Consider the following 49,900-nt stretch of genomic DNA (forward strand, 5'->3'; position numbering starts at 1 on the left):
TCTTCAACACCCATTTTATTAAGCACTGTAGCGGCCAGCTGAGGTTGATCGACTTGCAACTTGATGTACTCGCGGCTTTTAGCGTCGAACTCGTCTTTAGTGAGTTCTTTAATCATCGTTCCGTGATCAATAATGCCAAAACGGGTCGCCATTTGATAGAGTTCTTCCAGAATATGGCTGGAAATGAGAATCGTCATGCCCTGAGTCTGATTGAGTTTCACCAGTAAATTACGGAAATCAGCAATGGCAATGGGGTCCAGACCGTTGATGGGTTCATCCAGAATCAAAAAATCCGGTTTATTGAGTAGGGCGATCGCCAAACCTAACTTTTGTTTCATACCTAACGAGAAATCCTTAAACTTCTTTTTGTCGGTATCAGTAAGTTCCACAAACGTTAGCGCATCATCGATAGCATCTTTATCGACGATGCCTTTGATTTTGCAGTAGTATGTGAGATTCTGACGAGCCGTCAACTGATTGTTAGCCACGGGTGTCTCAATGACACTGCCCGTTCGTTTCAGTTGTTTGGTGTAATCTTTGCCGGAGGTTGCACCGAACAGTGTAATGTTACCTTCATTTGGATAAAGCAACTGGACAATCGTTTTTAAAATCGTCGTTTTTCCAGCGCCGTTTCTGCCAATTAAACCGTAAATATCACCCGGCTGAATGGTTAAATTAACGTGATTTAGAGCACGCTGTTTACCAAAGGTTTTGGTGATATTTTGTAGCTGTAAGATTGCTGCCATGGTTATCATCTCCTGACATCTTTTAGAGTAATGGTCTAATGTTAATAGATTATTAATTGAAATCTTAAATGTTTATTAACTAGTTAAGTTTAGTAAATGAGGCATCTGTATGGAATGGACTGCTCGATGGAAATTTCGTTCGAATGTACAATAGCGTTATACTCAGATTACCACAGAAATACTGATAGATTAATTTTCGCTGATTGTATTGTACAAATCTGTAGTCTATCCTTGTGGCTGCGCCTTTGCTAGTAATACTTGCGTGACGGCAGCAAGGCATTCTTGCTAGTATTAACTTAGAGCCTTGACTATGATTTAGAAGGAGTGAGATTTTGAGCTTTAAAGATGATGTGAAGCGATTACGGATGCAAGCCAATCTGACTCAAGAAGAATTAGCTAACCGCCTACACGTGACGCGGCAAACAGTCTCAACTTGGGAAACTGGGAAAAATATGCCCAGTTTGGAAACCTTACATACGTTAAGTCAGCTGTTTGATATCTCGCTTGAAAAACTACTGTTTAACGAGGAGATTACTATGGATAAAGTTAAGAACCAGCCTTTGGCAAGCCAGATTGACCATGATGTGAAATTAAAGAAACGTTATCGGAATTGGACTTACACCTTAAGTGGGTTAATATTAATCATCATTGTTAGTATCGGAATTTTAACATTCGGCTATTATAAAGGGGTTGCCAATATTGATCGTGTTAATCCCTTTTTGTCATATAAAGTTGGCTATACAAAATTACCTGACAATAAAAGAATTGCAGGTTATTGGACGTCATGGTTTACTGACAGCACTATGGGAAATGAGTGGACGAAATTAACCTTAACTACCGGCTTTAATCCTGGCCTCAAGGACCCTTATGTAATGGCTTATCATAAAGGGAGCTACGTAAAAGAGGCACGGATAGTCCCTCGTGCGTATGTTACTCGTGTATATGTCAGTAATCTAAAGGCGTTGCGTTCATTGTTAAATCACAAGGATAATACAACAACTAATAACCATGATCTGGAAAAATTTAGGACACAAGTCCATATATCTGACACAATCCAGCAGAGAGTAGATGAATAAAAGTAAGCTCAGCTACTTGTCACGATCACCGGACATATTATGTTAAAAAGTGCGTACCTGAAGGCTTAAGGCCACAGCGATTACAACTGCTATGGCTTTTTTTTAAACAACTATTTAACTTTCGAAAAAGTAAGGTTCACGTACACCGCAAACGTTCCAACTAATCAATCAAACTTGGTAGACTTGGGTAATATGTAATATTGGTAGCAATTAACATATTCGGCCCAATTATGATAGTATTAGTTGTTACACTTATCTAAAATTACCACTAAGAAGGTCATACATATGGTTCTAACAATTCTCTTTTTAATCGGTGCTGGTTTTCTCGCCGGGATACTGGCTTCCACCGCTGGATTAGCCTCGTTGGTGTCCTATCCTGCAATGTTGGCGGTTGGACTGCCGCCAGTCATTGCTAACGTTACCAACACCACTTCACTGATTTTTACCGGCATTGGCTCCACAGTGTCCTCCCTGAGAGAACTACGCGGACACTGGCGTCAATTAACGTTATATGTCTCACTGGCTTTAGTCGGTGGGATTATTGGCAGTCTCGCTTTAATTCTTGCACCGGAATCTTCATTTGAAAAAATCGTGCCGTTTTTGATCTTTTTGGCAGGGGCTTTATTGATTTCTTCAGGCCGGCGAACCGGTGATACCGCTGAAAGAATTAAAGCCGCTAAATTGCACCCCAAAAAGCATGCCATTATTCAGGTGGCCAGTTACTTCGGTATTTTATTTGTTGGCGCCTATGGGGGCTATTTTGGTGCTGGTGCAGGTATCTTAATACTGTCTTTGCTATCGATCATCACCGACGACGATTTTTTGGTGGTCAACGCAATGAAGAACGTCATCGGTTTTGCCAGCAATTTGATTGCTACCATCGTCTTTATTTTCCGCACCCGCATTGCTTGGCATTTCGTGATTCCAATGGGTATCGGGTTATTTATCGGCGGCTATGTGGGGCCAATCATCGTCCGCCACATTAATATCACCTTGTTACGTGCCTTGATTGCACTGGCCGCATTTGGCTTAGGTATCACATTATTTATTAAAGCTTATTTTTAATTACCGGGAATAGTAAGGCTAAGGCCATCCGCTTTAGTACGTTAGAGAAGATTTGCCAGGTCTTAGATTGCCCACTCGGGAATATTCTCCGGTATGTGCCTGAAAGTAATGATAGTGAATCAGTGTAAGCTCGCTATAATCAAATTAATCCATAAAAAGAGGCTGCGATTGATATCGCAGCCTCTTTTATGGGTCATCGTAACGTTATGATTCGTTTCACAGCTACACTACCGCGAAAAGGTGTAAACAAATGACCAGTAAGGGTGTTGGTTTTGATTAATAACCAACGGATAGGGCGCTAACCGATACGATAACGTCTTGGTCAACAGAATTGATTGTGTCCGTGATTGATTATTGGCTAATTCGATTCGGTATTTACCCATGGGTAACTTCCGTTTTAACTTGAACGCCTTTTTAGTCCGCACAAGCGTATACCGGTGATGGGTTTGTTCATTAACTAAAATACCGCGGAATTTGACACCGGGAGCCAACGACACCTTAAATTTACGTGCAGGATGATTCAATTTGACCTGCTGAGTCAAGGTACTGCCGGGCTGAATCCGGGTTTCTTTGGCATCGAATTGGAGCGACAACTGACTTTCTTGACCGGCAACATGATCGCCCTTAGTCGCCAGATGGCCGTGGGGGGCAACTGCGAAGACCGCTAATGCTAAAACCAAGATAGTAGCGGTTGCCACCCCCTCAGTTTTGGTTCGGCGGGTGATCCGTCGTTCATCCGGCAAGGCTAAACTGGGAATTGAACAAAGAATCCCCAGTAATGGAATCATCACTTGTCCATAGCGGCTTTCAGTTTCCCACAGCAGGGTATGAAACGCAATGTAACCCAGTGCTGTCAAGATGGTCAGCATTAGCTGCGGGTCATCGTTTCTAACGGCGTGACGTTTCCGCCACAGACGACCACAACGTAAGAGGGTTTCACTATAAAGCAGAATAAACCCAACTCGCATGACGACCATCCCCAAAGCGGCTACCGGGATTTCAACCTTTTGATAGGCTTTTGGTGGGGCGATAAAACCACCCGTATAAGCTTTTTGAATGGTGGAAACATCTAACAGAATACCTGCTTTTTCGATCCAGCGTTCCCCGATACGAACCGGACCTAACTTACTTAAACGTTTAGGCAGTGCTTTGTTGAGATACTTTTGTTTGGCTTGTTTCCCTGGAATTGCACTCAACTTTTTCACATCACGAAACTTGTACTCACCGTTGCCGTGAGGATTGTAACTCATCCAAATCCAGTGAGTAGCTGGAAAGGCATAATCATTATTCACCTTGTAGTGGCTGACCGTTTTTAGACCTGCAGCGGTTGGTACTGCTAAAAGAAAGCCTAAAATGATTAAAATAAATGGCATTTTAACCGCATTGAGTTGTTTGCGGTCTTTAAAGAATAGCCAAATGGCCACCAACAATACCGCTACCAGCAACACAATCAGGTTCGGCTTAACCACTTCAGCGAGGATCACGGATAGGACTAAACCAATACCGGTTAAAATTTTCTTCGACCGTGTAAATGACTGCCAGCCAATTAAAACGTTGAACACAATGGCCAAACTCACCATTGACGGCAGATCAGAGTAGAACACCTGAAGATAATAGGTATAGGCAAACGGACTGATCAAAAAGAAGAGTGCGGCCAGTAATACCACATCGTTTTGATGGCTCAATCGGCGAACCGAACGCAGCATGGCGAAAATGAAGGCATCGAGCAAGATCATCGATAATAAATGAATACCCCAATAGGTACTCAAGTGAACCAGACTCGTTAACTTCAGCCAAAAGGCCATTAAAACTGTCAGCGAAACGTTATTAGGAAAGCGCAGAAAATAGAGCGAACCATTCCAGCTTAGATTACCATGGGCAAGTTGCTCTGCTTGAACAAGCACTCGAAAGGGATCATGGTAAACCGAAACGGGTAAGAACTGGAGGACCAATAGCTGAATCACCACGATGATAACCATCGTCAGATAAATGAGTCGGGTCATACTTTTTTCTGAAAGCCTTTTCGCCCACTTTAAGAAAAGCGGCTTAAGATACCAAATGATTGCACAACCAATAATGACTAGTGCAGCAGATTTTAAACTCATGGGTTTGACCAGGTTTGCAATAATGCCAATCACCATTGCAAAAGCTAATATCAAAGCCAAAATTGATGTCATACTTATCCTTTTAAATTGCATCAGAAACTCCTACATAAATAGTGTTGGGATAAAGCCAAACTAAGTTAGCGATTTATCGTTGTTCTACGGTTTTGAGCTGGTGGCTTCCGGTGAGTGTTACCTCCCATATTAATCTTTATGTACACCACTGATCACTCGCATACGGGGCCATCGAAAACCGGGTGATATCATGACTTCATGATGAATTAAGCGTAAATGATATCGGCTTGGTCAACTACCAATAAAAACTCAACAAAAACTGAGCTTTTTTTAGTTTAGCTGATTAAACCTTGCTAAATTAGGCTTGTTTTCTGAAGAAAATTTATAATTGATAAAAAAACAGCCAAAACTTCTCAAAATTTCTTGAGTCGTTTTGGCTGTATGCGAGGTCAGTCAATCTCTGAATAAACTTGGCTTTAAAGCGATGTCAACTCATTTTGACACCATTAAATGACCAATGACAGCCAAATTTGGCTGAAATAATATCGGTTATGCGCTACATTAATATTGAACGGGAGGTGGTAACGACGGATATTCATAATCAAATCAAACTTAACCGAGAACGATTAGGACTAACACAGGATGAACTTGCTTCAAAGCTGTACGTGTCGCGGCAAACGATTTCCAACTGGGAAACGGCGCACAGTTATCCTGATTTAGAGAATCTGCTGCGGTTAAGTGTTCTGTTTGATGTTTCTCTGGATGATTTACTGAAAGGAGACGTGACGGTGATGAAACATGAATTAAGCTACGCACGCACCAGCAAATGGGCCTGGCTAATGACTGTCATGCTGGGAATAAGTGCACTATCAATTGGACCATCAATCAAGTTTTGGGGCTGGTGGGGCTTGGTGTTACCTGTTTTATTAGTAAATATTTCGCTGTATGCTGGCATGAAGATAGAACGTTGGAAAGGACAACATCAACTGAAAACTTATAGTGAGATCATTGCCTTCGAAAAGAATAAAGTCATCGATGAAAATGAACGTCAGCGCAACGCAATAAAAGATCAAGTTGTTTTCGTTGTCACCATGCTGCTGTTTATTATAGGAGCTGGCGGGTTGGCTCTGCTTGGATTTTGGTTAGTTAAGTAAATATTGGGTTGAAAATTAAAGAAGTTATGATTTTAACTCACCTCAAAATCATAGCTTCTTTTTAACTGTGCCGATAATTACCCAACAGCAGCTTTCCAAAATTGGAATCGTTTTCCATAACTGTAAATTAATTTAAAAATTAGCAGTAAAAGTGGTTGACCTCCTCCAAATTTTTAGAGTATTATACCGGTAAAGATAGCGTTTATGCTTCTACAAAAAAAACAATGGTATACGCTATAAATTATATGCTGACGATTACCTTTATATAATTTATATTTGCGAATATCAGAAAGCTAGTCATCAAACATGAGAACTTGATGCTAGTTTGTTTGGGGAGAATTAGTAGCTAACGTTTTTCTTCAGAAGGGGGAAACATCATGAATAGAGAATCGAAGTATCAGAAGTTGCTGACTGACACAAGCATTAGAAAACGACACGTCAAATTATATAAAGTTGGTAAGAAATGGGTAGCAATGGGGATTATAGTAGCCGCCTTTGGCATCGTTGGTGTTTCAACCACCGCTTCTGCTGCAACAGAAGCATCAGCAAATGAAATTAACACGGCCAATCAAAATGACAGCCAGAATCCGCTTCAAAGTAAAGCGGTGAATTTAACTGCAACCACTAAACCTGCACAACCAGCAAATCAAGGCGAGGAACCTTCCGGAGACGATAACCAACCAGCGCAAGTTGCTGCTGAGCAAAAAAATGCACCAAGTGGTACTACCGGTGGCGATAGCTTAAATGAACCAACAAAAACGCCATCAGTAACTGATGAAAATGATCAATCGGCTAAGGTAACCGCTTTAGGTGATGCGACAGCTGCTGATATTGAAGTAGCTAAAAAACAAGCAACAGCTGCTTACAAACAAACTGGACAGGCTCAGGTCATCACCGCTGTCTCAGATGAACAAGCACCTGCTTCCGAGGTAATTCAACAACAAGCTGATGTTGCATTACAAAAGGTTGACGAATCAATTAAACAAGCGATGGCGGATAATGACATTACTCTCGATAAGGTGACGCATTCAGGTAACTATTACACTTACTTTGGTAGTACACCTTGGGTTGAAAACGTTCGTTACACCGATCTAGCAAACCGAGTTCAGAGCTTTGAAGATCGCAAAGTGGGTAGTATTGTTGCTGAAACCCAGGTTCTCACTGATCCTACACAAGCCCTCCAGAAACTGTCTGATGCCGGCATTCATGTGAGCGTCTTAATTCAAACCAAATTTACCTCTGAACAACTATTTAACACAGATTATGATTACAAAACAACATTAATCAACAACGGAGATGGCTATTCCGGACAGGTTATTACAAGTCGCCCATACGCAATGGCTGATAGAGCTACTCAAACTATCACGTTCAAAAATGATTCTGCAGGTGGCGATGTGCTTAATATTCGAGTTACCTCAGAATTGAAAGACGCTACCCAGATGGTCAATGATGAAATTGCGAGTCTGGAAGCTCAAGGGTACATTTTAGTCTCGAATAACTATCAAGAACCGGACACCACCATGACCAGTGAGCAGGCTTTAAGTATCATTGAAGAAAAGTTGAAAACGGACATTGACCAATATAATGACGCAAACGGGACGGATTATCAATTTGCATTTGATTATGTTGGTGCCTATGAATCAGGCAATACCCCTGGAGTCGAGCATCGGCTAATGTTATCTTCTGAAAAGTTAGGCCATGACGCATGGGACGAGGACGTCAGCAATTATGTCAACCAAACATTTGGTTATAACCCTGACCTTGAGGATGCCTCAATTGATATGAATGATACAATTGACGGTTTAACTTCAGATGGTGACGAAGTTAGATTCGTATTTAGCGAAGGTTCTTCTAGCGATGGAAATGAGGTATTTCATGAGCGATTTGATCGACTTAAAGAAGAAGCAATTTACCATCAAATTCATGACGACACTATAGCGCTTTCTAACATGCTCAGCAACGATAGCTCTCTGAGTGCCGCTTTTGAAGTATTACGGGCTAATAATCAGTCTGTTTCTGTCAGTGCTGCACCAACGTATGTTGATACAACACTGACGTATACTGCTGGAGACCTAGAATGGGATCCTGAAACGCAGTCTAACAAACTGAATAATCCGGTACAACGAACGGTGACCATTAAGGGACTTACGAATGATTCGCTTAAAGTACTCTTTATGGGGTCAGGTGTAAAGACTGGCGGGGTCCCCGCTGACACCAATTTTGAAGTCCATTTCGTTCAGGCCGCTTTAAGTTCCGATTCACCACAGATTAGAACTGAGATTTCCGAAGGCCTTTCGGTTACACATGATGATTACTACGATTACACGGCATCAGGAACACCCGGTGATGGCATCCAAGTCAAGACTGAGATTCCCGAAGGCCTCTCGGTTACACATGATGATTACTACGATTACACGGCACCAGGAACACCTGGTGATGGCATCCAGGTCAAGACGGAGATTCCCGAAGGCCTTTCGGTTACACATGATGATTACTACGATTACACAGCACCAGGAACACCCGGTGATGGCATCCAGGTCAAGACGGAAATCCCTGATGGTGTTTCGGTAACGCCTGATCATTATTACAATCACTTGGTACCAGAGGGACCATCCGTAACACCGGAACAGGATAATGATACTATCCCAACACCACCAGTAACTAACGAACCTGAGACTCCCGAAACACAGCCGCTAACTGAAGGACCCGCCGAAAAGGGAACAGGAACCGTTGGCGACAACACTGCGACTAAAGTTGAGCATATGTCAGTAGAACATCTTAACGATCAAAATAGTGTCCAAACTACTAGTAACCAATCCAACAATACTCAGATAATAGATCAACAAGGTTCTCAGCAATTACCGCAGACAAGCGAAACAACTTCTTCTAAGGGAGCTACTTTATTGGGCTTAAGTGCATTATTGTCTGAAATTGGCTTACTAATCATGGGTAAGAGTCGAAGAAAACGGCATTTAAACTGATTCATGTTCTTCTATATGTCGTGAATTGAGTCTGAATAGTTAATGTTTTCGATTTTTCTCCAACAGAAATTGAAGAGTCGTCTGTTTACTAAATCCAAATATCCAATATAAAAACCAGATTTTCCGTCATCGAGAAAATCTGGTTTTTATATTGGATTTAGAACATTTAAGGGGAAATATAAAACAAAGTGATAAACAAAGGTAACCAATTGAAACAATCCATCAGTGCAACCAACCCAATTGATAAAGCTGTAGTCCACCAAATATCAACAAAACAACGAAGATGAAGCTTATAAAGCGCCATTCTCGATAAGTGATGATCGTCATGGTCTCCAAACCGTCTCGCTTTCGCCTGGAATAAGCAAGTCGATCACAGATGAAAGTAATGACCACCAACAGTATTGGTTGTAAAAACAAGCCTGCTCGATTGCCCCAGCTATCAGCCATACCAGTATCATTAAAATGCATGACGACGTGATGGGGCGCAGCAAAAAATAATATCAAAGTAAAGACCAAAGAAATCAGTACCATTCCCCAAACTAAGAAGCGAAAGTGTTTCATTGCCATTGACCTTCTTCCATCGTTAACACGACTTGTATTACTCAAAGACAACTTGTTAGCGTTTACCGACTATTTTAAATATATTTTGACACTAACTGATCGCAATTGCTACAAAAAAAGTGCCGACAATTAATCATCGACACTCAAAACTTATTACGTAACTATCAATAGTTGTGTTGCTACTTCACTATCCTGTAGTAAACTTGTGCAGTTGCCTTATACATAATGACATATACAACAGCAAAGACTGCAAGCGTTGCTGCAACGATGCCAACAAATTGTCCCCAGTTGTAGATACCAAAAAGGGTGAGGAGCCGTTGGATAAACGGTGTGACCACGGCAGTATGGACGGCGGCTACCAGCAGTGGAATATAGAATAGGGTCAGCAGTTGAGAATTAATCGTAGCGCGAACTTCACGTTCGGTTAAACCAACTTGTTGAAGAATTTGATATCGTTTAGCATCTGCAAGGCCTTCTGCCACCTGTTTATAGTACAAAATTAGTGCTGTTGCCAAGACGAAGATGATCCCAATGAGAATCCCCATGAAGAGAAAAGCGCTCATCCAGTTGAGAATATCTTTACGGTTTTGGGCAGCGCTGGTCGCATTAACCGTACCAAGATTAGCGTGTTTAACTGCATTAGTCATCGCAATTTGATTAGAATCTGATCCTTTTAGATTTAAATAGACCGTTGTCTGCATGCTCCCCAGAGCTGTCATGATGCCTTTTTCAGCCTTGGGACTCAACGAACGGGCCGCTTGTAAAATTGCATTATTATCCTTGAAAACTAGCAGGCCGTTATTGACCGCGACACTTTTAACCGTATAGGGCATTGCCGCAGTCCCCTGAACTTGCATTCTCCGCGAACCAAAGTACAGCTGTGTGCGTTTCGCTTTATTGGTAGTACCTAAGAGGATACTATCTCCAGCAAGCTTAACATGCTTACCAGTCATTTGATTGTAGCTTGCCAAGGTCATGATACTGACATTTACAAGGCTTTTGTTAGGCCCAAACGTGCCGTTATAATCTTTATCACTGGCTAAACTGACCCGCTCAGTCCCAAGCTTAACTGGCAAGGCAGCGCTGATTGTCGCAACGCTGCGCTTAGTGATCGTCACATGGTGCTTTTTGGCAATCGCTGCCACGCCTTCCTGATTTTGCGCTGGTGTGACACCATTTTTTGAACGTTTTTCAGCCGTCGTCAGACGAATATATTGAAAATCGGTAGGGTTATTCATACTGACGATTTGAGGAACACCGAGATAAAGGGTGATCGTGGTAGCAATGGTAACCAACGTCATGGTAGCTAAAATGGCAATCGAAGCGAGCCCGGCACCATTTTGGCGCATCCGATGAATCATATTAGCAACGTTAATAAAATGGGCTGGTTGGTAATAATATTTTTTGTTCAAGCGCAGTCGTTTGTAAATAAAAACAGATCCGGCAATGAATAAGGCGTACGTACCGATAATCACCAAAACCACCGCAATGAAGAACCACTGTAAGGCGCCAAGCGCGTCGGTAATCCCAATTGAAGCGGCATACCCGATAATGGTCGTGATGATACCGACGATCAGCAGTAACCAGCGCGTTTTGGGCTCGCGTTCACCAGCACTGACAGCCTGCAGCATCGCCAGTGGCTGATGAGTACGGAGCCAGTTAGCATCTAACAGTACCAGCAATATGAAAATGAGGGCGATCACTGTAGCGGTCTGTACAATTGGCTGGGGATTTATACCAAAGGCAGTCTTACCGGGTACGCCAATCATTTTCCCTAAAATCAAATAACTCAAGCGAGAGAAGGCTGTACCAAAGACAACACCACCCACGATGCTGATCAGTGCACAAATAGCTAATTCAGCAGCTACCATCCGCCGTAGCTCCCGCTTACCAAAGCCAATCACGCTGTAAAGCGCAAGCTGCTTAGTTCGCTGCTTTAACAAAAAGCCATTGGCATACCAAGCTAGAATAACCGCGAGAACAATCATGACGTAAGCGCCGTACTTGAACATCTCACCGACTCCTGCTTGAATACCCACAGTGGTATTTGCAAAAATGGTTTTGACATTACTATGGGCCGAAAGGATGACGAGGTTCATGATTGTGAGTAAAGTCATCGCCAGGATAAAGGGGACAAAAATACGTTTATGCGCCCGAATATTGGTGGCAGCTAAACGGAAGTAAAACATTAGTCTGCCTCCTTTTTAGTTACAGTGGCTGCTGAAGAGCCATTAGACTGGTTACTTTCATCCTGTTTAGCCAGCATCGCCGTCATCGTGTCGCTTATTTTCACAAGCATTTCATCTTGAGTCAGATCGCCACGGTACAGCTGATGGAACAGACGGCCGTCACGGATGAACAAAACTCGCTGAGCATGACTGGCAGCCACAGCCGAGTGAGTGACCATCACAATCGTTTGCCCTTCGGCATTTAATTCAGCAAAGAGTTTGAGCAGTTCATCAGCCGTATGCGAATCTAAGGCTCCAGTGGGTTCATCCGCTAATAGCAGCTCGGGATCGGTAATCAGGGCGCGAGCTGCTGCCACCCGCTGTTGCTGCCCGCCAGATAGTTCATAGGGGAACTTCTCCAACTTATCAGCTAGTCCCAGCTGTGGTGCCAGTGTTTTCACCCGTTTCTCCATTTCAGGGACAGCTGTTTTATTCAAAACTAGTGGCAACAAGATATTATCCTTAACATTAAAAGTATCTAGTAAGTTAAAGTCTTGGAAAACGAAACCCAAGTGCTCCCGACGGAATTTAGCTGATTGATTTTCGGGTATGGTGCTGAGTTCAGTACCATTTAAATTGATACTGCCCGCTGTAGGTTTATCCAGCGCGGCAATGAGGTTAAGCAGCGTACTTTTCCCAGAGCCGGATTCCCCCATGATGGCCACGTATTCACCGGTCTCAACGGATAATGAAATATCAGTCAATGCTTTGACTGCGTTAGCATTGAAGCGAGTGTGATAGGTTTTGGCGACGTTCTTAAGTTCTAGAATTGGCATGTTTTTCCTCCTAAATGAGTGACACGATGAGTTATCATCTCGCTCTTGATTTCATATATGTCTATCATATCTCCCTGATAGGAAAGTTGATACTTACGATGTAGCACCCAACCTTACATTGTTGTAAGCTAAAAAGCACCACTAGTTGATATCATTGCTAGTCGTGCTTATTTGTATCATCTATTCAATCTTCCAGGTTTGCTGCGCCAGGTGCAAGAAAACTTGTGTACCAACCCCAACTTGAGAGTCTACGCTGAGCTTGAGGCCGAGTTTTTCCGCAATCGTTTGACTCATAGCTAAGCCAAGGCCACTGGCTTTTTGATTCATCCGACCATTGTAGCCTGAGAAACCCGGTTCAAACAAGCGAGGCAGATCGGTGGCAGTAATGCCAATACCCGTATCAGCGATCACAATCGCATCTCCCTTGACGTAGACGTGCACACCGCCAGTTTCGGTATATTTGGCGGCGTTAGTGAGAATCTGTTCAAAAATAAAACTAATCCATTGCGTGTCAGTGACCACCGTGGGTAGCGCGTCCACTTGCACTGCCAAATTTTTACCAATAAAGAGATCGGCTAAATCACGGACAACGCTTTTGACCAGCGGTGTAAGTGGTACTGGTGACAATACAAGGTCACGATTCACGTCATTCATCTTAATGTAGGTCAGCATCATCTGGACGTACCGGTCAATCCGTTTAACTTCAGTCCTTGCTTCCTTGATATCAACGGGCGGTACCTGGAGCAGAAGGTCTAATGCAGATAACGGTGTCTTCATTTGGTGGCTCCATAGAGCGAAATTATCGCTAAGCGCCTGTGCTTGTTTTTGAACTGAAACTTGGGTGGAAAGCCGTAGCTGATTTTGAGTGCTTATAATTGCCTGATAGCGTTCGTCCATGACATTCAGCGGTGCTGGCATGTGTGAGAGCGGATCCTCCTCAGGTGTCATCACTAACTGGCGGTAGTGGGTCAACCACCGATAAGCATCAAAAGCGAGTACCGGTAAGAGAAAAGCAGCCCCAATCACCAAGCCATCTAATAATGCAACAAAAGGGAGATCCTCGAGAAAGATGATTCCGGCACTGATGAGCAGAACTAGAAATAGGATTATCCAGACTAGTGTCCGTGCTTTCAAATAAGCAACAAAATCATGCATCAGGCGTCACCGCCAATCGATAACCGGTGCCACGAACCGTTTGAATAGCGATATCAAGCCCAATTGGCGCAACTTTTTGCCGGAGCCTGGTCATGGTGACCGCCAAAGTATTCTGATCGATAAAAGCATCATTTTCCCAAAGTTTACGGATAATATCTTCGCGTTTAACGACTGCCCCTGGTGTTTTAAAGAGCATCCGCACAATCCGTGTTTCGGTTGGCGTTAAGTCAATGCTCTGAGCAGGGGTGGCGTCTTGCTTCACCCGAGTTACCCGATTATCTAAGGCAGCCAGTTCAAACGACCCAGCATGATATATACCATCAGTCTGCTGGTATTCATAAGTCCGGCGAAGCAAACCCTGGATCTTTGCTAAAAGAACCGGTAGTTCAATGGGTTTGGTCAGAAAATCATCCGCACCCATGTTCATCGCCATTACTAGGTTCATGTCATCACTCACACTCGTTAAAAAGATCACCGGTACTTTCGATTTTTGCCGTATCAACTCTAGCCAGTGAAACCCATTGAAGTAAGGTAGCCGGATATCCATCAGTACCAGGTTAGGCACACTATCAGCAATTTCAGCATCAACGTGTGCAAAATTGCCAACGGTGGTGACTGTGTAGCCCCATTGTTCCAAATATTGTGCGATAGTGTGGGCAATGGTGGGCTCGTCTTCAACTAGAAAAATGGTTTGTGTCATGTTAGCCTCCGAAGAATGTAAATTTGTTAACTAGGTGGTGTAGGAGCAACCCGTAGCAAATCAATTGCAAGCATTGTGCTAATCACACCAATCGTCAGTAATGCAAATGAAAGCTGAATACATAGCCACCGTGCCAGTAAATACCCCTAAACATCCTTTATTCATCAAAATTCTGCCGTTTAGTTTAATTTAAACATAAAAGCAGGGTGGTGACAAAGGTCAGCTCAGATAGCTTAACCTATTGCGACAAAAAATTTGTGGGGTTTTAGACTGCTATCCAGGAGATATTATTTGTTGTTTTCAAAAATGGGCGATTAATTTCTGTTTTTTAAGGATTTCGTATCTCCAACATGAAGTATGGCTCATATTTTGAACTATTTCCGCAAAATATGAACCATACTTCATATTTAGGTGATGCCATGATTGAACGACCGGCGTACTTGGAACAATTAATCAAATTGAAGGATAACGATATGATAAAAGTGATCACTGATGTCAGAAGGTCCGGCAAGTCAGTATTACTAATGTTGTATCGTGATTATTTGTTAGCCCATGGAATTACAGACCTATTATCATTTTGAAAGTTTAGAAGTTATCAACGTTAGGGATGCAGACCAGTTGAGAGATTTACTATTGAGTAAATTAAAAAAGGGCGTCCATCAATACGTGATGTTAGATGAAATTCAAATGGTTACGGAATGGCAACAAATCGTGAACGCTATTAGGGTGAGTTGTGATTGCGATATTGTCATTACTGGCTCAAACGCCAAAATGCTATCTGGTGAATTAGCTACTTTGCTTAGCGGTAGGTATGTTGAAATTAGAATCTATCCGTTTTCGTTTAAAGAATATCTTGCTGCAATTGGTGTTGATAAGAATTCTAGGCAGGTTCCTAAAGCATTTGACAACTACGAACGATTTGGCGGATTTCCAGCAGTGGTATTGAGTAGCCAAACAATATGTGGGAAAGATTGATTAGCAGGAAATCGATTTTGTTGCGAGAAAAAGTGAAGATCTCAGATATATTCAAGTTACCTACGAATTACCGCAGAATACTCATGAAACAGATAACTTACTGAAAATTACTGATAACTACAAGAAAACACTGATTACACAACAATTTTATCCGGATATTAAAATGATTGATGGTGTCGAGGTTGTCAATGTAATGGACTGGCTGTTAGAAAATTGACACTATTGAATCGGGTATGAGCTCTAGATATTGACAATAGGAAGAAACATAAAAGTATCTAGAACTTCATTTTTCGATAACCTTCTCTCAGTTCAAAATCAGGCTTTTAAACATAGATTATGTACCTTTGATTTAATTTAATAATTCAGGTAAGCTATAATTAATAGTTAATTTTATAAAATGAAATTTATGCACGGGAAGTGATAGAGTGGCATGGTCCAGAGGCATGACCTGGGAGAATTATTTTGAAATACCCCGGGAATTTAAAGATTTATATCTTAAAAAATTGGGTATTAAACAACGAACGCCTTCACAGCAATATTTAAACGAACTTGTCCGGAAACACCATTTTGTTTTTCCTGTTGAGAACCTAGATATAACAGACTTTCACGTACCCATTCATATCGATCCACAAAGCTTAATGAACAAGCTGTTACTGAAGTCCAGAGGTGGGTTTTGCTTTGAACTTAATGGTGCCTTTTCTTTGCTCCTGAAGGCGTTAGGTTTTGATGCGTGGTTGTGTCCATGCCGCCCCCTTCAGCATGCAGAATCCTGTCCAGTACCTGCAACGCATTGCGCGATTCTAATTACTTTGAATGGTAAAACTTATTTTGCAGACGTTGGCTACGGCGGTCCTGTTCCTGCTGAAGCTATAGAATTTCAGGAGAACCAATTACAGACGGTAGAAAAAGAAACCTTTTATTTTCAAAAAAGTGGCATATCGCCAGACGATAAAACGTCCAAGCCCACACAGTCTGGCTGGTATACACTGATTCGAAAATCACCAAATACGGGTCGAACCATGTCACTAATGCAAATGGCACCAATTCAACAGTATCTGTGTGATTTCTACGGTCAATCTTTGTTAAGGTCAAGCGGGGATAGTGCTTATGAAGAACGTCAAGTATCATTGCGGTATCCCGATGGGTTTGCTAATCTCCACGAAAAAACGCTAACGGTAGTGAGAGCTGGGCAACGCCAAGTATCACAAATTAATGACTCAGACTTACCCTTTGTACTCAAAAAGTATTTCGGAATTATTGTGTAGATTTAAGGTAGAACTAATCAAAGCCAGATTTCCTTTAGAATGGGAAATCTGGCTTTTCTATAATTCATTCGATTGTGAAAGTAGGATATCAAATACACTAAGAAAATATAAAACAAGAAACGTTCCAAGCCAAAATCATGAAACAGAAAGTTCAATATAAGGTCCATTTTAACTAAACAATTTATAACCAAGTAGTTCTCAAAACCATTGCTATCTGCTCTTAATAAACGGGGCTAAATTGAATCGTCAATCGTTGATTCGTAGCCTGGGCAATCTCAGATAATAGCTTAGTTGAAGCATTCATTGAACCATTTTCAATTCTAGCAATAGTCGATTGAGGTTTACCAACTAAACTAGCAAAATCACGTTGACTCATCCCCATATTTTCACGTAGTTCGCGTACCTTAACAGCGACTTCTAAGTTAATATTTTCTTGCTCAACGAGTTTTGCAAACTCAGGATTATTTTTACTTCTTTCAGCAACATATTCATCAATTTTACTCATTGTTTATTCTCCTCATTAAAATATTGGGTTCGCCGATTTCGAGCAATCATCTTTTCGCTTTCCGGTGTTTTGTTCGTTTTTTTCGTAAATGCATTTGTGATCAAGTACTGAGACCCTTGTACTTGGAAATAGACAGCTCTTTGAATATTTGAGGCTCGCTTAGAACGAATTTCATAAAGGTTATTTTCTAGTTTCTTCACCCATAATTGACGTTCTGCAACAACCAAACCGTAATGTTCAATATTTTGAATGGTTGCAACTAACTTGGCCGCATCTTTATCAGGCAACTGATCTAAAAATTGTTTAAACTCATTCCAATCATAATAATCAAACACTATTTTTTTCATAGTTTTATGATAGCTTACTTGCTATCATAAAGCAAACGTTTTGCATTCTATTCTCTCAATACAAGGGGATATCACGCAAAAAGTCTTCAATAGAGTAATACCGGAATTTGTTTAGCCCTAAAATACAAAAGTATTCAAAATAGGATCAATAAAAGCCAGATCTCCTTGTCTTTTGTCTAAGGAAATCTGGCTTTTCTATCTTTCATTTTTGTTGAGGAAAACTTATTTCCTGTTATTATCCTCATGCAACCGGTTCAACGCTTTCCGTTGCTGTGTATCAATAATATGCGTATACAACCCCGTAGCGGAAGTCGAGCTTTGACCTAGCTGAGTAGCAACCAAATGTTCATTCTTGGTTTCTAAATACAGCTTAGAAGCTAAAGTATGGCGTAGCTTATGTGGCGTGATTCGCACGTGGTTAAATGCAGTGGAGTATTTTGCCACCAATAATTCCACCGTTGCTGGCTTGATTCGGCGAGGTTCATCCGTACCCATAGTGAGAAACAGCGCCGGCGTATTAGCAGTCGCATGATAACGGGGACGACGAATGCTAATGTAGCGGGCTAAATAGGGTAGCACCCACTTCGCAATCGGCACTGAATCCCACTTACCGCCTTTACGCCGAACCGTCACATTCGCGGCTTTAAGACTGAGATGGCCAACATCCATATTCGTCAGCTCAGAGACTCGGATGCCAGTCCCCAACATCAAAGCGTTAATGGCAACGTCCCGTTCACGGTCGCGTTGATAGTAACGCAGTCGTTTCTGATCCAAGCGTTCACCATATTTATCTTGGATAAAGTTTAAGTAGGCTTTATCCTGGTCACCCAACATTAACTGATCTTTGATATGACTGGCACGAGTCGCATAGGTTTCGCTGTCTTGAACCAGCGAGATTTTTTTCATCACGTTGCGGTAGAAGTAAGGTTCACCTTCACTGTTTTCCGATTCGGCCGTTAAGAACCGAAATAGCGCCGATAGGGCGTTTAAGGAGCGATTAACGGTGCGGTGTGATAGGGCGCCTTGCGGATGCTGCGCGGTTTGCTTACCACGGTTGAGCAAATAGGATTTATACAACTCCATATCTTGTTTTTTCAAATGTTCAAGGTCTTGCAGGCTGATTTGTTGAATCGAACTAGCAGAAGACACTCCTGTTTCAATCAGCCATTCAAAAAAACGTTTAAATTCGTTCAGATACTGATATAAAGTTGCTGGCGACAATGGCACTGAAGACTTCGCTAAATAGTAGTCACCAACGTAGTCAGGCAGTTCACTTACCAACTGTTCATTATGTGCAACATAGGCCGAATGATCCACTAGGATACCCCCTTTTTAAGATTAGGAACATGTGTTCTAATTATACCATGAATTTGTTTACACATCACCGAGCTCGTGAAAAGGCATAAACAAACGACCAATAAGGGTACTGTGCTTGATCAATTTTCAGTGGATACGGTGCTAGACGGTACGATAGCGTCTTAGTGATCAGTACAGACTGTGAGCGTTGCAAATCATTTCTCAACTGAATCCGATATTTACCCGCTGGCAGTGGACGCTTTAACGCTAACGTTTTAAGCGTCCGGTAAAGTTCATAGTGCTGCTGGGTTTGCTCGTTGATCAGCGTACCGCTAAACTCGGCTGCTGGTGCCAGTGAAACTTCAAAATGCTTGGCTTTATGATTGAGCTGAATTTGCTGACTCAAAGTGCCATAGGGTTTAATCTTAGTTTCCTTAGCATCGAATTGTAGTGATAACTGACTCTGTTGTACAGCCACATCGTGTCCCTTGGTAGTGGACAGTGCATGAGGAACCAAAACATAGGTCACCACTAAAGCCACGACTGCTACGAAGGCAAGCCAGCCTTCCTTTTTGGTACGCAGCTTAATTCGTCGCTCGGAAGCAAGTGCCAGACTTGGCACGGTACAAAGAATCCCTAATAGCGGAATCATGACCTGCCCATAGCGGCTTTCTGTCTCCCACAATAGGGTGTGAAAGGCAATATATCCTAAAGCAGTTAAAATAGTTAGCATAATGCGTGGATCATCCGTTGATTTTGACCGTCTTTGCCATAATCGTAAGCATCGGAAGAAGGTTTCAGCATACAACAAGACGAAACCAATCCGCATAATGATCATACCGATCGCCGACAGCTGCAACTCAAATTTTTGATACAGTCTCGGTGCGGCAACGTATCCGCCAGTATAGGCCTTAGGCATGCGTGAGACATTTAATAGGATACTGGCTTTCTCAACCCAGCGTGTCATAACGCCCACGGGGCCTAATTTTGCCAACCGCTCCGGTATCGCCTTACTGAGATAATCCTGCTTGGCCTGCTTTCCCTGAATCGAACTGAGCGTCTCAACGTCCTTAATATCATACCGACCAGCGCCGTGAGGATTATAACTCATCCAAACCCAGTGCATAGCTGGAAAGGCGTATTCATTATTAACGTGGTAGTGACTAGCCGCCTTTATCCCGGCGGATGCTGGTATGGCTAAAACAAAGCCTAGAATGATAATCAGCAACGGAGCCTTGATGACGTTCAACTGCTGCCGATTTTTAAACAGCAGCCAAATCATGACTAGCAAAACCGCCACCAGTAAAACGATCAAGTTGGGCTTGACCACTTCACCAACAATCACTGAAATGAGCAGACCGGTTCCCGTGATGGCTTTTTTATTTTGACTAAAAGATGGCCAACCAATCAAAACGTTAAACACCACGCCTAGGCAAAGCAGCGTTGGTAAATCGGAATAGAAGACCTGTAAATAGTAAGAATAAGCAAACGGACTGACCAAGAAGAACAGGGCAGCCAATAACGCTGAACTATTCTGGTGACTTAAGCGGCGAACTGAACGTAAAATAGCAATAATAAAGGTATCGAGTAAAATAAAGGATAATAAATGGATGCCCCAGTAAGTATCCAGATGAAGCAAGTTCGTCAATTTAAGCCATTGGCCCAAAAGAACTGTCAGCGAGACGTTATTCGGAAACCGCCAGAAGTAAACCGAGTCATTCCAGTTTAAGTTACCGTGACTTAGTTGCTCCGCCTGCACCAGAACCCGAAACGGATCATGGTAAACGGAGGCAGGTAGGAACCGAATCACCAGTAACTGAATGACCATCATTAAAATCACGATCACGGTAAGTATCCAATTCACGGTTTGTTGGGAGAGCTGATTCGTCCATTTTAAATAGAGCGGCTTTAAATACCAGATAGCTAAACAACCCACTAAAATCAAACTCGTTGCCTTAAGATTGATCGGCACGAAAACGTTAGCAATGATACCAATCATCATCGCACAAGCCAATATCAGGGCTAAAACTGATGTCATACTAATTTTTCTGATTCGCATAAGAAACTCCTAGTTAATAATTTGATCCTTTTTGTTGCTGTGATAACGCGTGGCTAAATGATAGGCGTAAAACACCCCACCAGCCCAATGACAGACACAATCCAGCTAGTACGTCGCTAGGATAGTGGACGAACAAATAAATACGGTCAAAGCCCATCATTCCTAGCCATAAAAGGCTGATAAGACTAAGCAAGAAACGAACGGATGCAAAACGACACAACGGCACCACAATCAAAAGGATGACCAATACCATCGTTGCGGTTGAGGTGGTATGACCGCTTGGAAAGCTGTATCCTGCTTGAGCAACTAGTTTTCCCGCTGGCCGTGGACGCTGTATGATCATTTTAAAAATGGCCATCAGGGCGTTAATGCCAACTTGGGCAGTCAATACCCAGCCAGCCTCAAAGTGCCGACGAGACAGCCAAAGTGCTAAAGCGACTAGCAGACAAATCATCATGTTAGTAGTTGGTGTTCCAAGATACGCAAACCACTTGAAAAAAGTGGTCCAACTTGGTTGTCTAATGCTAACTGCTGGTTGCTGTCCCAGGCAATCAATATGAGTGATCCAACTCGCATGAAAGTGAACCCCCGTGGCGAAGATGAGAAAACCTAACCAGCTAAGCACAGCAATTACCCACCGGAAGCGGGTTGCTGGCTGTCGTGAACGCATAATATCAAGTCCTGTCTGTAAAATAATAGCGTATAGTGCTGTTTTAGATATAATCTAATATGACGGTCAGTTTTTCAACTGATAAGAATTGTGAAAATTGTCATCGATTAGATAGTTAACAGCAACCATCCGTAAAAGATACTTTGGAAACATTTTAAATGACTCATGAGCAATTTAATAGTAGACTAAAATAGTTGCAAAAATCGATTTGAATACAAAAATTAAAAAAATTTTAGGATGATAACAGGTAAATTTCACAACAAATCAGTTATAATACGAATATTAGTAGAACTAGTTATCTTTAAGTTCTTATTTTTGAACATTTAGTTCTCTAATCAGCATAAGAGATATTATATTTCCCGTAGAATCCGAAAGGGTGGAGAGAAAATTGATCATAGATGGTAAAGCACTGTCCAATCAGTTAGATAGTGGCATGAAGGCGGAGGTTAAAGCACTTCGTCAACAGGGTATCGAGCCCAAATTAGTTGTTATTATTGTTGGCAACGATCCTGCCAGTCAAATATACGTCCGTAACAAGCACCGAAAGGCCATTAAGCTAGGTATTACTTCCATCATTGAGCGTCGCCCTGCAGACTTCACGCAGGATGAATTACTGGCACTGATCGACCAGTACAACCGCGATGAAACGGTTCATGGTATCCTCGTTCAACTACCATTACCAAAACAAATCGATGAATCGGTGATTATTCGAGCCATCGCTATTGAGAAAGATGTTGATGGCTTCAGTCCCGAAAACGTGGGCAAACTTTTCAGTAACAGTGACGAACACTACCCGGTTTCTTGCACACCCAAGGGCATCATGACGATGCTTGCTTACTACAACATCAACCCAGAAGGACAGCATGCCGTGATCGTTGGAGATTCCAATATTGTTGGCCGACCAATGGGAGCGTTGCTGCTGAACGCTGGCGCAACGGTGACATATACGCATATTCTAACGCAAGATTTGTCGTCATTTACACGGACAGCCGACATTTTGATTGTGGCAACCGGCGTCGCTCATTTAATCAAAGCCAACGATATCAAGCCCGGTGCCACCGTAATCGACGTCGGTATGGATCGGGACGAAAACGGCAAGTTAGTGGGCGATGTTGACTATGATCAGGCTAAAGACGTTGCCGGTGCCATCACGCCCGTTCCAGGTGGGGTAGGTCCCATGACGATTACGTCGCTCATGCAGCAGACCCTTGAACTTACCAAAGTTGCCAACCACCGCACACTAGAAGCAGTTAAATAAGTTAAAATCTAAATATGGCGTCCAGTCTTCATTGTCTAAAATAAATTTCCCCTGTTTTCTGAGCCACTTTTGCGGTAATGTAAAAGTATTATAAAATTGGGGGACAATGTATGAACTGGACGCTATTTTATTTGGTCATTTTTGTTATATTCAGTTTAAACACCGCTGCAGCAGTGTTTACGGTTTTTCGAGAGCGTCGCGATATTGCTGCAACGTGGGCGTGGTTACTGGTGTTAAACCTGTTACCCGTTATTGGTTTTTTGCTGTACGCGCTGCTCGGGCGCAAATTAACCCATCGACAGTTAAATAAGGTGCAACGTCAACCCGACGCTGAATTAACAGACGCCTTGTCACAACAACAGGCCTCACTACCACCATACTCTTCAGGTGATACCCATCAAGAATCCTCCGTTAAAAACATGATTCGCTTATTTCAAAACGTTGATAACGCCTTTGTGACGTTAAATAATCAAACTGAGATTTTTACGGACGGTACAACACTCTTTGAAAATATGCGGCAGGAGATTTTAAATGCACAACACGTTGTTTATGTAGAATTTTATACCTTTTATAACGACCAACTGGGGCAGGAAATGCTCAGCGCGTTGGTTGCCAAGGCACAAGAAGGGGTTACAGTTCGTGTCCTGTACGATTCCTGGGGATCCATGGGCACGAAACGGGACTTCTTTGAGCCCTTGCGTGATGCCGGTGGTTTCGCTGAACCATTCTTGGGCATCCACTCAAACTGGCGTGATTTCCGTCTAAATTTCCGGGATCACCGTAAAATTGTGGCGATTGACGGTTGGACTGGCTACATCGGCGGTTTCAATATCGGTGACCAGTACGTGGGGCGGTCAAAAAAATTCGGTCATTGGCGCGATACCCACATGAAGGTAACGGGAGATGCAGCCTTAGCACTCCAAGAACACTTTATTTCTGACTGGAACGCGACAGTTCCCGATAACGAACTGGAACGAACAATGCAGCACTTTCCTAAAACTAGTGATGAGATTGGTAAAACCATGATGCAAATCGTGACTAGTGGCCCTGATTCTGATATTGAGCAAATTAAATTAGGTTATCTGCGCATGATCAACAGTGCCAGAAAACGACTCTATATTCAAACGCCTTACTTAATTCCCGATGACAGTGTTTTGAATGCTTTACGCAGCGCAACCTTATCTGGCGTCGATGTCCGAATTATGGTTCCACATATGCCAGACCATCCCTTTGTCTATCGAGCAACTCAATACTATGCGCGGTTATTGGCGGAAGATGGCGCCAAAATCTATTTCTATCAAAATGGGTTTATCCATTCCAAAGTTGTCATGATTGATGACGCCATCTCATCTGTTGGTTCCGCTAATATGGATTTTCGAAGTTTCAAACTAAATTTCGAGGCCAACGCCTTCATCTATGATTTTAACGTTTCTCATGAATTGCGAGCAATCTTTGAAAAAGATATTAAACAAAGTGAGCTCATTACCGCAACTGATTTCCGTAACATGTCACTGTGGCTACGCTTCAAACAAGCGGGCTCACGTTTACTTGCACCAATCTTGTAACAAGCCAAAAAATTCCTCAACGTAGGCTAGACGATTTAACAAATTGACTAACACGCGTTGGGGAATTTTTTATAACTATTTAGTTGCAGCACCTTGATAAATACCTAAGCGCTTTGCTTCGCGTTCCAGATATTGATGCATGGTCCGTGGTTTGTGATCCAGTAAAGCTTCCAGTGTGAATGAAGAACTGTCCCAGCCCCATTTACGCATGGTACGTACTAAACGAATGAAGGCTTCGTATGAATAGCTGTCACCACCATGGAAGTACTGTGGAAAGTAGTCGGCAAGGTGATCTTCATCAACGTATTCAGCTGTAATTTTCTTACCAGTGACTTCGGTCATCATATCGGCAACTTCGTAACTGTTTAATTTCTCGTTGCACAGTTGGTAAACACCCTTATCGAAGTATTCTGGACGATCCATCACCTTCATGATAACGTCAGCTTCATCCAGCGCGTCAAACCAAGACATACGCTTATCAAGCGGGGTATAGTTCGGAAACTTACCCAACTTGTAGAATTGCTCCAAGAAGACATCGTGGTTATATCCAGATGGCTGCAAAACAGTCCATAACATATGACTTTCAAACCCACGGTAGAGCAGATAATGTTCAACTTTTTTCTTCATCATATGGTGCAACTTCGTATCCAAGTTAGGGAAGAGTACTGAAATGTCGATAAATTGCTTAACGCCTTCCTTGATGGCAGCGTCAATCGCAATTTTACCCATTACATATTCTTGGAATGAAAAGAGGGTAGGGATATAAACAACTTGGTCAACACCCTGCATGGCTTTTTCTACTTGATCAGCTTTAGTTGCATCAATGACCATGGTTTCTTTAACACCTTGTGCCTTATAGTCAGCTACTTTAGGATTGATATCCACGGCACGAATATCAACACCATGCTGTGCCAAATAAGGAATAATTTGGCGGCCAACAGTTCCACACGCACTTGTAACTAGTAACATAATAACTTCCTCCTAGACTAAATTAGTTTTCGAGATTCTTCAAGATTTTTTTCAAGAAGTTCATTCCCGATTTCAACTCAGAATCGCTTAAACCGGTTCTGATATTAGTTTCTAATTGGTCAGCTGAATCAAGGAGATCATCTTGGTTAGCTAAAGCTTTTGCTGTTAGTGCAATTTGCTTACTGCGAGCATCATCAGGATTCGGAACACGTTTAACAAAACCCTTTGTTTCCAACTGATGTAAAAGTCGTGTAACGGTGGGGCTGGAAAGCTTAAATTGTTTTTCCAAGTCAACTTGTCTAACTGTACGATCTTGATTCACCATCAGACATGACAAGAGGTTAAACTGTGGTTGAGTAAGCTGATACTGTGCGAGTAGGATATTGCTCTTCTTATCAAATTCAATCGCAGCTTCTTTAAGATAGATTCCGATCCGGTTCCGTTGATTCAGCAAGTCATTACCCCCCAAAAGCAGATTAGCAATGAAATAGTTAGCTAGCTAGGATTCATTACTTATATCTTAGCATGCTAGGAATATTTTGCAACCGCTTTCTTAAAGTCGAGTTTGTTGAACTGATAAAAGGGTTAGGGATCCTAATTTAATATGCCGTAGTGCAACGCGAAGAGAGAAGGCTAAATTAGTAAACTTAATAAAATATAGGTTTTATTAAGTCTACTCAGAAAAGGTAATAAAGCCTTCCCCTCGCGGAAATCACGGCTTGAGGGGAGTTAATGCCGTGAAAAGAGTGCCACTGCAGGCATTAATTTGACTGGAAAATACGATGATATGGATGATATGACGGTAAAAAAGCTGATTTTAGGCTAATTTAAACACCTTAAAGTATGATCTGGATAAGCTTTTATTGTAGCAAAATCAGCAGAACGACACGCTTGAAGTGTAATTGAAGTGCTAGAATAGCGAGAATGCCTTCAGAAATAACTGGCTTTAGAGCAAATATAGCATTACTAACAACAATAAACAATAAAGGTTCAGTTATTAGATTAACGGATTAATTTGTGCTGAAATTTGCTAAACCTAAACCGAACATGATAAACAGCTATACCAGCCGATTTACTTCGTTAAATATTGCAAGTGCAAATATACCGCGCATATTAAGTCGAACATCTGGTTGTGCCAATGCCATGTCAATATATATAGTGCTTCATAATTATTGATAATCTGCCTAAATTTGATCTCAACATCATCAACGACACGAAGTTGAAACAATAATCAGAAAACAATCCTTGGTCAGGCTAAAATGACAATCACACCAACATAGGTGATTATTTGGCGTTCATACGACACACGTTCATTAATTTAGGTGTGTCGTTCTACGAGTAGTGCTTTCAGATGCGTCAACTTGCTTCAGTAAATCATTTAAGTTTACTTTTGTTGCAGCTGTTTTTGTTCATTAACTCAAATAGCATCATAAAGAAAACAGGGGAGTATTTTTAACGTTAATTTCAGGCCAACTTTTGATTTCTTTCTCTACTTTACATAATATATATTATTCAAAGTAGTGATAAAGTCAAAAAAACAGCATTTAATCCTGTGATCAAATGCTGCACATCAAACATGCTTTTTCTAATCAGCCCATTGTTGTTTAATAAATTTTTCTCGACCGCCCATTTCCTCAATTTGATAACGGAAAGGATTTTTCTTGTAGAAGTCTTGATGTTCTTCTTCAGCAGGATAAAATGGTTTCGCATCCTCAATCTGAGTCACGATTGGTTCGTTAAATCGACCACTCTTAGTTAAATTTTCCTTGGAGGCTTCAGCGATTGCACGCTCTTCATCATTATTCACGAAGATCACTGGTCGATACGAATCACCGCGGTCTTGAAATTGACCCATAGCATCAGTTGGATCCGTTTGCCGCCAGTAAATTTCGACTAAGTCGGCATATGAAATTACATCTGGATCATAGGTAATCTCCACAGCTTCCGTATGCCCAGTTTGATGACTTGCTACTTGTTCATATGTCGGATTGGCCACGTGACCGCCAGTGTATCCTGAGACAACTTTTTCAATACCTGGTTGGGAGTCAAACGGCTTAACCATGCACCAAAAACAGCCACCAGCAAAAATTGCTTTCGCATACATAAAATTTTCTCCTTATCATTATCATTTTTATCTCGGTCTAAAAAAGCACCAGAATGACTAGTGCTCTTTTGAATCTGCAGAATTTGTTTTTTCAAACCGGTTATTAAACCAGATTGCCATGATTCCTGTCACAGTTCCAACAACGCAAATCACTAATAACAATACCACAACAAAGCCCGAATATTTTTTGGTGGCATTGATGATCATTGCCACCAATATCGCTACGGCCAAAATATTGACAAATGTTAGGATAATTTTTTCAGTCCCATTGTGTTTTGCTAAATACAGCGAAATGGCATATACACCAAGATAACTTAAAACGCTCACCAAAACTTGATAAGACAAATTATGCTTACTCATTGCGGAAATTACTGTGATTAAACACAAACAGATTGCGGTGATCCATGATGTTGTAGCATATTTTCTATACAAAGCGAACAACTCCCTAAAGTACGTATATATACTATTATCGGTGATTTCTAAGGATTTGCAACCGCTTTGCTAGAAGTTATTACTCAAACAGTGTTTTATATTGTCCATACCCAGCCTGTTCAAGCTGATCTACTGCAATAAACTTTAAAGCTGCGCTGTTAATGCAATATCGTAAACCACCGGCTTCCTGAGGACCATCAGTGAAAACATGTCCTAAGTGCGATGCTGCATCAGTCGAACGTACTTCTGTCCGGTACATGCCGTGTGATGTATCTAAATGACGTTTAACAGCTTTCTTTTCAATGGGTTGTGTGAATGATGGCCACCCGCAGCCTGCGTCATACTTATCCAATGAACTAAACAGTGGTTCACCACTAACAACGTCAACGTAGATCCCCGGTTGATCAAATTGATCGTATTTACCGCTAAACGGTGCTTCAGTAGCAGCGTTCTGAGTGACTTCATAAGCTGTTTGGGATAATTGTTCTCGTAACTCTTGATTATCTTTCTCCATTTTTGTCAACTCCTTGATTAATCAATTTTATAATAGATTGTGTACAATTTAAATGTTATTCTTTTTACCCTCTTTTATCAATGATTAAGCATTAAAACCAAAAACGAGGTACTGTTCAAATGAACTGTACCTCGCCCCATTTTGTTAATTTTAATTAAGCTTCAAAAGCATCTTGCAATGGTGGTACCACTTGCTTCTTACGTGAGACAACACCTGGCAAGTTGGCACGGTCGTTCTTTAAAGTCGTCTTGAAGGCTTTTTCAACCATGTCTTTAGGTTCGCCAACAACGAATAATTCGGAGTTGCTGTCTAACACATTAGTTGCCAAAACGAGGAATAAATCATAGCCCTTTTCAGCAGCTTCATCGTTCATGGCCTTCTTGATACCGTCTTCACGACTGATGACATCATTCAAATCAACCGTGTTGATCTGGTCAATACGAATACTCTTGCCACCCATGGTAAATGACTTAGCATCGCCTGAAACCAATTCAGCGTCTGACTTTGCAGCTAAGTTAGTACCTGCTTTAAGCATTTCAATCCCATAACTCTCATAGTCGATGTCAGCAATTTCAGCAAGTGCTTTAACTGCTTCACGATCTTTATCAGTCGTGGTTGGTGACTTAAGCAACAAAGTGTCAGAAATGATGGCTGACAGCATCAAACCAGCTAATTGAGCTGGAATATCAATCTTGTTTTCTGCAAACAAGTTGGTGATGATGGTGCTAACACAGCCAACTGGTTCAGCACGGTAATATAGTGGTGCAGCGGTGTTAAAGCCGTTGATCCGGTGATGATCAACAACGTGAGTAACCGTCACATCAGCAATATCATCAGCAGATTGCTGTGGTTCGTTGTGGTCAACTAACATAACTGAATCAACTTCGTTTGAAACGGTCTTAACGACCCGTGGTGCAGCAACACCAAAGTGCTTCAGTACAAAACTAGTTTCCATGTTAGGTTCGCCAAGTGCAACGGCTTCAACATCATAACCTAACTTTGTTTGTAAATATGCGTATGCCATTGCGGCAACGATGGCATCAGTATCTGGACTCTTGTGTCCAAAAACGAGTTCTTTTGACATAAATTTTATCGCTCCTCATATCAATAATAATTTTACATACTAATCATACTATTAATTTTGCTGAATTTCTTGTAAACGTGCCAAATAATCTTTTGTTTTCAGATATTGATCAAATTGTGCGAGGAAATGGCCAATGCGTGGAATCTTATCCTTCCCACTTCTGAAGACGAAGGCCAGTTCAAAGCGAATATTTGGTTCAAAACGCGCAGTCCAAGTATCAGGCTGTTCACCTTGTCCAACCACAAATGAGTTAGGCAATGCGGTATATGCACCAGTCGCATCAGAGAACCGCAGTAGCTGGCTTGGCGTGATAAACTGTGCCACACTCGTTGGTAAGTCAACCATCGCATTCTTAAAGGACTCACGCATGACGTGATTCAAGTAGTATTCACCTGGATAAGTGACCCATGGTTTGTTTGGCGTATCCGCAAACTTGATTCGTTTCTTCTTGCTAAGCTTTTCGTCATGGTGAATAAAGAGTAAGTCATCGCTAATGATTCGTTTAGATTCGTATGGTTTCCAATTCTTAATGGATTCATCTGGTAAGTACATGATTGCCAGGTCAATCTGGTTGTTTTCCAACTTGTCCCAAATTTCCTTACGGGTCAGCATGTGCAAGGTGATCTTCACATCCGGATTTTCCCGATAAGATTGGATCACAAAGTCTTCAAATACGCTGTCTTCAACCGACGATAGCATGCCAATATTAATGTCACCCTGTGTGGCACTAGTCGATTGCTGAATCTCGTCAGTGGCACTGTTTAACACATCGTAAATCCGGTGTGTAGCGTCCAGCATGGTATAACCAGCATCCGTTAACCGCAGTTTTTTACCAACAGAATAGAATAAACGGGCACCAACTGTGCGCTCCAATTTTTTAATTTGTTGCGTTAATGCAGGTTGTGTAATGCCCAGGATCTGAGCAGCCTGCGTATAGTTCATCGTCTCAGACAATTGAAGAAAATAAGTCAGCGTCTTAGATGAAAAAATACTTTCTTGCTTACTTTTCATGGGGGAACCTCCTAAATGGGTTGTCCTTAATGTTTTATTATCAAAACTATAATAACCATCTTCGACCAAATACGCAATTATTGTAATCCGAAAATAACTATTTTCTAATAAAAATTAAGACAATGTTAAAATAGTTGGTTTACTCCGCAACACTTCTGGAATGCCTTCCGATTCTGTGTCAATGACAAATGAACCGTTCGAATAACGATTATTCATTGGGTGCTCTGCTGGTAAAATGTCATGCAACCGTCGCCGATCCGTGATCACTTCAAGTGGTGAGGAAGCATCAGCTAATTTAATAAAATCAACGACTTCATGTGGCTGTGACTTTAAGGCATGCAGTACTAAGACGCCCTTGCGCGCCCGACTGGTTACTGGCAGTTCGCTAGCTGGCATCTTCTTAAAGGCACCCCGTTGCGTGATTAAAGCTACGGTATCCTCATCGCTAACCAGTTGTAGGTCAACGACTGAGTCCCCTTCACCAAGATTCATTGAGCGAACACCTGTGGTTCGAGCACCGTTAATCGAAACTTCAGCTAAATCAAAGCGTAAAGCTAAGCCTAATCGAGACATCAATAATACTGACGCGTGGGCAGGTTGGGCCAAATAAGTGACGTTAACCACTTTGGCCTGATCTGACTTCAATTTTTCAAACACCTTGGCACTGGATTTATAGGTCCGTCCTGGCAACAGATTTTCAAATTCTGTCCGCTTGATGTACCCGTCGTCCGTGGCAATCAAGAACTCACCTGGTGCTTTGAGAGAATTAAACGCGTAGGTGGCAATAATCTCCTCATCATCGGCAAGGCCAATGGTTTGAGAAATATGTTCACCAGTATCCTTCCAACGAGCATCAGTGATTTCATGAACTGGCCGATAAATCAAATTCCCTTTATTGGTAAACATGAATAAGTGATCCAGCGTACTGAGTTTTTCAGTGAAAATCGGATAGTCCTCTTCTTTGAGCCCGTTGTCTTCTGGATCAGAGGCATTATAAGAACGAACGCCACTGCGTTTCAGATACCCGTCACGACTGACCATGACGACGACATCTTCATCAGGAACCATGACCTCTGTGGAAATCTTCAGTGGTGTAATTTCCGCTTGGATTTCAGTTCGGCGGTCGTTACGGTACTGCTTGTTGATTTCTCGCAGTTCTTTTCGTAACACTTTGTTTAAAGCTTTTGGATCAGCCAAGATTTCTTGATAAGTTGCAATGTTCTTAGCTAATTCAGCTGCCTCTTTTTCCAACGCGGTGACGTCGGTATTGGTCAAACGATAGAGTTGCAGTGCCACGATTGCGTCTGCTTGTTCCTCAGAAAAGTCGTAAGTGGCGACCAGGTTATCCCGGGCGTCTTTACGGTTTTTACTTGCTCGAATGGTAGTAATCACTTGGTCCAGAATAGACAATGCCTTGATCAAGCCTTCAACGATGTGCTGCCGTTTGGCTGCCTTATCCAGGTCAAACTTAGTCCGACGAGTAATGACGTCTTGTTGGTGTTCCAAGTATGCCGCCAAAATCGTCTTTAGACCCACGTGTTCTGGTCGTTTATGATTGATTGCCACCATGTTGAAATTATAGGTGACTTGCAGGTCAGTATTCTTGAATAGATAGTTCAAGATCCCCTCTGCATCAACTTCTCGTTTTAGTTCAATGGCAATTGACAGCCCATCACGATCAGACTCATCACGGACTTCAGAAATGCCATCAACTTTTTTATTTAAGCGTAATTCATCGATTCGTTTAACCAGCGATGCTTTATTGACTTCGTAAGGGATCTCGCTGATGCGAATCAACTGTTTGTTGCCACGCAGGTCTTCGATAGCTGTTCGCGAACGGACGACGACACGGCCACGACCAGTTTCGTAAGCTTTTTTAATGCCGTCAACACCCTGAAGAATGCCGCCGGTTGGGAAATCAGGCCCCTTAACGAACTGCATTAAGTGCTCTAAATCAGTGTTAGGATGATCCAGCAGATATAGCAGCGCATCGATAACTTCGCCTAAGTTATGCGGTGGAATATCGGTTGCGTAACCTGCTGAAATCCCAGTAGCACCATTCACTAATAAGTTAGGAAACTTAGCTGGTAAAACAGTGGGTTCATATTCGGTGTCATCGAAATTCAACACCATATCGACAGTCTCTTTATCGATATCCCGCAGCATTTCCTCCGCAATCTTACTAAGACGCGCTTCCGTATACCGCATAGCAGCAGGCGGATCACCATCCATAGAACCGTTGTTACCGTGCATTTCAATCAATGGTTCCCGGACTTTCCAATCCTGACTCATCCGGTTTAAAGCTTCGTAGATGGAACTGTCACCATGGGGATGAAAGTTACCCATGACGTTACCCACGGCCTTAGCGGATTTTCTAAATGGTTTGTCGTACGTGTTGCCATCCTTATTCATCGCAAATAAAATACGGCGTTGAACGGGTTTCAAACCGTCGCGAATATCTGGCAGTGCCCGTTCTTGGATAATTGATTTTGAATAGCGACCAAATCGATCACTCATAACTTCTTCTAATGTGAGCTCTTGAATCTTAGTTCCTGCCACTCAAAGGACTCCTTTCATACCTTATTTGGTTGATGCTGGCTCATTATGAGCTTCATTTGCTAAATTACTATCGAGGATGCTGCCGTCTTCTTCTAGGGTGAAAGCCACGTTTTCTTCGATCCACTTACGTCTAGGTTCAACTTTATCGCCCATTAAGGTAGTAACCCGACGTTCAGCTAAAGCAGCGTCATCGATCCGAACGCGAACCAATGTCCGACCTTCCGGATTCATGGTTGTTTCCCATAGCTGTTCAGCATCCATTTCACCAAGCCCTTTGAATCGTTGGAGTTTATAACCCTTCAAGCCCTTGGTCTTAGTGGCTAATTCTTCGTCTGTCCAAGCGTACTCATCAACTTGTTTCTTACCGTTGCCCTTTTGAATCATATAAAGCGGTGGTAAGGCAATGTAGACCCGGCCGGCATTGATCATTGGCCGCATGTACTTGTAGAAGAAGGTTAACAGTAAGATTTGAATATGGGCACCATCATCATCGGCATCAGTCATAATAATGATTTTGTCATAGTTGGCATCTTCAATATTAAATTCAGAACCAACACCAGCACCAATGGTATAAATCATGGCGTTCAGTTCTTCGTTTTTCATGACGTCTTCCAACTTGGCTTTTTCAGTATTCAAGACTTTCCCACGTAAGGGTAAGATCGCCTGAAATTTACGGTTACGACCCTGCTTAGCTGAACCGCCGGCAGAATCACCTTCGACTAAGAAAAGTTCATTCTTATCGGCGTTTTTAGACTGCGCTGGTGTTAATTTACCCGACAACAATCGTTCCTTACGCTTATGCTTCTTACCGGAACGGGATTCATCCCGCGCTTTACGGGCAGCTTCACGAGCTGTCCGGGCACGTAACGACTTGTGAACCAGCATTTGAGCAAATTCACCGTTTTCCATCAAATAGTAACCCAGTTGTTCACTGACCACGTTATCAACGATGGCCCGGGCTTCTGGCGTTCCTAGTTTTTCTTTGGTTTGGCCTTCAAACTGCAGGATTTCTTCCGGTACTCGAAGTGAGATTACCGCAGAAAGTCCTTCACGAACGTCAGAGCCGTCCAGATTCTTGTCCTTTTCCTTCAGTAAGCCTACTTTACGGGCATATTCATTAAAAGCCTTCGTCCAGGCGCTACGCATCCCAGCTTCGTGAGTCCCGCCGTCTGGTGTGCGAACGTTGTTAACGAACGACAGCAAGTTTTCCGAATAGCCATCGTTATATTGGGCGGCAACTTCAACTTCAACTCCTTGCTTACTGCCATCAAAGTACATGACATCGCCAAGGGTTTCTTTGTCTTCGTTCAAATAGGCAACGAATTCCTTGATGCCTTCCTCGTAGTGAAAGACTTCTTCACGTTCCTGATTCTGGCGCTTATCCGTCAGAGTGATCTTAACGCCCTTCAGCAAAAAGGCGGATTCCCGAAGTCGTTCTGACAGTGTATTGAAGTTATACACAGTCGTGGTGAAAATGGAACTGTCTGGTTTGAAATGAATTTTCGTGCCAGTTGGCTTCCGGGTATTGCCCTTCTTGATCAAAGTGGTAACGGGATGACCGCCATCCTTAAACTGCTGTTCGTACATTTTGCCATCACGAACAATGTTAACGGTTAATTCTGAAGACAGGGCGTTAACCACACTAGCCCCCACACCGTGCAGACCACCAGAGGTTTTATAGCCACCTTGACCAAATTTACCCCCGGCATGCAACACCGTTAAAATTACTTCAGGCGTTGGCTTCCCTGAGGCGTGCATTCCTACTGGCATACCACGGCCATGATCGGTGACGGTGATACTGTTATCAGCTTCAATGACCACGCTGATCTCATCCCCGTAACCGGCTAAAGCTTCATCCACCGCGTTATCAACGATTTCATAAACTAAATGATGCAGTCCTCGAGCATCAGTAGAACCAATATACATTCCTGGGCGTTTTCGAACGGCCTCAAGTCCTTCTAGAACCTGAATCGATGAATCATCATAAGTTGCTTTTTTTCTCGGCACCAAAAAGACTCCTTTCAACTTTTAATTACGATTTTTACTCCGAATCCATGATCACAATAAAATTATTCTGTAAAGCAGTGGGAAACATGCTAAAATATTAGCCGTGACACGTCATCATGACAATGGAGGAATGGAACTTGAAACTCGCACTTTTATTATTAATTGCCTACCTCTTAGGCGCGATTCCAAACGGTGTCTGGATCGGTAAAGGATTCTTTCACACCGATATTAGGCAAGCTGGTTCTGGCAACATCGGTACCACGAATACGTACCGTGTCTTAGGACCAATTGCCGGCACAGCCGTTTTAATCTTAGACTTAGCAAAGGGAACGGTGGCCACTTTGCTACCCGTATGGTTCCTGCACATCAGTCTCAGTCAACACTCGCCCATGCTCTTACTCTTCGGCTTCATGGCGATTCTCGGCCACACCGTATCGATTTTTGACCACTTCAAAGGTGGCAAAGCCGTCGCTACCAGTGCAGGCATGTTACTCGCTTACAATCCACTGCTCTTTGTAATCGCATCAGTGTGTTTTGTTAGCCTTATCTATTTAACCAGCATGGTTAGCCTTGCGTCAATGGTTAGTTTTACGATCATCACCATTTTATGCTTCGCGATTCAAGATTGGTACCTATCCGCACTGGCGGTTTGCTTGACGATTTTTGTTTATTGGCGTCACCGGTCGAACATCAAACGAATCTTGAATGGCACGGAAAACATGGTTTCATTTGGTCTAGGAAACAAACGACGACAGCGTCAGCAACAACATAAGGACTGATGGTTGTTGCATCACAGATACTATCTTATAAGCAAAAGCAGAGCTATGTCAAAATGATTTTTTTGGCATAGCTCCTTTTTTAAGTAAAATTTTAGAAAAAGCGGATCTGGAAACCAGCGTTAAATGATGCTTTAGGGGCTGCAGTGTGAATGTTCATCTTATGGATGAAGTCACCGTCGCTGTCAACGTTGTCGGCAATTCCCCACCATGGTTCCAAGCAAACAAACGGTGCCCGCTTGGGGTAAGGTGACCAGATACCAACGTATGGTGCATCTTGCAGCGTTAACGCCACACCATGATCGTTAAGTCCCGTGCTGAGCATCAACGTGGTTTCAACGTGATCTAAGTCAAGAATCAGGGCGTCCTGATTGAATAAATCATGATTTAATACCATTGGAGTGGCTAAATTTAACGTTTTTTCGTGCTTAACGTCATTATAAGGGCCAACCAACGGAATCTGCTGATAAGCCTTTTTCGGTGCTACCGTCACTGAGTAGTCTGAAAAATCCCCGTTACCAGGTTCTAGCGGTACGTTGAAGGCGGGATGACCACCGATTGAAAATGGCAGTGTCACGTCACCACTGGGATTGGTCACCGTATAATGAACCGATAACATGTGGCCATCCAGGGTAAAAGTCACCTGTAACGTGAACTCAAAGGGAAATTTCTCTCGCGTCTCATCGCTAGCTTCCAGTTGAAAAACGGCGTGATCATCTTCGTGTTCGATGACCATGAAGTCCATATCCCGTGCAAATCCGTGCTGGGTCATATGATAAGTCTGCCCGTTCACAGTGTACTGGTCATCCTTTAGTCGACCAACGATTGGAAACAAAACTGGTGCGTGGCGACCCCAAAATTTAGAATCTGCTTGCCACATATACTCTATCTGGTCATCAACGCTCTTAACACTGGCCAATTCAGCGCCATGTTCGTTTATCTTCACCTGTAACTCGTCATTTTTAAGTTCAATCACTGCTTAAACCCCATTTCTGATCAGTCTTCACGATTAGTATAGACCATTAACTAGCTGCTTTCAATAACTGAACTCAGTTTAACCAATCCCCACGCTAATGCAAAGCTATCAGCTTGCGAAGTTTTCGGAACCTGACTACAATGAAATTAACTTGAAAGCTAATCTTTCACAAGAGGCGATAAATATGTCTAAAGCAGTTTCTAACTTACCAACCACCATGCGAGCCTGGGCAGTTACTGAACCAGGTCCTATCGATGGCGAGAAAAGCCCACTAGCGTTTACGACTAAACCAGTGCCAACTCCTCAACGGGGCGAAGTCCTAGTCCGAGTATTAACGTGCGGTGTCTGTCACACGGATCTGCACGTGTCTGAGGGCGATTTACCTGTTCATCAAGAACACGTCACCCCTGGCCACGAAATCGTCGGAGAAGTGGTCGCAATTGGTCCTGACGCACAACGGTTTGACCTGGGTGACCGCATCGGGATTCCTTGGCTTCGGTGGACCTGCGGCGTTTGTCAGTACTGCCGCTCCGGACGAGAAAACCTTTGTCCCAATTCGTTGTACACTGGCTGGGATCACGATGGCGGCTACGCTGAGTACACTACGGTGCCTGAAGGATTTGCTTACCGCATTCCAGAACGGTTCGACTCGCAAACCGCTTCACCCCTGCTCTGCGCGGGAATTATTGGCTACCGGGCTTTTCGTCGGGCTAACGTACCGGCTGGTGGCCGGCTTGGACTATACGGTTTTGGCGGTTCTGCTCACATCACGGCTCAACTGGCCATTGACCAAGGCATTGAAGTTCACGTTTTAACTCGTGGTAAAGATGCCCGGAAGTTTGCCCTGTCATTAGGTGCTAAATCAGTCGCAGGACCCTATGATCTCCCACCCGTTAAACTGGATTCTTCAATCATCTTTGCTCCAGTTGGTAACATTGTACCCAAAGCACTGGAAGGCTTGGCTCCTGGTGGCACCTTGGCTTTAGCTGGCATTCACTTGACTGATATTCCACAGTTGAACTATCAAGATCACATTTTCCACGAAAAGAATTTGACCAGCGTTGAATCCAATACGCGATCTGATGGTGAAGAATTCTTAAAACTGGCTGACCGGTTGAACATCCATCCTGAAACCACCCCTTACGCTTTTAATAAGGCGGATGAAGCTTTACGCTACGTTAAGAAAGGTGATATTCGTGGGGCTTGTGTTTTGAAGATTGGTGAGGATTAATAACGAAATTGTACAATAAAAGCGTTTAGTTGCCGTTGATAGCAATTAAACGCTTTTTTATAAAGTGCCGTCAGTTGAGAAAACTCGGTATTTTAATGCCGAGATGAATCAACGTCTGGGACGACCACCATTGTATTGGTCTAGCTGTGAATCGATATATTGGCTGACAACTTCTTTGGAAACATTACCGAGCGTACTCATAAAGAAACTTGGTGACCAGAGATGGCCATTCCAAAGTAATTGTTTAGTTTCGGGAAATTGAATGAACCACTGTTTGGCTGACCCGCCTTTGAAGGCCTTCACGATTGAGGAAGGCGCCAGCTTAGGTGGGAAACTGATCATTAGATGAATGTGATCTGGTAACACCTCCATATTGGCAATCTCAACCGAGTTTCGTTTGGCAATTTCTGTCAAGATAGCTTTCATAGCGATGATCCGTTCTTCAGTCGTAAAAATTGCTTTGCGATACTTAGTCACCCACACTAAGTGAAAAGTAAAATCATACACATTTGTCCGTTCGTATTTAATCATACGGTTACCTCCTAATGTCTGAATATTAGCGATCGTATTCATTCATATCATAACATATGCTAAAATATTGTGAGTAAGGAGGTGAAGCCCAATGACCTATCAAGGAGTCAAATTACGGCTGTATCCTAGCCAGGATCAACAACTGAAAATCAAACTTAATTTTGGCTGTAATCGATTTGTTTGGAATCAAATGCTCAACATGCTGATGACGCGTCACCAGAATAATCCCGAAGCTAAGTTTTTAAATGCTTTTGCTTTGAATAACTTGTTGCCGGCGCTAAAGACTGAATATCCATGGTTAAAAGACGCTGAAAGCACTAGTTTACAAGTGACTAATCACGACTTAATTGAAGCTTTTAAACAGTTCTTCAAAAAGCAGCATGGTTTTCCCAAGTTTAAGTCGCGTAAATACCCCAAGCAGAGCTATCAGTGCAAAGCAGTCAATCAGAATATTAAGGTAGTTGATAGGCACCACATTCAATTACCGAAGCTAGGAAAGGTGATTTTTAGAGCAGGTAGATTACCAGTCGGAAAAATCAAGGCTGTAACGATTCGCCTTTCAGCCACTGGTAAGTTTTACGCAAACGTGCTGGTGGATACCACTGTTGAAGAATTGCCTAAGACTTCTCAAGTTGTTGGCATTGACATGGGCGTTGCTGACCTGATGATCACTTCGGATAGCATCAAATATCCCACAATTCGGTTTGATAAACGACTCAGCAAAAAACAGCATTACTGGGAGAAACGCCTAGCTCGCCGGAGACGGCAAGCCGAAAAGGAAATTGCTTGGGATAAGCACAATCAGGTACCAGAACCCAGAGAGCTGGCCGACTTTAAAAACTACTTGAAGGCTAAGCATATGGTGGCTAAATATAACGAAAAAGTTGCCAATCAGCGTGATAACTATCTACACAACATCACCAAAGAACTGGTTGAACAATACGATGTGATTAAGATTGAAGATTTGAAAACCAAAAACCTTCTAAAAAATCACCACCTCGCCCGAGCGATCGCCAATCAATCCTGGCGAAAGCTACGTCTGATGCTGGAATACAAGTGTGCTTGGTATGGGAAACAACTGGTCACTGTAAACCCACGAAAGACTTCCCAGATCTGTTCAGCCTGTAACTATGATGACGGCAAACACACTTTAGAGATTCGCCAGTGGACCTGTCCTAACTGCGGCAGTAATCATGATCGCGATATCAATGCCGCCACGAATATTCTAAAAGCAACAGCATCGTAAACGACCAACTGGGCTGGAACAGTCCTTAGTTAATAGCCGTAACCGCTGCGTACCATTCTCTGAATGATGCGCAGCGGTGTTCCTAGAAGCTCGTTACTTTAGTGACGAGTAGTTCACGGACTTAATTGTCAAATTACAGGATATAACGTGACAAATCCTTATTCTTAACAATGTTACCAATTTTATCGTTCACGTAATTCTCAGTGATGGTAATGTCACCCATCTGCATATCTGGCCCTTCATAAAGCAGGTCTTCCAGCAATTTTTCAAGCACAGTGTGTAACCGTCGTGCCCCAATGTTTTGGTTCTCATGGTTCAACTGGTAAGCCAGCTCAGCAATCCGGTTGATGGCTTCAATGGTGAAGGTCACCTTGATATTATCCGTCCCAATTAGAGCGATGTATTGCTTAACTAAAGCGTTATTAGGCTCCGTTAAGATCTTAACGAAGTCTTCTTGACTCAGTTCGTCCAACTCAACTCGAATTGGGAAGCGACCTTGCAGTTCAGCAATCAAATCACTTGGTTTACTTTCGGCAAAGGCACCGGCAGCAATAAACAGGATATGATCAGTGTTGATAGCACCATACTTAGTTTGAACTTGAGTTCCTTCAACGATTGGTAAAATATCACGTTGAACACCCTCACGAGAAACTTCACCGCTATTCTTGTCAGATTTCGAGGTGATCTTATCGATTTCATCAATGAAGATAATCCCTGTATCTTGAGCCCGTTCAATGGCTGCATGATTAATATCCGCGTCGTTGACTAAAGTTTCGGATTCTTCTTGAATTAAAATTTCACGTGCTTCAGAAACTGGGACCGTCCGCTTGATCCGCTTCTTAGGCATCATTTGACCTAAGGTAGAACTCAAGTCGATGCCCATCTGATTCATCATGGGGTTATTGCCAGCCATGGCTTGTTGCGGATCATCCATCTCAATTTCCACTTCGGAGTTTTCCAGTAAGCCGTGTGCCAGCTGGTCAGAAACCGACATCCGCTGATTCTTGATTTCGTCGGTCACTTCTTCTTTAGGCTGTTCAGCAGTTGGCATATCGCCCTTTTGCATCTGAGAAAACATGTTCATCAAGTTTGAAAAATCGGCTTGCTGGTTTTGCTTCGGCTTTTTACCGGGAACTAATAACTTCACTAACCGGTTGTTGGCGCGTTTAGTGGCTTCAGCACGGACGTTTTCAAATTCGTTGTCCTTTTCCATCTTAACGGAAACGTCAACCAGGTTACGCACCATGGATTCAACGTCGCCACCGACATAACCAACTTCAGTGAATTTCGTGGCTTCAACTTTGACGAAGGGTGCCTTTACGATTTTAGCTAACCGACGCGCCAGTTCAGTTTTACCAACCCCAGTGGGGCCAATCATGAGCATGTTTTTAGGCGTGATCTCTTCTTGCATGTCTTTTGACAGCTGCATGCGCCGGTAACGGTTACGTAAGGCAATCGCAATCGACTTTTTGGCAGCGTCTTGGCCGATAATATACTGGTCAAGAAGCGAAACGATTTCGCGTGGTGTTTTTGTAATTGGGTCCAAACAAATCCCTGCTTTCTGTTGGGTTATAATTCTTCGGAAATGATGTTGTGGTTCGTAAAGATATCGATATCACCGGCAATGCCAATGGCTGTTTCAGCAATTTCTCTAGCACTCATGTCTTTAGCGTGATGGTGTAAAGCTGTGGCAGCTGCTTGAGCGAAGTTACCGCCAGAACCGATGGCTAAAATGTCATCATCTGGTGCAATCACTTCACCGGAGCCAGAAACCAGCAACATATCCTTATCATTCATGACGATCAGTAAGGCTTCTAGTTTTTGTAAATTTTGGTCTGAACGCCAGTCTTGAGCTAATTCCACGGCAGCCCGTTCCAGGTTACCAGAGAATTCATTCAGACGAGCTTCGAATTTTTCTTCAAGTTTAAAGGCATCAGCCACACTGCCCGCAAAGCCAACGACTACTTTATCGTTATAGATGCGGCGTACCTTATGTGCGGTACCCTTCATAATTACTTTTTCGCCCATCGTAACTTGACCATCTCCGGCCATAGCATTGTGCCCATTATGACGCACGGCAACGATGGTTGTTGCCTCAAATTTTACTGGCATGTGTTAAACCCCTGCTTTCTTTAATCATGAGTGGCGCGCGGAAAGTAACGCCGATAATCACGCTGAAGCTGCGACTTGGTCACGTGAGTGTAGATCTGAGTTGTGGATAGACTGCTGTGACCCAAAAGTTCTTGGACGGTCCGTAAATCTGCCCCGTGGTTCAGCAAATGCGTAGCAAAGGTATGCCGCAGCATATGCGGATGAATGTCACCCGTCAGACTACTGCGATCAATCATTTGGTTCAAAACATACTCCACACCCGTAGATGTGATGGGATCGCCATAATGATTGATGAAGACTACCTCATGTGCCTTATGGTACTTCTGCATCAACGGTTCTCTGGTAACTTTGAGATAGGTTTGCAGCGCGTCTTTGGCGTAGTGGCCAAAAGGTACGTAGCGCTCCTTATTACCCTTACCATGAATCAGCATCAGCTGGCCGTCAAAATCAACGGCGTTTAAGGTGAGGCCGCATAGTTCACTGACACGGATGCCGGTGGCGTACAGGACTTCAAGAATCGCGGAATCCCGTTTTGCTAACACGGAATCTGGATTTTCACCCGCTGCTTTAAACAGCGCCGTCATTTCCTTTTCGTAGAAAAATCTGGGTAACGGCTGTGAACGCTTCTTTAACGTCACGTAGGCAAACGGATTGACCTTAACCAGATCTTCGCGAATCAAAAAGTCGTAAAACGACCTTAAGCTGGAGATTTTACGTGCAATGGTCGTTCGTGCCTTATGCTCGTCATACAGCTGACTAAGATAAACTTGAACATCCAGTTTCGACACCACCAGTAAATCGGTGCTGTCGCCAGTATCGGCTAAGAACTGTTGAAAAGCAGCCAGATCCTCACGGTAAGCCTTCACGGTCTCAGGTGAATACTGTCGTTCACTTTCCAGGTAGGTGATAAACAATTCAACTGGTGTTGCCATGAAAATCGCCTCCATGATTGTAATGTATCAAAAAACCAACCTTGATGCAACACATTTGGTCAAGGTTGGTCAAACTTAAACTTCTTATAATTATTTTTGAACTGGTTCTTCGTAATCACCGTTTGGACAAACGACCTGCACGCCGCCTTTAATCTTCTTTTCAACTAAGAAATGACCATCCTTAGGACAATCACGGCCCACCGGCTTATCCCAGGTGACAAAATCACAGTCGGGATAACGTGAACAGCCATAGAACAAGCGGTTCTTCTTTGATTTTCGTTCAATGACTTGGCCTTCATGGCACTTCGGACAAACCACCCCAATTTCTTTGACGATTGGTTTAGTATTCCGGCAGTCTGGGAATCGTGAGCAAGCGTAGAACTTACCGTAACGGCCCATTTTGATGACCATCGGTGCACCACAGATATCGCAGTCGAAACCAGCTGGCTCGTCTTTGATTTGAATCTTCTCAATGGTGTCTTGTGCATGACTGACTTCTTTAGAGAACGGCTGATAGAACGTATCCACGACTTTGACCCAGTCTTGGTCGCCTTCTTCAATATCATCCAGCTGCTTTTCTAAGTCAGCCGTGAAGTTAATGTCAACCACGTCTGGGAAATAATCCTGAATAATGGTATTAACGATTTCACCCAATTCAGTAGGTTCGAAACGACGACCCACTAATTTCACGTAATAACGCCGTTGAATGGTATCCAGGGTTGGCGCATACGTCGATGGCCGGCCAACACCGTTTTCTTCCAAAGCCTTGATTAAGTTAGCTTCAGAGAACCGTGCCGGTGGCTGAGTAAAGTGTTGTGCCGGATCAGTCTTAGATAGGGTTAACTGGTCGCCTTCTTTAAGGTCTGGCAACAGATTATCCTTTTCCTTACCATCTTTGTAGATTTTCAAGAACCCATCAAACTTCAGCTTCGAGCCGTTAGCCCTAAACGTAACACCATTTTGTTCAATGGTGACACCCATGGTATCCATGACTGCGTTGGTCATCTGACTGGCCACAAACCGGTTCCAAATCAGTGAATATAGTTTATATTGATCGTTGGTTAAATACTGTTTTAAATCAGCTGGCGTCCGGAAAACGGATGAGGGCCGAATGGCTTCATGGGCATCCTGTGCGCCTTCTGGCAGCTTACCCTTCAATGGCTTAGTAGCTGCGTATTCCGCACCATACTGCTCATGGATGAAAGAAGAGGCTTCATGCTTAGCAATGACTGAGATCCGTGTGGAGTCGGTCCGCATATAAGTAATCAGTCCTTGAGAACCTTCCTTACCAATATTGATCCCTTCATAGAGCTGTTGAGCAGCCATCATGGTTTTCCGTGTTCGGAAGTTTAACTTCTTGTTGGCCTCTTGTTGCATCGCCGAAGTAGTGAATGGTGGCTGTGGTGTCCGCTTGCGTTCCTTACGGGTGACTTTCGTGATGTCGAACGGTTGATCACGATCAATTTTCGCTAGGACTTTTTGCACTTCGTCATTATCAGGTAAAGCGTGTTTCTTCCCATCAAGGCCCCAGAAACTGGCGTCGAACTTAGACCGTTTTAACTTAAATTCAGAATCGATCGTCCAGTATTCTTCTGGGACGAAGGCTTTGATCTCGTTTTCGCGGTCAATGATCAGCTTCAGTGCGATGGATTGCACCCGACCAGCTGACAGCCCCTTTTTAACTTTTTTCCAAAGCAGTGGTGAAATGGAATATCCCACTAAACGGTCAAGAATCCGTCTAGCTTGCTGGGCATCTACCAGGTCCATGTCGATGGTCCGCGGTGTTTTAAAGGCGTCTTTAACGGCGTCCTTGGTGATTTCGTTAAAGACCACCCGGTTCTTTTCGTTGGGATCTAAGTTTAATAAGTGTGACAAATGCCACGCGATAGATTCCCCTTCACGGTCCGGGTCAGCTGCCAGATAAACTTGCTTGGCTTTTTTCGCTTCTGAACGTAATTCTTTGATCACATCGCCCTTACCGCGAATGGAGATGTAATGCGGCTCGTAATCGTTGTCAACGTCGACGCCCATCTTACTCTTAGGCAAGTCCCGCACATGACCGATACTGGCCATCACTTTATAAGTGCGTCCAAGATATTTTTCAATCGTTTTCGCTTTTGCTGGTGATTCAACGATAACTAGTTTTTTTTGTGGTTTTCTTCGTTTAGTTTTAGTTGTTTTAGTTTTCGTAGCTTTTGGTTTCTTAGTTGTTGCTGCCATCTAATTACCCCTTCTGGTGAGTTTTAAATATTTGATGCTATAAGATTACTAAATCTTTCACATCATATTTCATAAAAATTAGATTGTCAACTGAAAAAGAATTCAAAAACTACTATATTATATGCCAAATGGATGTCGTTTTTACAAAATACATCTAGGAAAATGCTGGTTATTTAGTCTTTAATACCGGGTATTCATCCAAGATATCTTGAGCCGTCAAGATGGCTTTAGCGCCCGCTTGAATCAACTGATTACACCCGCAGGAAAGCGGATCGTCAATTCTTCCCGGAATGGCCATCACATCGCGATTATTTTGCAACGCTAAACTGGTGGTGATTAAACTGCCGGATTTTTCTTGCGCCTGTACCACTAGCGTTGCTTGGCTTAAACCCGCAATCAGCCGATTACGTTCGATAAAATGGTACTTCTTCCCCACTGCGTCCAGAGGATATTCCGACAGCACTAATTCATGCTGAGCCATGTACTGTTGCAACTTTTGACTGCTTGCTGGATAGCTCAGATTTAAGCCGGTACCGATGATGCCAATCGTATGCCCATGATTGCGTAGGGCTAATTGGTGACTCAAACTGTCAACGCCAGCAGCAAGTCCGGAAACGATCACCAGTTGATTTTGAACCAGTGCTGGCATGATGCTACTCAATACGGTTTCTGAATAAGGACTGCGTTTTCTGCTGCCCACAACGCTCAACAAGCGATCAGCGTTCAGCAGTTCAAGATTTCCCTGATAAAACAGCACCACCGGTGGCAACCAGCTTTCTTTCAGCAACACAGGATACTGCGCATCAAAAAAAGTCAGGTATTGCGACTCTTTCTCGTGTCGTGCCAATGCCTGACTAACTTTATCACTCATAAAACCCTGTTCAAATTTCTGCCGGTGCTGCGGTAAGACACTCGCAATTTCACTAATTTCCGACGGCAGTAAATTTCTCAACTGTCCCGGGTGATCAGCTAACCACTGAGCAATCAGATACTCACCCTTCAATCCAATACCCGGTGCTAAGTGTAAACGGAGTAAAAATTGATTCAAATTCACGATAGTTCACCTCATACTTAGTTTCAGCAAACTACGCGATTTTATTTGAAATAGTTTGAAACGGGCGCAAAGGTTCGCCGATGGATTTTAGACGGACCTAAATCAGCTAAGCCCTGCAGATGAGCCTTAGTCCCATAACCGGCATTGTGTGAAAATTCGTACCCTGGGTAAAGGACATCGTAACTTTGCATGAGGTGATCCCGAAAGACCTTAGCCACAATACTTGCTGCACCAATTGAAACACTCTTCGCATCGCCGTGAATCAGCTTTAACTGCGGAATGTCACTGTCGATCTGCATGGCGTCGATCAATAATTGGTCAGGTTGTGGCTGTAAATGATTGACTGCTGCCAGCATGGCGACACGAGTGGCCTGATAGATATTCAACTGGTCAATTTGCTGGGCCGACGCGGTACCGATCCCCACTGCGATTGCCTGATTTAAGATTTGCGGATAGAGTTCCTCTCGCTGATGATCAGACAGTTGCTTAGAATCGTTGACTTCAATTACATCAAAATCGTCAGGTAAAATGATTGCACAGCTGACCACGGGTCCTGCTAACGGGCCACGGCCAACTTCATCAATACCAGCAATCAGTTGATGGCCCTGCTGCCGAAATTGTCGTTCATAAAAAAAGCGCTGCTCAAAAGCGCGCTTTTCACTGATAAGTTTAGCCAACCGATGCTGAGCAGTCACCATTAATTTCTGAACACCCGCACGTGGGTCATCGGCATACTCGGTAAATAGCGGATCGTTCTCGTCCGTAATTTGATCAAACAGCTGTTTAAGTTCGCGAATTGAAGGTGCTTTAGGCATCTGCCTCACCGTCCGTTCGGTTCAACGTGTAACGACCCAACTTACTCTTACGGATGTCTAAAATCAGTCGGTCAGAAGCCCGCTCGTAATCGTCCTTCATACCGAATTGTTTCGTTAATTTTAACAGTAAGTCAACGTCTGAAAGCTCGAAATCAGCTTCAGTTAACTTATAGCGTTCTTGTAATGCCTTTGGGTAGTACTGCCGGAAAAACTTTAAGGCATATAGTGCCACGTCGTCACTAGCGAAACGCTGATCTTTAATCGCACCCGTCAAAGCCAATGCCTGACCGGTTTCTTCATCATCGAACTTCGGCCACAAAATACCTGGCGTATCCAGCAACTGCAGTTTGGAAGATGACCGTAACCACTGCTGCCCCTTGGTCACACCAGGACGGTCACCCACTTGAGCAGCCCGCTTATTCACTAACCGGTTTAACAAAGTAGATTTGCCGACGTTGGGAATTCCTACAGTAATTGCGCGAATCGGCCGTTCTTTCAGTCCTTTTTGCTGCTCGTTATCCAGTTTATCTGCCAAAATAGATTGCGAAATACGGGTCACCGTTTTGGTGGTAATGTTTGCCTTAGAATCCACCGCAATCGCTGGCAGACCCTGAGTTTTGAACTTTTTGATCCAGTTTTTAGTCTGTTCCGGATCCGCTAAGTCACTTTTAGTCATGATCACTAAATGTGGCTTATTTTTGATAATTCGTTCGATTTCTGGATTTCGTGATGACTGCGGAATTCGCGCATCCACGAGTTCAAACACAATATCCACCACGTGTAAATTTTCTTCCAACTGGCGAATGGCCTTTGCCATGTGACCAGGGAACCATTGAATAGTTGCCATAATGCTTTAACTCCTTTTGTAGTAAGGGTTTTCGAACCCTGATTTCTTGATATTCTTCTGTTGGGGACACTATAGGGACACTTCTTTGAATAATCCTGTTTTTACGCATCATTTAACCATACTCATGAAGTTAAGAATGGCAAGAACCGATGTTTTTTGATCATTTGCCGTTTCCTGTTTATTCATCGGTGTTTTTCAAGCAAGTTACGTTTAGATTGATACGTCAACAGACGGTCAGATTTCAAAATATTTAATGATATTTCATTTCTTAACCATAAAAGATCCACTGTATTACGCTTAGCATATTAATTTTACCACAGTTCCAAGTTTAGATTGATCACTTTCAAATCCAACTGAAAGTAGTCTTACAAATAGTCCAATTGCTGTGCCAATCAGTGTCATTTGTAGAAGTGTTAAAATTAACTTGTATCTCTATACTTTGGTAAGGAGCCGAAATAATGACTATTGAGCTGTGTAAAAAAATCAGTATTTTAAATTCGATTGGAGGTGGTAATTAAAACAGTAAAAAGGAGCATTATTTTGAACAAATATCGTTTACAAGCAGTTGTTTTCGTCTTAGTCGCGTTTATGTCAGGATGCAATGAATTTATGGTAGTCGGGATTTTACCCGATATTGCGAACCATTTGCATGTTTCAATTACTATGGTTGGCTACTTGGTCACAATTTTTGCAACTGTTTATGCAATCAGCACGCCAATTATTACTATTTTGACGAGCAAATATAATCGTTACAAAACAATATTGACATTAATGGGCATCTTTTTGATTGGCAACACTCTAAGTGGTCTGGCAACAAATTATTGGATGATGGTTGCATCGCGGGTGATTTCGGCTAGTGTTTCGGGAGGAATTATCTCAATCATTATGACATTTGCTAATCAAATTGCACCAGAGAAAAAACGTGCTAATTTAATTTCGTGGATTTATGCCGGCTTTAGCATTGCATCAGTCATTGGGATTCCGGTTGGGACCACCATTAGCACTCGGTACGGTTGGCGTTATGCATTTTTCGCAGTGTCAATCATCTCGCTGATCACCATTTTATTTTTAATGTGGTTATTGCCCCGCCGTATCACTCAAACTCAGGGAAGTATCTTAAATCAATTAACGCTACTGAAGGACCCACGAATCTACATCGCAATTGCAGTTGTTCTGTTTACTGCTGCAACTCAGTACGGCTATTACACGTATATTCGACCGTTACTAACTTCGGTACTAGGTTTTGACACGCGATATTTAAACTTGTTGCTCTTTGCTTTGGGAATTGCCAGCGTTTTTAGCAACCGCTTTTCAGGTACAATCGCTGTGCGCGGTGGTCTCAAATTAATGCCAAAGTACTATGTAGCAGATATGGTAATTTTAATTTTGCTGCCCTCAGCGTTTATGAATAAATTCATTGGATTTTCTATGTTGATGCTAATTACGATGCTAGTTACGTTGTTTAGTGCATCAATGCAGCTTCACTTCTTGGATGTGGCGGAACATGACTACCCACAGTCAGTGCTACTAGCATCATCTTTAAGTTCAATTTTCTTTAACTTTGGAACTTCGTTGGGCTCTACAACGGCATCATTTTTAGTAGGGACTGTTGATGTTACCAAAATTAGTTTTGGGGCCGCAATATACGCCCTATTTGCGTTAACGCTGCTTATATTATTAAATCGAATCGTCACAAAGCACCAACGATTAGTGAATAAATCTAAATTAATGCTAAAAAATAAATAAATCATAGGTCATTGTCAGATGATGCTAATGGTGCGCCACATAAGTACATCTTTGACTTAAATCTCTTAAATTAAACGCAGGTCGTTAAAAAATCCTTTGATTTTAACGACCTGCGTTTAATTTTTCTCAACAGCTTAGTTCAACCATTGAACAGTAGCCACATTGTCTAACCTCTTTAGTAGCAAGGCTTCTAGCGTCCCGCATTTGATTAATTAGTTAGATGTGTCCAAAATAT

42 protein-coding genes and 1 pseudogene (1 of these 43 running past the window's edge) are annotated in these 49,900 nt (G+C 42.8%); 13 read left to right on the plus strand and 30 right to left on the minus strand.

What is annotated here, in order from left to right:
* On the minus strand, nt 1-746 hold the 5' portion of the coding sequence (locus AC6H04_RS12210; protein ID WP_497571934.1) for an ABC transporter ATP-binding protein. The gene continues 181 nt to the left of window position 1, outside the view; 746 of the gene's 927 nt are visible here — the first part of the coding sequence; it begins with the start codon at nt 744-746; its stop codon lies beyond the left edge, outside the window.
* 332 nt (nt 747-1,078) lie between these two features.
* Between AC6H04_RS12210 and AC6H04_RS12215 the strand changes: the two genes are divergently transcribed.
* From AC6H04_RS12215 to AC6H04_RS12225, 3 genes are all read left to right on the plus strand, one after another.
* Nucleotides 1,079-1,822: a helix-turn-helix transcriptional regulator gene (locus AC6H04_RS12215; protein ID WP_497571935.1), complete on the plus strand. Its 744-nt coding sequence runs from the start codon at nt 1,079-1,081 to the stop codon at nt 1,820-1,822.
* A 285-nt stretch (nt 1,823-2,107) separates the two neighbouring features.
* Nucleotides 2,108-2,887: a sulfite exporter TauE/SafE family protein gene (locus AC6H04_RS12220; protein ID WP_497571936.1), complete on the plus strand. Its 780-nt coding sequence runs from the start codon at nt 2,108-2,110 to the stop codon at nt 2,885-2,887.
* A complete protein-coding gene (locus AC6H04_RS12225) occupies nt 2,887-3,015 on the plus strand; it encodes a helix-turn-helix domain-containing protein (protein WP_497571977.1) in 129 nt (42 codons plus the stop codon). Before AC6H04_RS12220 ends, AC6H04_RS12225 begins: the two co-directional genes overlap by 1 nt.
* 99 nt (nt 3,016-3,114) lie before the next feature.
* Here AC6H04_RS12225 and AC6H04_RS12230 read toward each other — a convergent pair whose 3' ends face one another.
* Nucleotides 3,115-5,064 (minus strand): glycosyltransferase-like membrane protein, encoded by a 1,950-nt coding sequence (locus AC6H04_RS12230; protein ID WP_497571937.1) that lies wholly within the window; start codon nt 5,062-5,064, stop codon nt 3,115-3,117.
* Nucleotides 5,065-5,534: 470 nt separating this feature from the next.
* Between AC6H04_RS12230 and AC6H04_RS12235 the strand changes: the two genes are divergently transcribed.
* Nucleotides 5,535-6,158, plus strand: a complete 624-nt coding sequence (locus AC6H04_RS12235; RefSeq protein ID WP_497571938.1) for a helix-turn-helix transcriptional regulator — start codon at nt 5,535-5,537, stop codon at nt 6,156-6,158.
* A gap of 377 nt (nt 6,159-6,535) precedes the next feature.
* Nucleotides 6,536-9,139, plus strand: a complete 2,604-nt coding sequence (locus AC6H04_RS12240; protein ID WP_497571939.1) for a KxYKxGKxW signal peptide domain-containing protein — start codon at nt 6,536-6,538, stop codon at nt 9,137-9,139.
* Between the two features lie 222 nt (nt 9,140-9,361).
* Here AC6H04_RS12240 and AC6H04_RS12245 read toward each other — a convergent pair whose 3' ends face one another.
* From AC6H04_RS12245 to AC6H04_RS12265, 5 genes are all read right to left on the minus strand, one after another.
* On the minus strand, nt 9,362-9,706 hold the full coding sequence (locus AC6H04_RS12245) for a DUF1648 domain-containing protein (RefSeq protein ID WP_497571940.1): 345 nt from the start codon (nt 9,704-9,706) through the stop codon (nt 9,362-9,364).
* A gap of 173 nt (nt 9,707-9,879) precedes the next feature.
* Nucleotides 9,880-11,889 carry an FtsX-like permease family protein gene (locus tag AC6H04_RS12250; RefSeq protein ID WP_497571941.1) on the minus strand — a complete coding sequence of 670 codons (2,010 nt, stop codon included), beginning with the start codon at nt 11,887-11,889 and terminating at the stop codon, nt 9,880-9,882.
* On the minus strand, nt 11,889-12,704 hold the full coding sequence (locus tag AC6H04_RS12255) for an ABC transporter ATP-binding protein (protein ID WP_497571942.1): 816 nt from the start codon (nt 12,702-12,704) through the stop codon (nt 11,889-11,891). The genes AC6H04_RS12250 and AC6H04_RS12255 overlap by 1 nt, the downstream gene beginning before the upstream one ends.
* Nucleotides 12,705-12,884: 180 nt before the next feature.
* On the minus strand, nt 12,885-13,859 hold the full coding sequence (locus tag AC6H04_RS12260) for a sensor histidine kinase (RefSeq protein ID WP_497571943.1): 975 nt from the start codon (nt 13,857-13,859) through the stop codon (nt 12,885-12,887).
* The gene (locus AC6H04_RS12265; RefSeq protein ID WP_497571944.1) at nt 13,852-14,559 is read right to left on the minus strand and encodes a response regulator transcription factor; all 708 of its coding nucleotides are present in this window, start codon (nt 14,557-14,559) and stop codon (nt 13,852-13,854) included. The genes AC6H04_RS12260 and AC6H04_RS12265 overlap by 8 nt, the downstream gene beginning before the upstream one ends.
* Nucleotides 14,560-14,978: 419 nt before the next feature.
* On the opposite strand from AC6H04_RS12265, the pseudogene AC6H04_RS12270 reads away from it, so the two are divergent.
* Together AC6H04_RS12270 and AC6H04_RS12275 are read left to right on the plus strand one after the other, a co-directional pair.
* Nucleotides 14,979-15,751 (plus strand): annotated as a pseudogene (locus AC6H04_RS12270) (ATP-binding protein).
* A gap of 208 nt (nt 15,752-15,959) precedes the next feature.
* Nucleotides 15,960-16,799, plus strand: coding sequence for an arylamine N-acetyltransferase family protein (locus AC6H04_RS12275; RefSeq protein WP_497571945.1), 840 nt, complete (start codon nt 15,960-15,962; stop codon nt 16,797-16,799).
* 220 nt (nt 16,800-17,019) lie between these two features.
* Here the strand turns inward: AC6H04_RS12275 and AC6H04_RS12280 are convergent, their stop codons facing one another.
* From AC6H04_RS12280 to AC6H04_RS12300, 5 genes are all read right to left on the minus strand, one after another.
* The gene (locus AC6H04_RS12280) at nt 17,020-17,304 is read right to left on the minus strand and encodes a helix-turn-helix domain-containing protein (protein ID WP_497571946.1); all 285 of its coding nucleotides are present in this window, start codon (nt 17,302-17,304) and stop codon (nt 17,020-17,022) included.
* Nucleotides 17,301-17,651 carry a type II toxin-antitoxin system RelE/ParE family toxin gene (locus AC6H04_RS12285; RefSeq protein ID WP_497571947.1) on the minus strand — a complete coding sequence of 117 codons (351 nt, stop codon included), beginning with the start codon at nt 17,649-17,651 and terminating at the stop codon, nt 17,301-17,303. The genes AC6H04_RS12280 and AC6H04_RS12285 overlap by 4 nt, the downstream gene beginning before the upstream one ends.
* 222 nt (nt 17,652-17,873) lie before the next feature.
* Nucleotides 17,874-18,968 carry a tyrosine recombinase XerS gene (xerS, locus tag AC6H04_RS12290; RefSeq protein ID WP_497571948.1) on the minus strand — a complete coding sequence of 365 codons (1,095 nt, stop codon included), beginning with the start codon at nt 18,966-18,968 and terminating at the stop codon, nt 17,874-17,876.
* Nucleotides 18,969-19,032: 64 nt separating this feature from the next.
* On the minus strand, nt 19,033-21,006 hold the full coding sequence (locus AC6H04_RS12295; RefSeq protein WP_497571949.1) for a glycosyltransferase-like membrane protein: 1,974 nt from the start codon (nt 21,004-21,006) through the stop codon (nt 19,033-19,035).
* Between the two features lie 13 nt (nt 21,007-21,019).
* On the minus strand, nt 21,020-21,676 hold the full coding sequence (locus AC6H04_RS12300; RefSeq protein ID WP_497571950.1) for a phosphatase PAP2 family protein: 657 nt from the start codon (nt 21,674-21,676) through the stop codon (nt 21,020-21,022).
* Nucleotides 21,677-22,064: 388 nt separating this feature from the next.
* Here AC6H04_RS12300 and AC6H04_RS12305 point away from each other — a divergent pair, with 388 nt between their 5' ends.
* Nucleotides 22,065-22,934, plus strand: coding sequence for a bifunctional 5,10-methylenetetrahydrofolate dehydrogenase/5,10-methenyltetrahydrofolate cyclohydrolase (locus AC6H04_RS12305; RefSeq protein ID WP_497571951.1), 870 nt, complete (start codon nt 22,065-22,067; stop codon nt 22,932-22,934).
* A 110-nt stretch (nt 22,935-23,044) separates the two neighbouring features.
* Nucleotides 23,045-24,499 carry a cardiolipin synthase gene (gene cls, locus AC6H04_RS12310; protein WP_497571952.1) on the plus strand — a complete coding sequence of 485 codons (1,455 nt, stop codon included), beginning with the start codon at nt 23,045-23,047 and terminating at the stop codon, nt 24,497-24,499.
* Nucleotides 24,500-24,574: 75 nt separating this feature from the next.
* Here the strand turns inward: cls and AC6H04_RS12315 are convergent, their stop codons facing one another.
* The 9 genes from AC6H04_RS12315 to parE all read right to left on the minus strand — a co-directional run bounded on the left by AC6H04_RS12315 (nt 24,575) and on the right by parE (nt 35,179).
* Nucleotides 24,575-25,468: an SDR family oxidoreductase gene (locus tag AC6H04_RS12315; RefSeq protein WP_497571953.1), complete on the minus strand. Its 894-nt coding sequence runs from the start codon at nt 25,466-25,468 to the stop codon at nt 24,575-24,577.
* A 22-nt stretch (nt 25,469-25,490) separates the two neighbouring features.
* The gene (locus AC6H04_RS12320) at nt 25,491-25,922 is read right to left on the minus strand and encodes a MarR family winged helix-turn-helix transcriptional regulator (RefSeq protein ID WP_497571954.1); all 432 of its coding nucleotides are present in this window, start codon (nt 25,920-25,922) and stop codon (nt 25,491-25,493) included.
* A 1,131-nt stretch (nt 25,923-27,053) separates the two neighbouring features.
* Entirely contained in the window at nt 27,054-27,572 is a 519-nt protein-coding gene (gene msrA / locus AC6H04_RS12325; protein WP_497571955.1) for a peptide-methionine (S)-S-oxide reductase MsrA, read from the minus strand.
* A 57-nt stretch (nt 27,573-27,629) separates the two neighbouring features.
* Complete coding sequence (locus tag AC6H04_RS12330; RefSeq protein ID WP_497571956.1) at nt 27,630-28,004, minus strand: hypothetical protein; 375 nt, start codon at nt 28,002-28,004, stop codon at nt 27,630-27,632.
* Nucleotides 28,005-28,083: 79 nt separating this feature from the next.
* The gene (msrB, locus tag AC6H04_RS12335) at nt 28,084-28,518 is read right to left on the minus strand and encodes a peptide-methionine (R)-S-oxide reductase MsrB (RefSeq protein ID WP_497571957.1); all 435 of its coding nucleotides are present in this window, start codon (nt 28,516-28,518) and stop codon (nt 28,084-28,086) included.
* Between the two features lie 154 nt (nt 28,519-28,672).
* Nucleotides 28,673-29,602 (minus strand): manganese-dependent inorganic pyrophosphatase, encoded by a 930-nt coding sequence (locus tag AC6H04_RS12340; RefSeq protein ID WP_497571958.1) that lies wholly within the window; start codon nt 29,600-29,602, stop codon nt 28,673-28,675.
* 51 nt (nt 29,603-29,653) lie between these two features.
* Nucleotides 29,654-30,613 carry a LysR family transcriptional regulator gene (locus AC6H04_RS12345; RefSeq protein WP_497571959.1) on the minus strand — a complete coding sequence of 320 codons (960 nt, stop codon included), beginning with the start codon at nt 30,611-30,613 and terminating at the stop codon, nt 29,654-29,656.
* A gap of 114 nt (nt 30,614-30,727) precedes the next feature.
* Nucleotides 30,728-33,172 (minus strand): DNA topoisomerase IV subunit A, encoded by a 2,445-nt coding sequence (gene parC, locus AC6H04_RS12350; RefSeq protein ID WP_497571960.1) that lies wholly within the window; start codon nt 33,170-33,172, stop codon nt 30,728-30,730.
* A gap of 21 nt (nt 33,173-33,193) precedes the next feature.
* Entirely contained in the window at nt 33,194-35,179 is a 1,986-nt protein-coding gene (parE, locus tag AC6H04_RS12355) for a DNA topoisomerase IV subunit B (RefSeq protein ID WP_497571961.1), read from the minus strand.
* A gap of 122 nt (nt 35,180-35,301) precedes the next feature.
* On the opposite strand from parE, the gene plsY reads away from it, so the two are divergent.
* A complete protein-coding gene (gene plsY / locus AC6H04_RS12360; protein WP_497571978.1) occupies nt 35,302-35,958 on the plus strand; it encodes a glycerol-3-phosphate 1-O-acyltransferase PlsY in 657 nt (218 codons plus the stop codon).
* Between the two features lie 91 nt (nt 35,959-36,049).
* Here plsY and AC6H04_RS12365 read toward each other — a convergent pair whose 3' ends face one another.
* A complete protein-coding gene (locus AC6H04_RS12365) occupies nt 36,050-36,931 on the minus strand; it encodes an aldose 1-epimerase family protein (protein ID WP_497571962.1) in 882 nt (293 codons plus the stop codon).
* Nucleotides 36,932-37,115: 184 nt separating this feature from the next.
* Between AC6H04_RS12365 and AC6H04_RS12370 the strand changes: the two genes are divergently transcribed.
* Complete coding sequence (locus AC6H04_RS12370; RefSeq protein ID WP_497571963.1) at nt 37,116-38,162, plus strand: zinc-dependent alcohol dehydrogenase family protein; 1,047 nt, start codon at nt 37,116-37,118, stop codon at nt 38,160-38,162.
* 108 nt (nt 38,163-38,270) lie between these two features.
* On the opposite strand, the gene tnpA is transcribed toward AC6H04_RS12370, so the two are convergent.
* Nucleotides 38,271-38,693 (minus strand): IS200/IS605 family transposase, encoded by a 423-nt coding sequence (tnpA, locus tag AC6H04_RS12375; protein ID WP_497571964.1) that lies wholly within the window; start codon nt 38,691-38,693, stop codon nt 38,271-38,273.
* A 91-nt stretch (nt 38,694-38,784) separates the two neighbouring features.
* Between tnpA and AC6H04_RS12380 the strand changes: the two genes are divergently transcribed.
* Nucleotides 38,785-39,939 (plus strand): RNA-guided endonuclease TnpB family protein, encoded by a 1,155-nt coding sequence (locus AC6H04_RS12380; protein WP_497571965.1) that lies wholly within the window; start codon nt 38,785-38,787, stop codon nt 39,937-39,939.
* A 133-nt stretch (nt 39,940-40,072) separates the two neighbouring features.
* Here AC6H04_RS12380 and hslU read toward each other — a convergent pair whose 3' ends face one another.
* From hslU to ylqF, 7 genes are all read right to left on the minus strand, one after another.
* The gene (hslU, locus tag AC6H04_RS12385) at nt 40,073-41,485 is read right to left on the minus strand and encodes an ATP-dependent protease ATPase subunit HslU (protein ID WP_497571966.1); all 1,413 of its coding nucleotides are present in this window, start codon (nt 41,483-41,485) and stop codon (nt 40,073-40,075) included.
* Nucleotides 41,486-41,508: 23 nt separating this feature from the next.
* Nucleotides 41,509-42,051 (minus strand): ATP-dependent protease subunit HslV, encoded by a 543-nt coding sequence (hslV, locus tag AC6H04_RS12390; RefSeq protein ID WP_497571967.1) that lies wholly within the window; start codon nt 42,049-42,051, stop codon nt 41,509-41,511.
* 20 nt (nt 42,052-42,071) lie between these two features.
* Nucleotides 42,072-42,983, minus strand: a complete 912-nt coding sequence (xerC, locus tag AC6H04_RS12395; protein WP_497571968.1) for a tyrosine recombinase XerC — start codon at nt 42,981-42,983, stop codon at nt 42,072-42,074.
* Between the two features lie 90 nt (nt 42,984-43,073).
* Nucleotides 43,074-45,203, minus strand: coding sequence for a type I DNA topoisomerase (gene topA / locus AC6H04_RS12400; protein WP_497571969.1), 2,130 nt, complete (start codon nt 45,201-45,203; stop codon nt 43,074-43,076).
* Nucleotides 45,204-45,372: 169 nt separating this feature from the next.
* Nucleotides 45,373-46,257: a DNA-processing protein DprA gene (dprA, locus tag AC6H04_RS12405; protein ID WP_497571970.1), complete on the minus strand. Its 885-nt coding sequence runs from the start codon at nt 46,255-46,257 to the stop codon at nt 45,373-45,375.
* Nucleotides 46,258-46,298: 41 nt separating this feature from the next.
* On the minus strand, nt 46,299-47,072 hold the full coding sequence (gene rnhB, locus AC6H04_RS12410; protein ID WP_497571971.1) for a ribonuclease HII: 774 nt from the start codon (nt 47,070-47,072) through the stop codon (nt 46,299-46,301).
* Nucleotides 47,065-47,919, minus strand: coding sequence for a ribosome biogenesis GTPase YlqF (gene ylqF / locus AC6H04_RS12415; protein ID WP_497571972.1), 855 nt, complete (start codon nt 47,917-47,919; stop codon nt 47,065-47,067). Before ylqF ends, rnhB begins: the two co-directional genes overlap by 8 nt.
* Before the next feature lie 540 nt (nt 47,920-48,459).
* Here ylqF and AC6H04_RS12420 point away from each other — a divergent pair.
* The gene (locus AC6H04_RS12420; protein WP_497571973.1) at nt 48,460-49,665 is read left to right on the plus strand and encodes an MFS transporter; all 1,206 of its coding nucleotides are present in this window, start codon (nt 48,460-48,462) and stop codon (nt 49,663-49,665) included.
* Nucleotides 49,666-49,900: the final 235 nt, after the last annotated feature.

The organism is Secundilactobacillus sp. MJ173 (assembly GCF_059704265.1).

What these genes read in the sequence shown, in the direction of transcription:
- AC6H04_RS12220 (WP_497571936.1), top strand. Translation starts at nt 2,108, where the DNA reads ATGGTTCTAACAATTCTCTTTTTAATCGGTGCTGGTTTTCTCGCCGGG.
- AC6H04_RS12230 (WP_497571937.1), bottom strand. Translation starts at nt 5,064, where the DNA reads ATGACATCAATTTTGGCTTTGATATTAGCTTTTGCAATGGTGATTGGC.
- AC6H04_RS12240 (WP_497571939.1), top strand. Translation starts at nt 6,536, where the DNA reads ATGAATAGAGAATCGAAGTATCAGAAGTTGCTGACTGACACAAGCATT.
- AC6H04_RS12245 (WP_497571940.1), bottom strand. Translation starts at nt 9,706, where the DNA reads ATGGCAATGAAACACTTTCGCTTCTTAGTTTGGGGAATGGTACTGATT.
- AC6H04_RS12250 (WP_497571941.1), bottom strand. Translation starts at nt 11,889, where the DNA reads ATGTTTTACTTCCGTTTAGCTGCCACCAATATTCGGGCGCATAAACGT.
- AC6H04_RS12255 (WP_497571942.1), bottom strand. Translation starts at nt 12,704, where the DNA reads ATGCCAATTCTAGAACTTAAGAACGTCGCCAAAACCTATCACACTCGC.
- AC6H04_RS12260 (WP_497571943.1), bottom strand. Translation starts at nt 13,859, where the DNA reads ATGCATGATTTTGTTGCTTATTTGAAAGCACGGACACTAGTCTGGATA.
- AC6H04_RS12265 (WP_497571944.1), bottom strand. Translation starts at nt 14,559, where the DNA reads ATGACACAAACCATTTTTCTAGTTGAAGACGAGCCCACCATTGCCCAC.
- AC6H04_RS12280 (WP_497571946.1), bottom strand. Translation starts at nt 17,304, where the DNA reads ATGAGTAAAATTGATGAATATGTTGCTGAAAGAAGTAAAAATAATCCT.
- AC6H04_RS12285 (WP_497571947.1), bottom strand. Translation starts at nt 17,651, where the DNA reads ATGAAAAAAATAGTGTTTGATTATTATGATTGGAATGAGTTTAAACAA.
- AC6H04_RS12295 (WP_497571949.1), bottom strand. Translation starts at nt 21,006, where the DNA reads ATGCGAATCAGAAAAATTAGTATGACATCAGTTTTAGCCCTGATATTG.
- AC6H04_RS12300 (WP_497571950.1), bottom strand. Translation starts at nt 21,676, where the DNA reads ATGCGTTCACGACAGCCAGCAACCCGCTTCCGGTGGGTAATTGCTGTG.
- cls (WP_497571952.1), top strand. Translation starts at nt 23,045, where the DNA reads ATGAACTGGACGCTATTTTATTTGGTCATTTTTGTTATATTCAGTTTA.
- AC6H04_RS12315 (WP_497571953.1), bottom strand. Translation starts at nt 25,468, where the DNA reads ATGTTACTAGTTACAAGTGCGTGTGGAACTGTTGGCCGCCAAATTATT.
- msrA (WP_497571955.1), bottom strand. Translation starts at nt 27,572, where the DNA reads ATGTATGCGAAAGCAATTTTTGCTGGTGGCTGTTTTTGGTGCATGGTT.
- msrB (WP_497571957.1), bottom strand. Translation starts at nt 28,518, where the DNA reads ATGGAGAAAGATAATCAAGAGTTACGAGAACAATTATCCCAAACAGCT.
- AC6H04_RS12340 (WP_497571958.1), bottom strand. Translation starts at nt 29,602, where the DNA reads ATGTCAAAAGAACTCGTTTTTGGACACAAGAGTCCAGATACTGATGCC.
- AC6H04_RS12345 (WP_497571959.1), bottom strand. Translation starts at nt 30,613, where the DNA reads ATGAAAAGTAAGCAAGAAAGTATTTTTTCATCTAAGACGCTGACTTAT.
- plsY (WP_497571978.1), top strand. Translation starts at nt 35,302, where the DNA reads ATGGAGGAATGGAACTTGAAACTCGCACTTTTATTATTAATTGCCTAC.
- AC6H04_RS12370 (WP_497571963.1), top strand. Translation starts at nt 37,116, where the DNA reads ATGTCTAAAGCAGTTTCTAACTTACCAACCACCATGCGAGCCTGGGCA.
- tnpA (WP_497571964.1), bottom strand. Translation starts at nt 38,693, where the DNA reads ATGATTAAATACGAACGGACAAATGTGTATGATTTTACTTTTCACTTA.
- AC6H04_RS12380 (WP_497571965.1), top strand. Translation starts at nt 38,785, where the DNA reads ATGACCTATCAAGGAGTCAAATTACGGCTGTATCCTAGCCAGGATCAA.
- hslV (WP_497571967.1), bottom strand. Translation starts at nt 42,051, where the DNA reads ATGCCAGTAAAATTTGAGGCAACAACCATCGTTGCCGTGCGTCATAAT.
- xerC (WP_497571968.1), bottom strand. Translation starts at nt 42,983, where the DNA reads ATGGCAACACCAGTTGAATTGTTTATCACCTACCTGGAAAGTGAACGA.
- topA (WP_497571969.1), bottom strand. Translation starts at nt 45,203, where the DNA reads ATGGCAGCAACAACTAAGAAACCAAAAGCTACGAAAACTAAAACAACT.
- rnhB (WP_497571971.1), bottom strand. Translation starts at nt 47,072, where the DNA reads ATGCCTAAAGCACCTTCAATTCGCGAACTTAAACAGCTGTTTGATCAA.
- ylqF (WP_497571972.1), bottom strand. Translation starts at nt 47,919, where the DNA reads ATGGCAACTATTCAATGGTTCCCTGGTCACATGGCAAAGGCCATTCGC.